The 42,104-nt window shown below is 61.8% G+C and carries 46 protein-coding genes; 31 read left to right on the top strand and 15 right to left on the bottom strand.

Annotated elements, in window-relative coordinates:
- Positions 1–294: 294 nt before the first annotated feature.
- Positions 295–480 (bottom strand): hypothetical protein, encoded by a 186-nt coding sequence (locus ACFVTG_RS23970; protein ID WP_390283357.1) that lies wholly within the window; start codon positions 478–480, stop codon positions 295–297.
- 566 nt (positions 481–1,046) lie between these two features.
- Here ACFVTG_RS23970 and ACFVTG_RS23965 point away from each other — a divergent pair.
- The 3 genes from ACFVTG_RS23965 (at position 1,047) to ACFVTG_RS23955 (ending at position 2,979) form a co-directional block, all read left to right on the top strand.
- Positions 1,047–1,193 (top strand): hypothetical protein, encoded by a 147-nt coding sequence (locus tag ACFVTG_RS23965; protein ID WP_390283354.1) that lies wholly within the window; start codon positions 1,047–1,049, stop codon positions 1,191–1,193.
- A 63-nt stretch (positions 1,194–1,256) separates the two neighbouring features.
- On the top strand, positions 1,257–1,688 hold the full coding sequence (locus tag ACFVTG_RS23960) for a LexA family protein (protein WP_390283351.1): 432 nt from the start codon (positions 1,257–1,259) through the stop codon (positions 1,686–1,688).
- The gene (locus tag ACFVTG_RS23955; protein WP_390283348.1) at positions 1,681–2,979 is read left to right on the top strand and encodes a Y-family DNA polymerase; all 1,299 of its coding nucleotides are present in this window, start codon (positions 1,681–1,683) and stop codon (positions 2,977–2,979) included. Before ACFVTG_RS23960 ends, ACFVTG_RS23955 begins: the two co-directional genes overlap by 8 nt.
- Before the next feature lie 3 nt (positions 2,980–2,982).
- Here ACFVTG_RS23955 and ACFVTG_RS23950 read toward each other — a convergent pair whose 3' ends face one another.
- On the bottom strand, positions 2,983–3,687 hold the full coding sequence (locus ACFVTG_RS23950; protein WP_390283346.1) for an SOS response-associated peptidase family protein: 705 nt from the start codon (positions 3,685–3,687) through the stop codon (positions 2,983–2,985).
- A 164-nt stretch (positions 3,688–3,851) separates the two neighbouring features.
- Positions 3,852–3,977 (bottom strand): hypothetical protein, encoded by a 126-nt coding sequence (locus tag ACFVTG_RS23945; protein WP_390283344.1) that lies wholly within the window; start codon positions 3,975–3,977, stop codon positions 3,852–3,854.
- Between the two features lie 861 nt (positions 3,978–4,838).
- Here ACFVTG_RS23945 and ACFVTG_RS23940 point away from each other — a divergent pair.
- The 13 genes from ACFVTG_RS23940 (at position 4,839) to ACFVTG_RS23880 (ending at position 13,159) form a co-directional block, all read left to right on the top strand.
- The gene (locus ACFVTG_RS23940; protein WP_390283342.1) at positions 4,839–5,378 is read left to right on the top strand and encodes a hypothetical protein; all 540 of its coding nucleotides are present in this window, start codon (positions 4,839–4,841) and stop codon (positions 5,376–5,378) included.
- 86 nt (positions 5,379–5,464) lie between these two features.
- Positions 5,465–5,722: a glutaredoxin family protein gene (locus ACFVTG_RS23935; RefSeq protein ID WP_390283340.1), complete on the top strand. Its 258-nt coding sequence runs from the start codon at positions 5,465–5,467 to the stop codon at positions 5,720–5,722.
- A 34-nt stretch (positions 5,723–5,756) separates the two neighbouring features.
- A complete protein-coding gene (locus ACFVTG_RS23930) occupies positions 5,757–6,269 on the top strand; it encodes a single-stranded DNA-binding protein (protein ID WP_390283338.1) in 513 nt (170 codons plus the stop codon).
- Between the two features lie 132 nt (positions 6,270–6,401).
- Positions 6,402–7,226, top strand: a complete 825-nt coding sequence (locus ACFVTG_RS23925; RefSeq protein ID WP_390283336.1) for a ParA family protein — start codon at positions 6,402–6,404, stop codon at positions 7,224–7,226.
- 1 nt (position 7,227) lies between these two features.
- The gene (locus tag ACFVTG_RS23920; protein ID WP_390283334.1) at positions 7,228–7,632 is read left to right on the top strand and encodes a hypothetical protein; all 405 of its coding nucleotides are present in this window, start codon (positions 7,228–7,230) and stop codon (positions 7,630–7,632) included.
- A 16-nt stretch (positions 7,633–7,648) separates the two neighbouring features.
- The gene (locus ACFVTG_RS23915) at positions 7,649–8,035 is read left to right on the top strand and encodes a hypothetical protein (RefSeq protein ID WP_390283332.1); all 387 of its coding nucleotides are present in this window, start codon (positions 7,649–7,651) and stop codon (positions 8,033–8,035) included.
- Between the two features lie 50 nt (positions 8,036–8,085).
- Entirely contained in the window at positions 8,086–8,970 is an 885-nt protein-coding gene (locus ACFVTG_RS23910) for an HAD family hydrolase (RefSeq protein WP_390283330.1), read from the top strand.
- Positions 8,939–9,469 (top strand): hypothetical protein, encoded by a 531-nt coding sequence (locus ACFVTG_RS23905; RefSeq protein ID WP_390283328.1) that lies wholly within the window; start codon positions 8,939–8,941, stop codon positions 9,467–9,469. Before ACFVTG_RS23910 ends, ACFVTG_RS23905 begins: the two co-directional genes overlap by 32 nt.
- Positions 9,470–9,541: 72 nt before the next feature.
- Entirely contained in the window at positions 9,542–10,021 is a 480-nt protein-coding gene (locus tag ACFVTG_RS23900) for a LysR family transcriptional regulator (protein ID WP_390283326.1), read from the top strand.
- 17 nt (positions 10,022–10,038) lie between these two features.
- Positions 10,039–11,061: a zeta toxin family protein gene (locus ACFVTG_RS23895; RefSeq protein ID WP_390283324.1), complete on the top strand. Its 1,023-nt coding sequence runs from the start codon at positions 10,039–10,041 to the stop codon at positions 11,059–11,061.
- 4 nt (positions 11,062–11,065) lie between these two features.
- Positions 11,066–11,221, top strand: coding sequence for a hypothetical protein (locus tag ACFVTG_RS23890; RefSeq protein WP_390283322.1), 156 nt, complete (start codon positions 11,066–11,068; stop codon positions 11,219–11,221).
- Positions 11,218–11,976 (top strand): DUF5677 domain-containing protein, encoded by a 759-nt coding sequence (locus tag ACFVTG_RS23885; protein ID WP_390283320.1) that lies wholly within the window; start codon positions 11,218–11,220, stop codon positions 11,974–11,976. The genes ACFVTG_RS23890 and ACFVTG_RS23885 overlap by 4 nt, the downstream gene beginning before the upstream one ends.
- A 370-nt stretch (positions 11,977–12,346) precedes the next feature.
- Complete coding sequence (locus ACFVTG_RS23880) at positions 12,347–13,159, top strand: hypothetical protein (protein WP_390283318.1); 813 nt, start codon at positions 12,347–12,349, stop codon at positions 13,157–13,159.
- A gap of 129 nt (positions 13,160–13,288) precedes the next feature.
- Here the strand turns inward: ACFVTG_RS23880 and ACFVTG_RS23875 are convergent, their stop codons facing one another.
- Positions 13,289–13,873: a recombinase family protein gene (locus tag ACFVTG_RS23875; RefSeq protein ID WP_390283316.1), complete on the bottom strand. Its 585-nt coding sequence runs from the start codon at positions 13,871–13,873 to the stop codon at positions 13,289–13,291.
- 285 nt (positions 13,874–14,158) lie between these two features.
- Between ACFVTG_RS23875 and ACFVTG_RS23870 the strand changes: the two genes are divergently transcribed.
- From ACFVTG_RS23870 to ACFVTG_RS23860, 3 genes are all read left to right on the top strand, one after another.
- The gene (locus tag ACFVTG_RS23870) at positions 14,159–14,842 is read left to right on the top strand and encodes a hypothetical protein (protein ID WP_390283314.1); all 684 of its coding nucleotides are present in this window, start codon (positions 14,159–14,161) and stop codon (positions 14,840–14,842) included.
- Between the two features lie 147 nt (positions 14,843–14,989).
- Positions 14,990–15,268, top strand: coding sequence for a DUF4258 domain-containing protein (locus tag ACFVTG_RS23865; protein ID WP_390283312.1), 279 nt, complete (start codon positions 14,990–14,992; stop codon positions 15,266–15,268).
- The gene (locus tag ACFVTG_RS23860) at positions 15,265–16,764 is read left to right on the top strand and encodes a TM0106 family RecB-like putative nuclease (RefSeq protein ID WP_390283310.1); all 1,500 of its coding nucleotides are present in this window, start codon (positions 15,265–15,267) and stop codon (positions 16,762–16,764) included. Before ACFVTG_RS23865 ends, ACFVTG_RS23860 begins: the two co-directional genes overlap by 4 nt.
- Here the strand turns inward: ACFVTG_RS23860 and ACFVTG_RS23855 are convergent.
- Both ACFVTG_RS23855 and ACFVTG_RS23850 read right to left on the bottom strand, forming a co-directional pair.
- A complete protein-coding gene (locus ACFVTG_RS23855; RefSeq protein ID WP_390283308.1) occupies positions 16,754–17,746 on the bottom strand; it encodes a hypothetical protein in 993 nt (330 codons plus the stop codon). The genes ACFVTG_RS23860 and ACFVTG_RS23855 overlap by 11 nt on opposite strands.
- A 464-nt stretch (positions 17,747–18,210) precedes the next feature.
- A complete protein-coding gene (locus ACFVTG_RS23850) occupies positions 18,211–18,528 on the bottom strand; it encodes a hypothetical protein (protein ID WP_390283306.1) in 318 nt (105 codons plus the stop codon).
- Between the two features lie 248 nt (positions 18,529–18,776).
- Here ACFVTG_RS23850 and mobC point away from each other — a divergent pair, with 248 nt between their 5' ends.
- The 5 genes from mobC (at position 18,777) to ACFVTG_RS23825 (ending at position 25,972) form a co-directional block, all read left to right on the top strand.
- The gene (gene mobC, locus ACFVTG_RS23845) at positions 18,777–19,169 is read left to right on the top strand and encodes a plasmid mobilization relaxosome protein MobC (RefSeq protein WP_390283304.1); all 393 of its coding nucleotides are present in this window, start codon (positions 18,777–18,779) and stop codon (positions 19,167–19,169) included.
- Positions 19,169–20,728 (top strand): relaxase/mobilization nuclease domain-containing protein, encoded by a 1,560-nt coding sequence (locus tag ACFVTG_RS23840; protein ID WP_390283302.1) that lies wholly within the window; start codon positions 19,169–19,171, stop codon positions 20,726–20,728. The genes mobC and ACFVTG_RS23840 overlap by 1 nt, the downstream gene beginning before the upstream one ends.
- A gap of 17 nt (positions 20,729–20,745) precedes the next feature.
- The gene (locus ACFVTG_RS23835) at positions 20,746–21,534 is read left to right on the top strand and encodes a hypothetical protein (protein ID WP_390283300.1); all 789 of its coding nucleotides are present in this window, start codon (positions 20,746–20,748) and stop codon (positions 21,532–21,534) included.
- A gap of 170 nt (positions 21,535–21,704) precedes the next feature.
- Positions 21,705–23,645 carry a site-specific DNA-methyltransferase gene (locus tag ACFVTG_RS23830; RefSeq protein WP_390283298.1) on the top strand — a complete coding sequence of 647 codons (1,941 nt, stop codon included), beginning with the start codon at positions 21,705–21,707 and terminating at the stop codon, positions 23,643–23,645.
- Complete coding sequence (locus ACFVTG_RS23825; protein ID WP_390283296.1) at positions 23,645–25,972, top strand: hypothetical protein; 2,328 nt, start codon at positions 23,645–23,647, stop codon at positions 25,970–25,972. Before ACFVTG_RS23830 ends, ACFVTG_RS23825 begins: the two co-directional genes overlap by 1 nt.
- 19 nt (positions 25,973–25,991) lie before the next feature.
- Here the strand turns inward: ACFVTG_RS23825 and ACFVTG_RS23820 are convergent, their stop codons facing one another.
- From ACFVTG_RS23820 to ACFVTG_RS23780, 9 genes are all read right to left on the bottom strand, one after another.
- Positions 25,992–27,404, bottom strand: a complete 1,413-nt coding sequence (locus ACFVTG_RS23820; RefSeq protein ID WP_390283294.1) for a hypothetical protein — start codon at positions 27,402–27,404, stop codon at positions 25,992–25,994.
- 240 nt (positions 27,405–27,644) lie between these two features.
- Complete coding sequence (locus ACFVTG_RS23815; RefSeq protein ID WP_390283292.1) at positions 27,645–28,070, bottom strand: DUF4913 domain-containing protein; 426 nt, start codon at positions 28,068–28,070, stop codon at positions 27,645–27,647.
- Complete coding sequence (locus ACFVTG_RS23810) at positions 28,063–29,832, bottom strand: type IV secretory system conjugative DNA transfer family protein (protein WP_390283290.1); 1,770 nt, start codon at positions 29,830–29,832, stop codon at positions 28,063–28,065. The genes ACFVTG_RS23815 and ACFVTG_RS23810 overlap by 8 nt, the downstream gene beginning before the upstream one ends.
- Positions 29,832–31,424: an ATP/GTP-binding protein gene (locus tag ACFVTG_RS23805; RefSeq protein WP_390283288.1), complete on the bottom strand. Its 1,593-nt coding sequence runs from the start codon at positions 31,422–31,424 to the stop codon at positions 29,832–29,834. The genes ACFVTG_RS23810 and ACFVTG_RS23805 overlap by 1 nt, the downstream gene beginning before the upstream one ends.
- On the bottom strand, positions 31,424–32,935 hold the full coding sequence (locus tag ACFVTG_RS23800; protein WP_390283286.1) for an SCO6880 family protein: 1,512 nt from the start codon (positions 32,933–32,935) through the stop codon (positions 31,424–31,426). Before ACFVTG_RS23800 ends, ACFVTG_RS23805 begins: the two co-directional genes overlap by 1 nt.
- Before the next feature lies 1 nt (position 32,936).
- Positions 32,937–34,253, bottom strand: a complete 1,317-nt coding sequence (locus tag ACFVTG_RS23795) for a hypothetical protein (protein ID WP_390283284.1) — start codon at positions 34,251–34,253, stop codon at positions 32,937–32,939.
- Positions 34,253–34,978: a hypothetical protein gene (locus tag ACFVTG_RS23790; RefSeq protein WP_390283283.1), complete on the bottom strand. Its 726-nt coding sequence runs from the start codon at positions 34,976–34,978 to the stop codon at positions 34,253–34,255. The genes ACFVTG_RS23795 and ACFVTG_RS23790 overlap by 1 nt, the downstream gene beginning before the upstream one ends.
- 13 nt (positions 34,979–34,991) lie before the next feature.
- A complete protein-coding gene (locus ACFVTG_RS23785) occupies positions 34,992–35,279 on the bottom strand; it encodes a hypothetical protein (RefSeq protein ID WP_364541627.1) in 288 nt (95 codons plus the stop codon).
- A 14-nt stretch (positions 35,280–35,293) separates the two neighbouring features.
- Positions 35,294–35,911, bottom strand: coding sequence for a DUF6668 family protein (locus tag ACFVTG_RS23780; protein ID WP_390283280.1), 618 nt, complete (start codon positions 35,909–35,911; stop codon positions 35,294–35,296).
- A 96-nt stretch (positions 35,912–36,007) separates the two neighbouring features.
- Between ACFVTG_RS23780 and ACFVTG_RS23775 the strand changes: the two genes are divergently transcribed.
- The 7 genes from ACFVTG_RS23775 (at position 36,008) to ACFVTG_RS23745 (ending at position 41,900) form a co-directional block, all read left to right on the top strand.
- On the top strand, positions 36,008–36,313 hold the full coding sequence (locus tag ACFVTG_RS23775) for a helix-turn-helix domain-containing protein (protein ID WP_390283278.1): 306 nt from the start codon (positions 36,008–36,010) through the stop codon (positions 36,311–36,313).
- Between the two features lie 27 nt (positions 36,314–36,340).
- Complete coding sequence (locus tag ACFVTG_RS23770; protein WP_390283276.1) at positions 36,341–37,408, top strand: CHAP domain-containing protein; 1,068 nt, start codon at positions 36,341–36,343, stop codon at positions 37,406–37,408.
- 11 nt (positions 37,409–37,419) lie between these two features.
- Positions 37,420–37,947 (top strand): hypothetical protein, encoded by a 528-nt coding sequence (locus tag ACFVTG_RS23765; RefSeq protein WP_390283274.1) that lies wholly within the window; start codon positions 37,420–37,422, stop codon positions 37,945–37,947.
- Positions 37,948–37,953: 6 nt separating this feature from the next.
- Positions 37,954–39,357, top strand: coding sequence for a MinD/ParA family protein (locus ACFVTG_RS23760; protein ID WP_390283272.1), 1,404 nt, complete (start codon positions 37,954–37,956; stop codon positions 39,355–39,357).
- A gap of 56 nt (positions 39,358–39,413) precedes the next feature.
- Entirely contained in the window at positions 39,414–39,641 is a 228-nt protein-coding gene (locus tag ACFVTG_RS23755) for a hypothetical protein (protein WP_390283270.1), read from the top strand.
- A 174-nt stretch (positions 39,642–39,815) separates the two neighbouring features.
- The gene (locus tag ACFVTG_RS23750) at positions 39,816–40,949 is read left to right on the top strand and encodes a hypothetical protein (protein WP_390283268.1); all 1,134 of its coding nucleotides are present in this window, start codon (positions 39,816–39,818) and stop codon (positions 40,947–40,949) included.
- 279 nt (positions 40,950–41,228) lie between these two features.
- Positions 41,229–41,900, top strand: coding sequence for a hypothetical protein (locus tag ACFVTG_RS23745; RefSeq protein WP_390283266.1), 672 nt, complete (start codon positions 41,229–41,231; stop codon positions 41,898–41,900).
- Positions 41,901–42,104: the final 204 nt, after the last annotated feature.

Here is a 42,104-nt window from a genome sequence, read left to right as displayed (position 1 = left end):
GCCGAGCTGCCCATATTTGCCGGGACGTATCACCAACCGACTTGGACGTTACACAGCCGAGTACACGGGAAGCATTACAAAACCCGGGCCCGCGATTCCGCGCCTTCATGAACACGCTCTGGAGTGTCTTGCGAACCATCGTCTCCGAGACGCCCGGCCACGCGCGTCCGATCTAGGGGGCCGTTTCCGGCCAGCGCCCTGTTGCAGCCGCATACTATGAGGGGGCACCTGCACTACAGAGGGAACCGGGGAGGACATGAAGAAACCAGCTTCAAGTGGCTTTGGATCCAAGACCTACCGGTGCTTGGCGGTCGTGGTGCTTTTGATCGCATTGATGACTTCCTGTTCTATGGCCCCGACTTCTATGGCCCCGATGTCCGCTCCCGGCTCGTCTTCGGTAGGGCCGGCAAGCGACTCCGCGACTGGAACGGCCGGCACCGACTCCCAGGGTCCCCGGAGAGAAACTGTACCTGTGGACATAGGCGCTTTGCTTGGGATCATATTCGGCGGAGTCGCCGCAGCCGCAGCCGTTGTGGCCGCGTGGCTCATGGTTCGCTACCGGCGCCGCGACCGCCGCGCTCAGGTTCACTCGAAAGCCGAGCTTCTCGTGCGCGAGTGCGAGGGTGCAAGAGTTCTCTGGAACGCGCTCGCTCTGGAGGAACCAAACCTAAGCTACGGATCGGTGCTCGATTTGCGTCGAGTGGTTAGAAAGGCGCGAGGCGAATTGCCTTCAGACGCACCAGGAGTGGCACAGCTCGACGTAATGAAAAGTGCCTTGGAAGCCTTCTGCAACCGTTACGAAAGTCAAAATCAGCATCTCCGCGACTCGATGAGTCTGTCACTCCCAGAGCTGATCAAGGGCCTCCGAAGTGCGTTCAATCCAGCCTTGGAGGAGTTCCGGGAGCTCCATGGCGTGCCAGCAGGTCACCGAGCAACAGAGAACCCGTGGACCGACCCTATCGCCATCCTCAACATACCCCCTCCGGAGAGAGATCGGCCTCGACAAGATCCCGACCACCACTAGTGTCCCCAGTGCCACTGTTCTCTTGGCGGCCGCAGTCGAATCCCTAGGAGAGCTGGACGATGCCGAACGCGCTTACCTGGGGAAATTCACCGTGGAAAGGATCTACAAGATACTCACGACCGCGGAAGCGGCTTACTGGCGCAAGGTCTTCCCTCCCCAGTGGCACTGAAGGTGAAATGTCGGCATGAGCGACTAGACTCTATTCGAACATATTTTCGAATAAAGGTGTGTCATGAGTCTTGCTTTGGACCCTCGCATGATAGACGCGGGGGCGCCTCCGGGGCACGTTCCGGTGGCACCGGTGGCCGTCCCGGCAGGTTACCCCTCTCCGAGCCAGGACTATTTTTCCTCTGAACTCGACCTGAACGAGCACCTGATCAAGGACAAGACCAGCACCTTCATCGTGCGGGTGTCCGGGGATTCCATGGAGCCGGGCGGCATCAGCGACGGCGACGAACTCATCGTGAACAAGGCATTGGAGCCCAAGGACGGGTCGGTGGTGGTGGCGATCCTCGACGGCGAACTGACCATCAAACGGCTGCGGATCACCAGGACCGGTGTGATCCTGCAGGCGGACAACCCCAAATATCCGCCGATCCGGGTCCCCGAACTCTCGGATCTGCGGATCTGGGGCGTTGCGGTCAGGTGCCTGCATTATGTCTAGGCCGGCGGTGATGCGCCGCATGCAGGAAATCGCCCATATCGACGTCAACTGCTTCTACGCCTCGGCTGAGCGGATCTTCGATCCGTCCCTTGAAGGCAAACCTCTTATCGTCCTCTCGAACAACGATGGCTGCGCGGTGACGCGCTCGGATGAGGCCAAGAAGCTCGGGATCGTGCTGGGAGAGCCATGGTTCAAGCTCGCCCCCCGCGCCAAGGAATGGGGCCTCCTGGCGAGGTCCAGCAACTACGAACTCTATGGCAGCATTTCCGCCCGGGTAATGGAGCTGCTGGCCCGGTACTCCGCCTGGCAGGAGGTCTACAGCATTGACGAGTGCTTCCTGGGCGTTAAAGGCTCCGGAGACGATCTGCTGGCGCTGGGGCGAGCCATGAAGGACGCCTGCCGGACGCACGTCGGTGTGCCCGTCTGTGTGGGCATCGCCCCGACGAAAACCCTGGCGAAGCTCAGCAATAAGTGGGCGAAGCACAATCCGGTCTTCGAGGGGGTGTGCCGGTGGGAATCCGTGCCGTCGGCCGACCGTGAAGCGCTGATGTCCCGACTTTCCGTGAGCGAGATCTGGGGTGTGGCCACGAGGCTCACGAAACGCCTGGCGGGGATGGGGATTTACTCGATTCTTGACCTGTCCAGGGCGAATCCGGCGGCGATCCGGGACAAGTTCTCGGTGGTGATGATGCGCACCGTCCTCGAGCTGCAGGGAACCCCCTGCATCCCCATGGAGGAAGAACGGATAGGACGGGACCAGCTGATCTTCTCCCGGTCATTCTCCAAACCGATCACGACGGCGGCCGATATGCGCCAGGTCATGAGCGTGTACGCCCAGCAGGCCAGCGCCCGCCTGGCCAAACACGACCTGCAGGCCAAAGTCCTGACCGCGTTCGCCGGCACCTCCTACTACAGCCCCGGTGACACGTCCTACCCATCAGTCTGCGTCGCGCTGCCGATGCCCACCGCCGACCCGGTAATCCTCACCAAAGCGGCCCGCGCCCTCATCCCCAGAATCAACGACGGCGTGAAATACGTCCGCGCCGGCATCATGGTCACCGACCTGCGCCCCAGCGGGAACCAAAAACCCTTGGAACTGTTCGAGAACGTCCACGAGGAACGCGACATCGGCCCGCTGCTGGAAGAAGTGGCCGGTAAATACGGCCGGGGTTCCATCGGGCTTGGCCATGCCGGCATCAAGGGCGGCCCGGACTGGACCATGAAACGGGACATGCTCTCACCCCGGTACACGACCCATTGGGACGAATTGCCGATCGTCAAGGCTGCTTGACGGCTACGCCGTCGCCAAGTCCACCGGTTCGAGCAACCGCGGATCTTCCCGCGGAGCCGTGCGCACGTTGTTCAGCTCCCGGCTGACCGGGTGGGTGTACAGCCGGGAGGCAATGATGTCCGACCCGGACCGGACATCCCTGAGCAAGGCAGCGCCGTCCTTCGGCGCAAGCGCCTCCGGGTTCAGCCAGCAACCCATCAGCTCCGGATCCAGGAAAAGCGGCATCCTGTTATGGATCTCCCCCGCCGCATCCTTCCCCTGGACCGTGATGACCGTGTATGTCTCATCCGGCGACCACAGGCCAGCCGCGAGAAGCAGCGGCGCGGCCGGGTCATGGATGAAGATCGGCACTTTGTACTTCGGCTTGGTCTCGATCCACTCGAAATACCCGCTCATGGGCACTACAGCCCGCATCCCTGAACGGTAGAGGTTCTTCCAGACCTCAAAGAAGTGGATTGAACTCAACCGGGCGTTCTGCATCGGCTTGCCCAACCGTTCCGGGGCCGGATCGGGAACGCCCCACCGCAGCAACGCGCCCTCGCGCTGCAGCTCCCCGCCGTCCGCCAGCCGCTCCCGCACTACCGGTGCTGAATTGGTGATGGCAAGGCTGTACGCCGGCTCCCAGGCCAACGCGCTGGCCGGGAAATGAACCCCCAGCGTCTTGGCCAGATCCTCACCGCTTTTTCCAATGGCATAGCGTCCACACATGCTCCTTATTCTGCGGCAATCCCGCAGAAACAACGGTGCCTGGAGGCGCCGGGGTAAAAGAGTGTCCCGCCGGAATGGGGGGTACCGGCGGGACTGCACCACTGTACCAGCGCCCCGCAGACATGGGCCGTCACAGGACCGGCCCGGGTCCTGTGACGGCCGCTTCACCGCCCGGACAGCTGCCACAGATCCAGGCCCATGCGTACTGCGCTCAGCAGCAGAGCTGCAGCTGCGATCCACACGCCGGCAATCTGCCACACGCTTGCCCGCGGCCGCCGTCGGTCCTCCATACTTCTCCCTCCCCCTCGCCCAGGGGGATCCATCCTAGACGGCAGGGACGACAGATACCTGGACCTCGTTGCGTCCAAAGGCCCTTGTGCACGCGATACCCACAGCAACATGGAAAGACCGACACGCCTCTGTGGACAGGCCATCCACAGAAAAGGTCCGGCGCGCCGCAGCACCCCGGGCGAGCCACAAGCCAGCTAGCCCCATCCCCAATAGTTCTAACAGACCTTTTGAACCTTTTAGGGCTAATACCACCCTCAGAAGACCGAGTTCCTAGCCTCTCCCCCCACCCATGCACGGCAAAAGCTAAATCCTCCAGGCTTTTCCCGCACACACCTGGACGACAGGAACCACATGACCACCGGCACACAACCACCAGGTCCCCAACTGCTCCACGTCACCACCACTAACCGGTGGCCGTGCACAGCCTCGGAACGCAGCCACTCACCAAACGGCACAGTTCCCCATGGACCAAGACCACCACTGCCGACTCCCCCGCCGTCGTGGCCCGGTTTCTTTCAGCCGGGACAACACACACCCAATGTCGGGGGGGTAAGAAAATGCACGAACGTCACCAAGGCGGAGGCCGGCTCCTCAAACCGCCCAGGGACTCACACTGTGGTTACGGGCGGCGATGACCACAAGTCGCAAGCTCCCGACGGCGACAATCACCACCCCGTCCCGCAAGCTCCACTTGATCCAAACAATGGCAAGTCCCGCGCCAGGCAAGACTTCTCGGCACCAAAACACTGCTACCGGATCCAATCCCATTCAATCCAATAGACCTAATAGGTCTATTGGATTGAATGGCGCTATTAGGTATAATAGGTATATAAGATCCAATAGACCTAGGGGGAACCAGAGTGGGAACGCGAGCAATCCTGATCATCGACAACGAGACCAAAACACCGAATGTCTTCTACGCTCAATATGCAAGCCCCGCCTTCAAGATTCCGGCGCTTACTCGCTGGATCGTGGACGTAGCGCGCGAAGGCAGGAAACTGACCGCCCAGGACTACGCGGCATTTGCCGAGGCTGACGCCGCGGATCATTTCAGGGAGCGGCTGGGGGAGACCTTGACCCTCAAGAAAGCTTGTAGGGAATGGGCCAGCAGCGATATCGAGTACCTGTACTACATCGGCCCTGAAAACGCAGATGGGCTGGCCGGCAACTTCGTCCTGCTCCGCAAGGAGATCGGAGCCAGGTGCTTCGACCATCAGGCGCACATCACCTGGACGCCTGAATCGCAGGCAGGGATGCATGGCGCGGCAGTGCACCACTTGAAGCTCATGAGGGGCTTCGCCCAGGCGGCACCGAGGCCCGGAACGCTTGAGGCCATCGATGAATGCCTCGAATGGCACGCTGCACGCCAGGCCGAAGACGAGAAAAAGAAGGCCGCTTAGACCTGAAGTACCTATTAGACCTATTGACCACAATAGGTCTAATAGGTATTATGGATATATAAGGACCAAGGGGGAGGGTGAAGGCCATGCTTACCATCTACACCAAGCCGAAGGGTTGCTTCGGCTGCAACAAGACCAAGCAACTGTTCACCGAGGCGGATGTGACCTTCCAAGAAGTGGACATCACCACCAACGAAGACGCCTTCCTGTACATCACGGAAGAACTTGGATACTCCCAGGCCCCCGTCGTCGTATTCGACAAGGACGGCACGGAAAACCACTGGTCAGGCCTGAACCCGGGCAGGATTGATCAAGTGATCGCCATCGTGAAGTCCGGCAACTAGCAACGCCCAGACACTCAAACCGAAAGGCAAGAAAATGGCAGGCGAAACAACCATCACAGTCATCGGCAATCTGACCAACGATCCAGAATTGAGGTTCACGCCCTCGGGATCCGCGGTTGCCAACTTCACCATCGCTTCGACGCCGCGGACGTTTGACCGGCAATCCAATGAATGGAAGGACGGCGAAACCCTGTTCCTGCGCGCATCGGTCTGGCGGGAGGCTGCCGAAAACGTGGCCGAGTCCTTGACTAAGGGCACGCGCGTCATCGTCTCAGGCCGGCTCAAGTCCCGGTCCTACGAAACCAAGGAAGGGGAGAAGCGAACCGTGATTGAGCTTGAGGTCGACGAAATCGGCCCGAGCCTTCGTTATGCCAACGCCAAAGTCAACCGCACCCAGCGTGCCGGCCAGGCCGCCGGGGGATATGCCAACCAGGGAGCCCCCGCACAACCCGGACAGTCCTACCCGCAGGACGATCCGTGGGCAACGCAGCCGGCGGGCGATGCCGGCGGCTGGAGCAATGGCTCCGATTCGGAACCCCCGTTCTAATTCTCAAGACTTCGCGGGGCCGGCACGTCGCCGGCCCCGCGCAGAGATAATAGGGATGACATACCCAATACCCCTACTCGCCCTTATAGGTCTAATGGGTACAATGGCGCTAATGGAGTGATTGGAGATAATGTGGCCGCGACGATATACGCGATCATCAACCAGAAAGGTGGGGTCGGGAAGACAACCGAAACCATCAATATGGCGCGGGCTCTGTGCACCGAGGGTAAGCGCGTTCTGGCGATCGACGCCGACCCGCAGGGCAATCTCAGCGGGATCCTTGCTGCCGAAGCGGTGGAGCCGGACCAGTTGACGTTCGCTGATGTGTTGATGGGGGAGGCCATCCACGCGGTAGAGGTGGACGGCATCTGGGAGTGCCTGACAGTGATTCCAGGTAACCCGAACACGACGAAAGCTATTCAGCAGCTGCAAAGCGAGCATGGCCGCGAGTACCGGCTACGGGAAGCGCTGGCGCAGGTAGATGACCGTTTCGATGTCATCCTCATTGACTGCGCCCCGAGCCTGGAGCTTCACACCATCAATGCCTTGGCGGCGGCACACCGGGCCTTGGTGGTGTGTACGCCGGGTAAGTTCTCGCTGGACGGCCTGAGCCAGCTGCAGTTGAGCTTTGACAGCGTCGCCCGTTACTACAACCCCTTGCTGACTGTAGCCGGCGTTATCGTCAACGGAAACCGCAACACGATCACCCACCGCTCGTGGATCAATGACCTTATCGAGGCATCCCCCTGGACGATCCTCACCCCTTATGTTCCCTTCTGGAGCGTCATCCAGGACGCACAGGAGGCCGGATTGGGACTGGACGAGTGGCCGGACGACAAGGCGCGGCAGACGTACGAGATTTACGCCAGGCATCTTGCCGCCCTTGATGAGCTGGAGCTGCGGCCCCACCTGGAAAAGATGTTCCCAAAGCACGACTACAGCACCTTGGAGGCCTGACATGGCACAGCGACCCGAACGCAAGAAGAGCACGCTTGGCGCTGCGCACCCCATCGAGCACCAGAACTCCCAGCCGCCGGCGGTGGAGTCAACGGTCATTGAGGAAAGCCATGTCCTCCAGACCGGCCGCGCCGGCAATGAACAGGCCGAACGCCTCATACGAAGTGGCCAGGCCGGCAGCAAGCCCAAGCCGAAGGGATCGTTCTATTCCGACGAAGCAGAACTCGAACGCATCCGCGCATCCTGGTACCACACTCCCACGACGTCGGGGGAGCGGGAAGCTTCCTTCTCCGACTTTCTGCGGGAAGCAGCGCTCGACAGGATGATGAGGCGCGAAAAGACCTACAACGACGGCAAACCGTTCCCGAACGTTCCTTCCGGCAAAATCGCACGCGGACGCCGCTGAAGAAAAGGATCCCAGGATGAGCACCAACGAAGAGCGTGACAACGAGGAGACCCCCGAAGTCATCCGTGCAGCGGATGACGCCTACGAGGCAATCCGTACGATTAACCACCTGACGATCACTCAGGTTCATGCTGCCCCTACCGTCTACAGCGTGCTGGGCAACCTCAAGGGAGTAGGGCACTTGCTGCCCCAGGCATGCACCCAGCTGGCCAGGTCTCTTGGCCGCTCCCTGGACGAGTATGACGTGTACGAGGACGACAACCGCGACCCCGTCGCCTCCGTGGCCGCCGCCACTGACCATCTGACCAGGGCGGCGCAGCTGGCAGCCGAGCTGGGTGCCGAACTGGAGAAGGCGCAGACCGCAATTTCTAGGCAGGGCTACCGCGAAATTCCCCACTCGTGAGTCTCGTGGGTGGGAAAACAATGTCGTGCCCCTCTGCCTATACTCCGGAGATGACTAATCCGGATGGAACCAAACCACGGGTGGCCCTGCTTGTCACGGACCTGGACAACACGTTGTGGGACTGGTTTCATGCCTGGCATGCATCATTTGGCGCTCTTTTGGACGGTCTGGCGGCCGCCTCTGGCATTGAGCGTTCCCTGCTGGAAGAAGAAGCTCAGGTCATTCATCGGCGAAGGGGAACCACGGAGTACTCATGGCTTGTAGACGAGCTTCCTTGCCTGCAGAAACTTGCCGGCGACGTCTCTCCGAGGGCGGCCTTCGATGATGCGCTCCACCAGCAGAACAGTGCACGGCTCAAGGAAACCTTCTTGTATCCGGGTGTCATTGAAACTTTGACGTTTCTCCGCAGGGCAGGGGTGCCTGTCGTCGGGTATACAGAGTCGCCCAGGTTTTGGACAGAGTGGCGGTTGAGGACGCTCAAGCTCGACGGGCTACTGGAGGCCGTCTGGTCTCCGCGTGACCATGACAGCCCAAAGGGGCTTGACCCCGTAAGCCTTCGCCGGTACTCGGCCGAAAACTACGGACTGGCCGAGACTAAGCACGAGAACGTGGCGGACGGAGCGATAAAACCGAACCCCGAAGTGCTGCAGGAAATCCTGGCCCCCTACGGCGTGCCCTATTCCGAAGTGGCCTACATCGGCGACAGTCTCCACAAGGACATTGCCATGGCTCAGGATGTAGGAGTCATTGATGCCCATGCTAAGTACGGCGTGAGCCATGAAAAGCCCGCATACGAGCAGCTGCGGCGTGTTTCTCACTGGACAGAGGCTGATATCGAGCGTGAGAAGCTGTCCCCGCCAAAAGTAACACCCGTTCCCTCGTACTCCTTAGCGAAAGGCTTCCATGAACTTCTTGAAATCTTCGACTTCCATTAGGTCGGAGTTGCCAGATAACAGCCTAGTTGACGCTCACGTTGACGCTTGGAAGAAGACGATCGAGGTTCAGCAGCATTTCAACGACCTCAGCTGGAGAATTAGAGCCCTTTGGCTGACTGCCTTAACGTTCGCGCTTGGTGCGACTTTCGTTGCTTTTAAGGACGGCAAAAGCATCGAGCTTCTAGGGCTGGGACATAAGTCACCCGCACTGTTGGTCCCCGTCCTGGGGCTGTTGCTATGGCTAGCTTTCTGGTTTGTTGATCGGCAGTGGTACCACCGACTGCTGGTCGGAGCCGTGCAAGAAGGAATGAGCCTCGAAAAGAAACTTCGAGATCTAGGCGTGGATGTATCGCTAACAAAAACAATCGGCGATGCCAGCCCCTGGAACACGTGGCTTGGCCAACTGCATTCCGCCCACAAGCTGAACTTCTTCTACGTGCTCGGCGGTTTGCCTCTAGTTCTTAGTTTTTTCGTTCTTTTGTTCCAGCCGGGCGCATAAGCCCGTCCTACGATCCAACTGACAGGGGCCGGCGGCGCTGATAACATTAGTTATATCGAAGGAGGTTCGGATATGACGATCACCAGCTCCGAGAGCGCCATTGCCAATGCCCGCCGCGCCCGTGCGCGCCGCGAGCTGGGCGGCCTGGACTACATCAGGAACGTCCGCGCTGCCGTGGAAAGTGCCGACCAGCGCGTTGTCGCCCGCGCCCTGGGCGTCAGCCAGCCGGCCATTAGCCGGCTGCTCTCACAGGCCGAGGCCAGGGGAGTGAAGCCCGTTCCCGAGGGTTTCAGTGGTGCCAGCCCCTACGAGATCGCAGAGCGCTACGCGGCCGGAGACATCGACCGCGACGCCATGATCCGCGAGCTGTCAGCCTGGCCATATGCGAAGAACGAGGGCGCGGCCGCAGCGGCGGCCGAGTGGGAGTCCACGCCGTACTTCGACACTCCGGGATCGTTCGCGGAAGTCGGCCGGGCCTTTGATGAAGGACTCATCGATGGCGACGCCTACGACCAGATTCTGGACGCGTCCGACGAGGCCTCCGAAGTCTGATGACTACGCTGTAAAGCGTGACTACCGAAGACCAGGCAGCAGCGCACCGGGCCACCTTGGAGCGCCTGGGCGCAGACGGAGGACCGCTGACCGCCCAGAGCAAGACAGCGACCGCCCAGAATCCTGAGTGGTTTAACGTCCGCCGAGGCGAGCCGCGCCAGGACCGCCGCCGGCTGCACAATGAGATCCTGGCACGCTTCATAGAGTCACGCCCCGGGGTTCGCCGCGACAAGAAGGCGATTGTCCTTGCCGGCCCTCCAGGCGCCGGTAAGTCCACTGCGCAGGCCGCCCTTATCCAGGCAACCCGGTCGCAGCCCGAGCACTGGCTGCCGATCAACGCGGACGACTTCAAGGACGAGCTGCTGCAACAGGCCCGCCAGGATGGAAGCTACGACAGTTACCTGGTGCCAGACGAGGTGCGTGCCCTCGAAGCAGCGGGGGAGAAGTTCTACCCGCGCGAGTTGGCGGCCCTGGTGCACACGGAGTCATCCATCCTCGCCAAGAAGGCACGTACCGAGGCGCTGGAGTCAGGGATGAATGTCATCATCGACGGCACCCTGGGTAACGAGAAGCAGGCCAGGATTCTGCTGGACCGTCTCCAGGCGGCCGGCTATGACGTCCTGGTTGCCGACGTCGAGACGACGCAGGAAGTCAGCGAGGCGCGCACTATGGGCCGCTGGGAGCGCGGCTACCTCGACGCCGAAAACGGAACGGCCGCCGGCCTCGACGCTGAGCTGGGAGGGCGCTGGGTTCCGCAGTCTTTCCCGGCATCACTGTTCAACGAACCGAGCGACACGAAATCCGTCTGCGCCGCCAACGCAGCGGCAATTGCCGCGGACTACGGTTGCGTCATTGAGTACCAGGTGTACCGCGTCGCAGACAAAGACTCTGCGCCGAAGCTGGAGACGACGCAGGGCCGCGCCAAGACCGGCGGACACCTCGTAGACTCCGACACCCTGGCGGCTGTTCGTGCCGCCTCGACAACACGAGCTGCACGCCACGGCCGCCGGCCTCAGAGCGGCAAAGACTTCGGAAGGTAACAACGTGGAAAGCACATTCTCCGAACGTATCGAAGCCGAGATCCGCCGGGGGGAGATCGACTCACCGGCAGCAGAAGAAGTCGCCCAGCTCGAAGGCTGGTTCAGGGACGGTGTACCGACACCCGGCGCTACGGCCCGTCGTCTCAAGGACAACAGTTGAGCCTGAAGACAACAGACGCCAATCTACAGCGCCACGTCGAACGTCTGATCGATGCCTGGTTTGATCAGCGTGGCCTCAAAGCCAAGAAGGACGACGGTGACGACGTCAACGCATTCCTCCACTGCGTTGGCTTCGCCAATGCCGCCGCCGAGTGCATGCGCACCTACCTGAACACCAACCCCAGCGACCGTATAGCGCGAGGTATCCTGGCTCGCTCGATCTTCGAGCTGGGTGTCACCTGCGTATGGCTGTCACTCACTGGTGCAGATGGGTTCGAAGCCCTGCGCTGGGACCAGCAGCGAGAGAAGAAGAACCTGGCTGCCGAGATGGAGGGGTTCGACTCCAACGAGGAGTTAAACCGGACGGTTGCAGCGGTCATTGCCCAGGAACAGCATCCGAAAAACGATAGGGCGGGGCAGGCAAAACGCTTTGATCTTATGGTCAAGTCGCTGGACTCTGGCGAGACACCGCTGTATGTCATCTACAAGATGTACAGCGAGTACAGTCACGCCTCCTTGGGAGTCTCCAACAGCTACATCGACGAAGGCGACGACGGCAAAGTTGGCGTCTACTTCCCGGCGCGACACCAAGCTCTGAACGACCACCTGGGGACAGTCGTCGCACCCTTCGTGTGGGCCATAAACGCTGTCAATAAGATGCTCATTGACGAACCGTTCAGCGCTAGTTTGGACACCATGAAGATGCTTCTGGAAACAGGCATCGACTTCACCCTAAAAGACAAAGAAGCATCCTAGCTTTACGTACTACGGATTTATCGATAGTTGACTCTCTATTAGGGAAGTGGCCCCGGAAGGGGCCTTTTGTGTCCCGAGTTCACAGTTTCCCCCATCCCGGTAAAGGCCGAAATGTCTGCGCGGGGTGCGCGGTCAGGGGTGGGCCGGAGCCCATCACGAAGTGACGCGCAGCGCCCTTGACGGCGCACCAGGAGCAGCGACAATCAGAGGCCGGGATGGGGGAGAGTTCAGGAGGCTGTGCACATCCAAGGTGGCCATACCCGCCCGTAAGCCGATCCTTTAGCAGGCACCTAATATTCGTGGCAAGGAAGAAGTCTGGGCACAATTACTTCATGTACACACGTGCGGTATTCGCGAGCGGAGGAGACCGATGAACCAGGAACGTCCGAATGAGGCCATCGCGAAGCAGATCGTTGAGCGGGTGATGGGGATTCAGCTCGAGCACGCGGACACCCACGGCGGAGTCGATTACATCTCCACGGATGGCACCGTCGCTCTCGAAGTTACGGCTGTCACCGACGGCGAGAAGCAGGGCGCTCGTGCCGCGCTTTCAAGGTCCAAGGCGAAAGGCTCTCCGACGAGATTGCAGGGATGCTGGCTCGTATTCGCTTCGGACACCCAAGAGCGGATGAAGACCTTCGTGCAGCGAGTGCAGCCGGCGATCGCGGAACTGGAGTTTGCGGGCGAGACGTTCTTCGACGATCAGCCCGCAGGCGTGCACGTTTTCGAGGGGGGTGAACTCTCTCATATCTACCGACCGTTACTCGAAGCCGGCGTCGAGAGAGCAACTCACGTCCCACATCCGGGCGGCCCAGAGGATCCGGAACACGTTCACCGTCTTTTGGTCAGCACTGGAAGTGGCGGCTCGGTGAGCGGCAGCGACGAGTCACTTGACCGGCTGATGGAGGAACTCAATGAGAAGACCGACAATGCGACGAAGCTGCGCGCATCCGCCGCCGAGCAGCGCCACTTGTTCGTGTGGCTAAACGACGACACCTGGTACAACATCGCCCGCCCACTCAGCAGTGAGGCACCTCCTTTTGGGGCGAACGAGGGATGGGGTCTCCCTACGACCAAGCCGCAGCTGGATTCCGCCATTACACATTTGTGGGTCGTTCACGCTCGGTCCCTCCTGGGCTGGCTGTGGGACGGCGAAAGGTGGCGGGAACTGCGAGACCTCTAGGGCCGCACGAACGTAGATCGGTGCGTCCCTTGCGGTCACCGGCAGTCGACGAGTTTCCAGCTCTGACCGCGACCAGCGGTTGGCACTCGGCCCTTCAGGTTTGCGTTCGGGGACCGATGCGGTGCGTGCTCACTTCGGGGCGCTGAGGCCAGCTTGGTGGCGGTAGAGCGTCGCACGGCTCCAGCCGACGAGGGCGGCTGCGTCGGCCGCGGTGCGTCCGCGTTTGCGGGCATCGGCGACGATGACGAGCTTTTCCGCTATGACCTCCGGATTGACCGGAGGGCGACCGAAGCGGGTGCCGGAGTCCCGGGCTGCGGCGATTCCGGCGTTGACGCGCTCTACGATCAGCTCACGCTCGTACTCCGCCAAGGTGGCAAGCATGTTCAGCATCATCCGTCCGGTCGAGGTTGCGGGGTCGATTCCGTCCGATATGGATCGGATGTGCACGCCGCGTTCGCTCAGCAGATTGACTGTGTTCAGGACGTCGATCAGGGACCGGCCGAGCCGGTCGACCCGCCAGACAACTACGGTGTCGCCGGGTTCGGCGTATTCGAGCAGTTTCTTCATTCCGGGGCGCTCGATCGCCGTTCTGCTTCCGGAGGTGACATCGGCGAACACATCGCGCTTCTGGACGCCTGCGGCGAGGAGTGCATCGAGTTGAAGTTGGGGGTCTTGGCTGGCGGTGCTGATTCTGGTGTACCCGAGCTGTCTCACGAGACCATCCTGTCTCGGAAACACCTAAAACGGGCCGTGAGACACGATGGACGATGAGACGACTTTATGGGACATTCATCCCGTCGACGGCTTCCGCGCGACTCCGGGAAAATTCCGGGACGGTGATCACTCGGGCCGGCAGGGCGTGCGGTGTCTTGTAAAGCTGTAGGTTTTCGAGTCGCCCTCTTGCTTGCGGGGACTCGCTCATCTCTGGGAGCGGCGAAGTGTCTTGACATATGCACACTACGTTCTGCATAGTGTGCATAGAGAGAAATGGAGGGGCAAATGGCCCGGCTGAACATATACCTGCAGGATGACTTGGCGGCTTCGGTCAAGAGCACCGGAATTGAGGCTTCTGCAATTTGCCAAAAGGCACTTCGAGAGGCCGTCCAAGCCAGAGAGCAGGGGGTGGGCGGGCAGATCGAGGCCCTGACTGCCGCACTGCGGCTTCAACGCACAACTCCGCAAGGTCGCCGGGCGATCGGTGCGGCCGACGGTGCTCGATGGGCGAAGGAAACTGCGACCGTAAGGGAGCTCCGCGACATCAATGAGCTGATCGTCGAGCCGATCGGAGAGGAAGACGACGAGGATCGAGAATTCATGCTGGGGAGGGCCGACGCCGTATCTGAGGGCAGCCAAAACTACCTCAAAATCGGTCAGCGCTCGGACTTCGAAACCCTGGGCCCGTGGCTGCGGAAACACGGTTCCGGCGCTCTCTCCTCCTTGGAACCAGATGACCTTGACATCGACGCCGACGAGTACCTAGCGGGATTCATAGACGCAGCACAGAACACGTGGCGCGAGCTGAAGCCATTGATAGAAGAGGACGAAGCCGTCCTCCGCAGGCGCATCGAACTTCTCCACGACGTGGAGCGAACCATGGTCGTGCGCGACAGCACCACCTCAACCGCCTCCGCCGATGGCCGGCCCGAGGCTGAACCCGACGCTCCTGGGGACGCATCGGACTGACCGAAAATGCAACGAAGGGCCCGCGGCAACGGGCCCTTCGCGCCAGGATCCGCACGTACGCGCGGTCCCACCACTCCCAAGCGTACGGGACGGACCTGGCTCTCACCCACCCACCGGCGCACAAACGCCGACCACAGAGAGAGCCGAATGATGTTCGACCAGACCGAGAAACCCGCCCCCAGCTGGCACCTGACCCACCATGCGCGCAAGCGAGCCGCCGAACGGGGCATCCCCAACGCCGAGCTGCTCAGAGCCCTGAACCAGCCCGACGTGACCTACGAACAGAGCGACTACGGACCCAACCGCCAGATGCGCCAACTCGGCCGCATCGGCGTTGTTGTCGACCGATCGACCGGCGCCGTCATCACAGCCGTGTTCCGGAACCGGGACCATTGGATCGCCCAGCCGGTGCGGTGCCACGCATGATCACGCCAACCGTCCCAGCCGCGTCGGAGCTTTCCCAGGAATGGGTGACCAAGACCGAGCTGATGACCTACGTCCGTTGCCCCTACACGTACTCGCTCCTGCATCGCGGCGAGCTCGACCCGGCCGACCTCTTCGACGACTTCATCCTTGACCTCATTGCTCAGGGCCAGGAGTTCCATGACCGCGTCGACGCAATGGCCCCTACCGTCGAGCTCACCTCGGCCGAACAGTTCGACGAACTGCTCGACCAGGGCACCGTCATCTTGCACCCGCCACTCCTCTTCAACGAAGAACTTAAGATCTACGGCCAGCCCGATGGCATTGACCCGCAGAACGGCGAGTTCTGGCCCATCGAATACAAATCGCACAAAGATGTCCTGCCGTCCGACGAACTCGAACTCGCCTTCTACTGGCTTCTCCTCACGCCCCGCCGCACCACTGGAAGCGACAACCCCAAGGGCATCATCATCCTGCGCCGCAACAACGAACCATGGCCTGTCGAGCTTGCCATCTCATCGCACCGCATCGCACAGGTGACGAACTACCTCGCCGAGGTCCGCCAAGCCCGGAGTGCGCCGGTGGAGCCCCGTTTGTGCAAATGCCATGTCTGTACCAACGTGCGCCGTGACGAGGTCAGACGAAGCACGATCGCCCGAAGGCACGTCAGCCTTCTGCACGGCGTCGGCTTCGAATTCGAACGCGCCCTCTCAGGGCTTAAAGTGCGTGACTATCTCGGATTGCTGGAATGGGACCCTGACAAGCTCGCCGCCGCGATCCGCCACCATGGCGGGCCGCGATGCTCCGCCTCGATGATCCGACGTTGGCAAGAGCACGCTCGCGCCTTCCAAGAAGGCACAGCGCGGGTCTTCGGAGACCCGCCGCCTATTGGGGACGCGTTCATCGCCGTCGACCTCGAATACCTCACGCCCCCATGGGGTGAACGGATCTGGCTGGCAGGGGCTGCAGTGGTCACGGAGTCCGGGCCCGCACAATTCCACCAGTTCTGGGCCGACGACACCGACGAGAACGAACGAGCGCTCCTCGATGATCTCCGAGGTCTCCTTGGCGAACACCTACAGCTGCCGATCGTGACGTGGGCGGGTCGCGGTGCCGACCTGCCCGCGATGGGCAAGGCAGCCCGGAGACTCAAGGAGACAGATCCCTTTCACGGCCGGGAGCACATTGATCTGTACGTTTGGGCCCAGCGCAGTTTCCGCTTACCTGCACCAAGCCTCGGACTCAAAGAAATCGCTGAGTACTTTGCCGTTCCGCACAATTCTGACATTGCCGATGGGATGCAAGCTCAGATGCTCTACCTCCAAGCCGCCGGCCAACCAGCAGAATCCGATCCCGGTGTGAAGCAACGGCTTCTGGCCTACAACCGGGACGACCTGGACGCCACCTTGGCCGTGGCTCGGGAGATCAAAGCACTAACCCTCGGCGTAGGAGAACCTCAGGGGTATCAACCAGTCCGAGCCACCGCAATTAAGCTATGAGTCTTGCAAGTGAGCGAACTGCGTTTGTGAACTGCTCGAAGCTCAACCGAATGTGACCATTTTGGAGGCCACCGGTGCTGCGGACGATCTCGTTTGCTTTGAGCTCAAGCAATTCATCCGGAACGAAGCGTGGTTTGGTCCGACTCACCCATGGCCAGCGATCCGCTTCATGACCTCGCTCTTCGACGTAATCCTTGGGCAGCTCTTCCGGCTTTGAGGTCACTTCTACGACGGCGTAGCAATCCCTGGTCTGGGCACAGATCAGGACCAGGTCCCCGGGCTTAATGCTTGGCCGCCCCTTGCCTTTTCCTTTTTGGGGGCTGCCGAAGAACCACTCGCTGCGCCACTGGTCCAACGCGGGGGCACCGTATTCGGATTTCAGCCAAAGGGTACGCCCACTATCACGGGCATCCAACAAAAGTTGCTCCACAAGCGCCAGCCCGGAAACACTGTCCATACCATCTGAGGAAGGTCTTGCTGCCCGGGTCAGCTGCTTTGCCTGTGCGTGAAGCTCATTGAGTTCTTCCGCAGTGATTTCGCGACTCGACCAACTCTGCATGGCAACCTTGACGGATACGACCTGGGCTGCCCTCAATTCAACACCCAGCTCCATGTTTGGCGCCGCTGAACTACCCAGTCCGGCGCCAGTCAGGTTTGCCGACCCGAGGAATCCCCGCCCGCCGACAACGAACGTCTTGGCATGCAATCTGTCTACATGACGAACGTTGACACCGCTATGTTTGAGTTCCGCCAAGCCATCGGTCCGCAAAAACCCGTTTGCCACGGCGCTGGGATCAAGGCACGTAAAGAGCTGCCACTTGTAGTCTGATCGGCAAGCTACCTGCGCCAACCGCCGGCAGACGTCGTAGGACAGGTACGGACTAGCCAGTAGTACGTCTCCATCGACGCGCTCGATGGCTTCATATAACCAATCAGCCGCTTTAGTGTGGACTGCACCTTCATTCATCACGATGACGACCATACTCTGACACATCTCCAACGACGCACCACCTGATGGGCATCAACCGCGAAGCGCCACTCAGTCCTGCGGAAGAAGCGCAGAGCTGCGACCCACATTCAAAGGCGACAATCATTGGCTGGCCTGCCTTGTGGACCCAGGTCCTTTTTGTACCCCAAGCCCGGTGTTGCCCCGCATCCCGATAATGGCCGAAACGTTTGCGTTGGTGCGCGGTGAAGGGTGGACCGGAAGGCCCATCAGGGAGTGGCGCGCAGCGCCCTTGATGGTGCGCCAGGAGCAGCGATAATCAGTAGCCGGGATGGGGGAGTTTGGAGGCTGTGCACATCCGCTGGTTTGTGTTGGGTGAGGTTCTCGTGTGTGGTGACCTGGCGGTTGTGTGCAGGCGGTCAGTTGGTTCCTGTCGTCCATCTTGTGTGCAGGAAAAGCCCGAAGGAAATTGCTTTTGCTGTGCACATGTGGTCGAGAGGCTAGCTGTGGTGCTGCGGCTGTTCGTTCTGTTCCGAGGCCTCCGGCGTCGGCGTGCTGCGACGTGTCGCGCGCTTGCGAACGCGCAGTTTCTTTTCCGGCTCGTTGAGGCCAGCCGAGCGCAGTTCGTCGACGGTCCAGCCCGCGGTGAGTGCTGCCTGGTAGCGGCGCGCGTCTTCGTCTTCGGCCGCGCCCAGGGCGTCGCGTGCGTCGGCCACTTTTTGCCTCGACCTGACGAGTTCGCGGACGGAGTCCATGCGGTTGCTGAGCCGCTGCTGCAACTCGTGTTCGATCTTCTCTGCATCAATGTGGTTAGCCATGGCGCCCAGTCTAGTGGAACGGAATTTCAGCACGCCAGAGCTAACGGAAGGACGCAGTATGGCGAAGGCGCACCCTCACCTTCTTCGAAAGTGAGTTCTTTCATGCGGAGTCCTCCGGCGGAGCAAGCTATACACTTATGTGCCATAAGTGGGCTTGATCCTCGACTTCGCGCCGAGGATGCGTCACACTTGACGTGTGATCCCGGAGAACCCGGGGCGCTGCGCTGGGCATGGAAAGGCGGTACTGCATGGCTGAGGAACAGAGTTCCAGCCGTCGCTTGAACCGTCGTCGCCGTGCGAACATCGACGGTGAAACCCAATACGTGCGTGTGTCCATGTCGGAGCAGGAACGAACCCGCCTTTACGTACTGGAAGAACAGACCGGGCGCAGCCCCTCAGAGATCCTGGTCAGTGCCGCCCTGTATGCGCAGTCCTCCGATTCACTCGCGGAGCGTCGCGCCCTGGCTACTGACTTCATGGCCGCACGCCGCTACCTGGCTGCACTGTCCAACAACGTGAACCAGCTTGCGAAACACGCCAACGCCACCGATGAGTTTCCCAAAGAAGCTCGCGTGGCCCTAGGCCGCGTGCGTGAAATTGCGGACCGGATGAATGGCATCATCGACGGGTTGGCAGGCTGATGATTCCGAACGTCACCAAGGGCGACCGCATGGCCGGATTGCTGGTGTACCTGGCAGGCCCAGGGCGTGCCAATGAACACACTGACCCGCACCTGGTGGCCGGTTCCGCGCCGATCATGGCGTGGCACAATGACGACCAGCTGAACCGTGACGCCGCACTGTCCATCGCGCATCAACTCGATCAGGCCAAGAACGTTCTCGGGGTGGACGTAAAGGGCGGCCACGTATGGCATTGCTCCCTCAGCCTGCGCGCGGAGGAAGGCGACCTCACCGATGAGAAGTGGGCCGAGATCTCCAATGAGTTCATGGACCAAATGGGGTTCACTGAGGCCAGCGGAAAGGCCCCCGTAACATGGGTGGCGATCCGCCACGGATACAGCAAAGCCGGCAATGACCACATCCACATTGCGGCTTCTATGGTGCGCGAGGACGGCACCAAATGGAGCAGCCACCTGGACTACAAGCGTGCCCAAGACGCGGCCCGGGCGCTTGAGAAGAAGCACGGCTTGGAAGAACTGTCCCCCTTCTACGCAATGCGTGGACTGCGACCTGGTGAGCGCGAAGCGGCCGAGCGCCGAGGCATGGACGAACCGGAACGCCGTTCACTGGCCCGCAAGGTCCGCGCGTGCGCCACGGCGGCCCAGGACGAAGCGGAGTTTGTGCGCCGCTTCCGTCGCACGGGTGCCATGATCAAACCGCGTTACGCAGCCGGCCGTGACGATGTTGTGGTGGGCTACTCTGTTGCCGAACGGCCGCCCAAGGGAGGCCGGCCAGTGTGGTTCGGCGGCGGGCACCTGGCCAAGGACTTGACCCTGCCTCGACTACGCGGAGCGTGGGACGATAGTCCCGAGCTGGCAGGCGCGGCCGTCGAAGAGTGGAGCGCGGCCGCACGTGGCCGGCGTCCGATCAACGTCGGCCGGGAGGCGCACGAACCAGATCCGCAGATGTGGGAGCAGTACAGCAACGAGGTTGCCCGGCTGCGCGAGACCTTGCGCGCCGTCCCGATGGACGACCACGCGACCTGGGCGCACGTCGCCCGGGAGACATCAGGAGCATTCGCTGCCTGGTCAACTGCCACCGAATCAACACCGGGACCGTTGGCAGCGGCGGCCGACCAGCTGTCCAAAACGGCACAGCTTCGCCGCTACCCGGCCCGGCCGGTCCGCAGCATCGGGCCGTCCGCCCGGGGCGCGTCCCTAGTCCTCATGGCGGCCACCATGGGAGGCACCGGAACGGCAGCCCAAGCGATCATGCTGCGCCAGCTACTGAACCTTGCCAAGGCCGTCCATGACATGCACAAGGCGTCCAACGACCTGCGCAGGGCGCGCCAGATCAGTGACCTGGTGAAGCACCAGCTGAGCCAGGTTGCCGCCACCCTGCCGAGCGCTCCCCTATCAGTCCCTGCTGTAGACAACGAAGCGGCCGAAGCCGTGCGCACGAGTAAAGTCGGCCAGGCTCCGGGACGCTCCGCCAGTTCGGTGCTGCCGCCGAAGTATGAGCAGGCACGCACCCACGCAACCACCCGAGGCGGAACCAACCGCCCGGACATTGAGAGATAACACCAGGAGGGGGAACCATGAGTGAATCTGACGGGATCGAAGAGGCTATCGAGGGCATGTCACGTGTCGGGCTGACTGTCGCCGGCCGACTGGGTGAGCAGATGGCCAGGGCAAGCGAGCAGGCCCTGCGCCGCGCTCAGGCGGACGAGGAACAGCAGGCCCGGGAGCTACAGGCCCGGTTCGACTCGGAGCGGGCAGCGGCCCGTGCACAGCTCGCCCCAGTGATGGACAACCGTTGGTGGAATATGGCCAGCGGCCGCGACGTCGAGAGGGTGCACGAGGCGGCCACCGCGTGGAAGAACCAGGACCCGGCGGCGCGCAGCGCGGCCGATGTGATCCGTGACCAGGTGCAACGCCGCTACGGCCTGGACGTGGACAACGTGGGTGCCGACGAGGCCTCCGTGGCTGCTGCCCTGGCGAAGGCCGAACGGGACCGCGAGCAAGCAGAGCACGAGCGTAGCGCCGGCCGTGACGAGAACGCCCATGCTGAGCAGCTGCTGGCTGAGGCTTCCCGGGAAGACCAGGACCGCGAACAGGACGTGACCGAAGAGAATCAGCGTCCCGAGGCGCTGCGCGAAGAGGCCGGCATCAAGTACGACTCGGCCGAGCGCCGGCAGGAGTTGGCGGCCAGCCTGGAAAGCGTGGCCGACAGCGAGGCCGTCCAGGCACGGCTCAGCGCCGACCAGGACCAGGGCACCCCGCCCAGCGCGGCCGTGGCCAAGGCTCCAGGGCGCAGCCCGAAGGCCCGCAAGACGCGCGGAGCCAACGGCCAGACAAAGCTCCTGCAGAAGGGCATGAGCCGCTAGTGCAGGCGATTCAGGCTTGTGTTTTCAAGATTGTCTGCGGCCCCTGATCTAATGACTAAGATCGGCCTCACTTCAAAGGTGTGGCCGATTTGTCTCGCAATGGGCGACCAGCCCCCACCCATACCAAGGTCCGTGTTGACCCCCGGTATCACCACTTTGAAGGAAATTTCATGGATGACCTACAAGACCTTGAGCTTCTCACAGTTGAGCAGCTCATCGAGATCATCCAAGAGAAGACTGGTGCGGGCGTAAATCTCTCGTTCACGGGAAAGCAGCAGGCTCGTAGGATCTCTCGTCTCGTACGTCCTCGCGTACAGCGCCGCATCGCGGGCCTTTCTCAGGGTAGTCATGAGGAACAGTCAGATAATCTGCTGCTTGAAGGAGATAACCTTCAGGCACTGGCATCCCTCTATCGGTGGCGGGGCCACGTTGACTTGATTGTCACGGATCCGCCCTACAACACGGGGAACGACTTCCGTTACAACGACAAATGGGACGACAACCCAAATGACCCAGGCCTCGGAGACTTCGTCAGCTATGAGGACCCTGCGCGCCATACCAAGTGGATGAAGTTCATGTACCCCCGCCTGCAGATGATGCATTCGATGCTTAAGCAGTCCGGCGTCTTGGCGATCTGCATCGATCACCGCGAGCTCTTCCATCTAGGGCAGATGCTGGACGAAATCTTCCAGGAGAAGAATCGACTAGCCATCATCAACTGGCAAAAGGCCTACGCCCCCAAGAGCCACGACGGCAACGTGTCCACGGCTACCGAGTACGTCCTTGTTTACGCTCGGGACGCAGAATACGTGAAGACAGGCTTGCTGGAGCGAGGAGCATCCACCGATGCGAAATATCGGAATCCCGACGCTGACCCTCAAGGCCTGTGGAGGGTAGACAACGCAACAGCCATGGGCGCGTCGACTCATGCCGGCCAGGTGTATGGAATACAGAATCCTTTTACCGGCGAAGTGCAGTATCCGCCAGAGGGCCGCTGCTGGGCTGCGAGCCGAGCGAGGATGAAGAAATGGCTGGAAGAGTGGGGTTCTAGCTACCAGACCTTGGATCTGCACGATCATGCACCTTCGCCTGCATTGGTATTAAAAGGGGCAAAGTCGGACGGAAGCGTCGATCCTGATGTGCTTGAGCGTTCCCGGATTGCTGCTGAGAAAGTGCGGGATAACGAGGTCTGGCCTGAACTGTGGTTCGGCAAAGATGGACAGGGCCGACCTAACCGTAAGAGATACCTGGAGAAGGTCAAAAAGGGCATCGTGCCTATGACCTATTGGGCAGACTCCGATTTTGACTCCATGCCTGAGGAACTGGGGTCAGTTTCTTGGGAACACGAAACCGTCGGACACAGCCAGACAGGTATCCGCGAACTCGATGCTGTCGTGGGCAGAGGGCATGGCTTTGAGACAGTCAAACCTTTGATGCTTATGCAACAAATCATCCAGCTGTGGTGTCCCCCCGATGGGCTCATCATGGACCCCTTCGCAGGATCAGGTACAACAGGCCACGCCGTGCTGGCGCTGAACGGGGTGACCGGTTCGGACCGAAGGTTCATTCTCGTGGAGCAGGGGCGCCCGCTCAAAGGGGATTCATATGCGCGCACACTTACAGCTGAACGGCTCAGGCGCGCCATTACAGGCCAGTGGGCCAACGGAAAGGGCCAGCCGCTGGGAGGCGGCTTCGCGTTCAAGACACTGACGAAGACAGTGGACGCAAAAGCGGTCCTACGCATGGAACGAGACGAAATGCTGGACACAGTCATTGCCTCGCACCATGATTCAGGTCGGCGCCGCGGATCCTCCTTGGTTCCCTATGAGGAAGCGAATTACCAGTACCTGGTCGCGCGCAACGCTGATCGGCACGGCTTCTACCTTGTGTGGGACGGGCCCGACGGCAATACAGACCTCACTGAAGAAGTTTACGAAGCTTGTGTAGCCGAGGGCAGCCGAGCAAAGTTGGAGCCCGTCTACAACGTCTACGCGCGGTACAACCTATTCGGCACTGAAGACGTTCGTTTCTATAGGATCCCTGATCAGATACTGATTGACTTCGGCCTGGACATGAGGACCGAGTCTTACACTGACCGGGGAGCAGAGTAATGATCGAGCTTTTTCAGTTCCAGAGGCGAGCGTCCACACAAATGGCCGATCGATTTCTCGAATATCAGGGAAACGAAGTGCTCAAGGGCACGAAAAACAACCCACAATCCGTGCCGTTCTTCCAGTCGTTAGCTGCTCTTACAGGGGCCGGGAAAACGGTCATCCTAGCCGACGCCGTACGCCAGATGGCCGCCCCAATGTCGGTTGCTCCTGTCATCCTATGGCTGTCCAAGGGGCGAGTCGTCGTTGAGCAGAGTTATGCGAACGTCTCAAACGGAGGAAAATACAACCACCTCCTCGGTGGCGCGACGGTGAGGTTGCTCAGCGAATACGACCCCTCGGACGTTGAAGTGGCTGACAAACCCCTGGTGTTCTTCGCCACCGTGGGAACCTTCAATCAGAAGGATATGGAAGGCGGCAACCGGAATATCTTCAAGGCCGACATCGACACGACAGGAACTTCGACCTGGGATGCGTTGGCTAAGCGTACAGATGCTGCCGGCATAAGGAGACCGCTCTTCGTCGTGTACGACGAAGCGCAAAACCTCTCAGAGCAACAGACCGACCTATTGCTGAGGCAGCAACCGGACGCCTTCCTCTTGGCCAGCGCCACTATGAGGCTTCCCCAACTTATGGTCCAGGAAATCGAGCACCTCAGACGCTCCGGCAGGTCTGATGAATGGCTCGTCACATCGGTTCAGTCCTCCACCGTCGTTTCCCAAGGACTTGTGAAGAGCACACTTTCATTGGCTGGATACAAGAGCCCAATGGAAGAAACTGTCTCCGCCATGCTGGCCGACATGAAGGAAGCAGAGCGAGATGCCGCTGAGTATGGCGTAGACACACTTCCTAAGGCAATTTACGTGTGTAAGACCAACGTCCTTGCTGACGATGCGTTCCGCAAGGACAACCCCCAGCAACCATTTGGGCAGAGGCAGGCTCCGCCGATTTTGATCTGGCGGTACCTGACCGAACAGTGCGGCGTCGACCCAAGTGACGTCGCGGTCTACTCCAACCTTGACGTCCACAAGAATTATCCCTTGCCTCCTGAGTTCATCCTTTTCGGAGGTGGGGAAAAGGACTACACCGAGTTCGCAGCGGGCGGCTACCGGCATGTCATTTTCAACCTGACATTGCAGGAAGGCTGGGATGACCCTGATGTCTATTTCGCCTACATCGACAAGTCGATGGAATCCACGGTACAGATCACACAGGTAATTGGCCGGGTCTTGCGTCAGCCCGGCGCCACTCACTACGCTCCGGAGCGGCTGAACACGGCCCACTTTTATGTGAGGGTGGACAGGAACGAAACGTTCAGCGATGTTCTGAGCGAAGTAGCGTCCCGGTTGGGCCAGGACGCGCCAGAAATTCGGCTCATCGCCGCTGCCCCCGGGTCCAGCAAGCCCAGGGAGTTGAAGCCAAAGTTCCGCAGAGAAATACCGCGAACGGCTCTTAACTCCCAAGATGCCGTGCTTCCTGTGGAAACGTTGTTGGCGGGAATGCTGGACTACAGCGACTCAATCAAGAACACAGCCGGAATCGGCAGTCGGCGGGTCGTTCAGCAAGCGGTGGGTGCCGCAGCGCAAACAGGCAACGATTGGGAGGACTATGAGGAGTCCAACAAGGTTTCGGCGCGTTGGGTGTTTCACCGCGAAGTTCTCCGGCTCTTCCCACGTGCATTGGACGTTGCCAGTACGGCCGATGAGCGTTTTGATGTGCAGATAGGGGTAGGCAGCAAAGCGTTTCAACAAGTCAAGGATCTTGCCCGACGAGTTGTTCAGGCTTATGTCGAGAATGTCTACCTGGTACAACGGAAGCCCAATCCCTTCACCGTTGGACCAATATTGGTGAGGGACGGAGAGATCGAGAGATTTACCAACGCCTTGCACATCGGCTATGAGGACCTGAATGATCTTGAGCGAGCCTACGCAAGATCGTTGGATAAGACGGGCCACACCTGGTTCCGTAACCCTCCACGGAGCGGGTATGGGATCCCTCTGGTATCCGTCGGAGACACCTCAAATTTCTACCCAGATTTCGTAGTTTGGACTGATGCAAAGGTCATTTGCGTGGACACCAAAGCGCCGCACATTCTGCAAGGGGAAGCCGGACGGAAGCTCCTCACCGTTCAGTCTCGGACGGACGGCACGGCTAGTCTTCAGATTAGTTTTGTGACCCCAGGGGAATTCAATTCAACATTTGAGAAATTGAGCAATGATGGCTGTACGCTCTGGGGCCTAAAATCAGATGGAAGAAAGCGTGCCCAACATTTCGCATCGATCGACCTAGCTGTTGCTCACCTTGTGGGTTCCTCTGTGACAAAGTGACGTAGGGACTAACTCGTGACTAGGTTGTTTTGTCCGCTGCCTTACCCAATGTCTGCATTTCGGTTATCTTCTGAATGAGTTGGTCGCCAAGGTAGTCCGTACCGTCGATGTTATCCTGGTAAATGATGTGCCGATAGCGATTCAGGTCGAAAGGGATGTCGGCGGTTGTCTGAGTTAAAAGTATAACTTTTTTCCCAAGAGTATGAGCTATTCCTAATTCATAAAATACATTCGCATTTCTTCCGGTAATATCCGCAATCACGTACTCGGACGTGTTGATCATTTCCCAGATGTCCTCCATCACATCGTGTCCGAACAAGTCATCCGCTCTGACGGCCGTGATACCCAAGTCCTCAAGTTTTGGCCGTATCACACGGCTCCAAATACGAGTGGACCAAGGTTCGGTAAATGGCATCAGAACGCAGCACTTGCCAGCCGCGATTCGCGTGTTGCGGGAGGAAAAAATAGGGTCGACGATCAATTTTCCAAAACTCCTTTGAAAGAGAAAGCGGGTTGGAGTTGCCACCATAGCGGCCCAAGATTTCAATGCTGACAGGTGATGCGTTGTCAACGGAGGGTGGCCGCCCAGCCAAAATGCAACATACCAGCCAATGGTTGTTCCATCATTTATGACCGGAACTACAAGGCACTTCGTTTTCTCCTCCCGTATCCGCGTTGACAGACTTCCGATACCAGCCAAGGGTAGTAAGTCGTCGGCCCGATCCCAAAAGAAGGGTTCAAGTTGAAGACGTGCCGGACCAAGTTCCGGCAGATTCCACTCAGGATCGCTGCATATATGAACACCCCTGATCCGTTTGGAAGTCGTTCTGTACTGAGTCTGAAAACGGACGTTATCTACTGCTATGAAAAGACCAGCTGCTGACCGAATCGCCCTACTCAGCTGGGCTGTGGCGGCACCTATTATAGAACCGAAGCGTCGATCGCTAATGGACAGAACGAACTCAATCGCCCCGTCGATTCGATCGTTTACAGCGTCTTCATACGAAGCCTGGACCCAAATTCTGAAAAGTGTCTCAATCATCTTGAGTTTGAAAGTGGAAATCTCATTGGTCGACTTCATGCGGACGTGGAGGCTTGCCAATGAACGACTGCCGGGAGGCCCTAGGATGACCTCCGATGACCAGGTTCCATCAGCCAGAAGCCATTCAGGATCTGGCCGTAACCGGGGGTACGCCTCGAGCTTTTTCGACGCGACTTGGACTTCAAATCGGTGGTTCGCAACTATCGGCAGCGACGGATCGAGGTCAACGAAAATTTTGCGAGTTTTCACCGACTGTAAAAGAATCCTAAGAATGTCATACAAGCCTGCAGCCGTTCCGCTTTGGCGATCCATGAAGTCTTTTTGCTGAAGCTGAATGAGGGCACGGTCATAGGCCTTGACGAAGGCGTCCACGCTATCATCGAAGGCCATGGGGAGACGCCAAAGTCGCTGTGCGGAGCGGCGCATCTCCAAGGGGCTGAGCCCGAGGCTCTCATCCCCGAAACTTGTTCTAACCATGTTCCCAATCCCGGCTGTCTGGTCGCGGGCGAAACCCTCTGTTGACGCCCGCAGTCCGCGACGTGGCCAAACTGAATGTGCCGTTATCGAAACACATTATTCGTCGAACAACCGCCTCGACGCGCCCGCTTGCCTGTCCTCTAGGCATCGGATCTAGAACAGGCCAGCCGGCGGCTCCTCGCAGGGCAGCGCGGCGAGCTTGGAGCGGTGGCCGTCGTCCGGGCTGCAGCCCTTGAACGGCCCATCAGCTGAGAGCAGCACGGACATGTGGTGGTCTGCGTGGTCGCGCCACCACACGCTCATGCCCGTGGTGCCGTCCAGGCGCAGAAACTCCCAGGCCCGCCAGAGCGCTTCCAGACGGCTGATTGCCTCCGCGTGCTTCCACCACTGCGGACACCAGGTCACCCCGCCCTGCACGTTGAGCTGCCGGCGGTAGGTGGTGGCCAGCTTGTCGCTGACGAATTCGGCGACGTTCGGATAGAACAGCTCAGGCGCGTCCGGTTCGTCCTCAACCGAGTCGGTGGTGTCAGCTCCCGAGTCCTCCAACTCGTCGTCCCACTCCCCCAGGCCTTCACTCATCGGAAGCACCCGCCTTGATCCACCGGTTGCCGGCAGCGGCGGACTGCCGGTTGGCCGGATCATGTGCAGCGATTGAGGCTCGCACTGCTTCTGCATGCGGGCCGCTCATCCAAGGCACCGTTTCCAGCAGTGCAGCGGGAGCGCCGGAGGCGAACATGATTGCGCGGCCCCGGGGGAATGCGGCCAGGTCCGAAACGTCCAGGGTGCGTTCCTTACGGTCATCGTCGTGGCTGTAGGAAGTGCCTTGTTTGGATCGGCTTTGGGTCGTGTTGGAGTAGCGGTACTCCCCCACCAGTTGCGCGAGCTCGTTCAGGAACTCGGCTTCGGCCACGCCGCCGCCGTAGACCTTGATGTTGGCTGCGCTCCAGAGCTTGCGCATCCCGTCACGGCCCCACACCTCCACGCCCTGGGACCAGGACTGGAGGATGGTCATCAGGACGATGCCCCGGGAACCGTAGTGGCTGTAGAGGTTCGGCAGCTCACGCCACCGGCAGACGTTCGCCGCTTCATCCAGCACACCGACCATGGGCGTGGCCAGCCGGCCGCCAGGTGAGTGAACGGCGAGCTCTTCGGCGGCCTCCACCGTGGCCACGGTCAGCGCCGTCACCAATGGGCCGGCGGTCCCCTTGCCCTCCTTGGAGAGGCTGTACAGGGTGCCCTTGGACCGGACGAACGCGGCCGGATCAAACTGTGGCCGCTCGTCGTTCTCGCCCTGCGGAGTCACCCACCGGGCCACCTGGCGGTTCGTGAGGCAGGACGCCATTTGCAGGGCGGTGCCGTACACGCCGCCGCGCTGTTTCTCGGGGGCGTTGATGACGCCACCGATTGCGTTGGAGGTCTGGGTGAAGCTGTGGGCTTTCAGAATGTCCACGGCCTCGTCGTCCGACGGCCGCGTCAGCCAGGTGTGAACCTGCGTGATCGGCCGTCCGTCGAGGGCGGCCGCGAGCAGTAGGCCGGCTAGGAGATCCTGTCCGGCAGGATCGAAGTAGGCATCTGTCTTAGAGTCCGGGCCACGGGAGCCGGCGGCGAAGTGGTCAGCCAGGCGGGCTGCCCGCACTTCGTCCGTGACGTAGGACAGGGGGTTCCACCACCAGGTGGGTTCCTCGAGGGCGACCGACTGGGGATCGAAGACCCAGACCGGTCCATCGGCGGCCCGGACGTCGCGCGTGCCGTCAACGATGTCCCGCTTGTTGGAGGTCACCAGCGCGGCTCCCGGGGCGGCGAGGATCGCCGGGATGGCCCGGGACGTCGTCTTACCTGTCCGAGGCCCCCAGACGTCGATGTGCATGTCCTCCCAGGAGCCGTACACCGTCTGCCCGCCCAGGACCGTCTTGCCTACCGGGATGCCGGGTGAGCCTTTCACGCCCAGGCGCTCGGCCGTCGCGGTCGCCCCGCGCAGGCTAAGCGCCCTCAGATCCCGGCCCTTGGCCATGTGCTGGGCGGCGACGTCCACGCGGGAGCGCTTGGAACGGCGACGCAGCACGGCGCGCACCACCAGGACCGCCAGGGCCGCGATCAAGACGCCGAAGCCGATCAGTACCCATGTGGCGGCCGCCGGCCACGTGACCTTGTGCGTGAACAGGCCGAAGACCGTTTCAAACGGGTTGGCCGGCAGCTTCTGGCCGTCGCCGGCCAGCATCGATCCAAGATGAACGGCCCCGGTCACCGAGCCGACCCCCAGCACCACGGCCGCGATGAAGATCCAGAGAAGGATCGTCTCGCCGTCGAGCCGGGACCGCTTGCCGTTGTTTGGTGCACCCATCAGTTTCCCCCTTCGTCGTGCCAGCGCTTGTTCGTGTCGTGCAGCGATTCCTCGACGCTCGTCAGCTTGAGCGCGACCGGGACGCCCGGGCGGCCGCCGACTTTGAAGAGGAACTTGCCCAGGCCGGGGCGGACGCGCTTGCGGGAGCCGCCGACGTCGGTCCATGACCCCGGATCGGCCCAGGAGATGAGGCGGGCCTGCTCGGCGCGTGAGAGCGTGACGGCCTTGTTCAGCTTCTCCATCTCGCCGCTGGGCAGCGCCCCGCAGACGACCATGCCCGAGCGTTCCACGAAGCCGCGGGCCTTCATCCGCTCGGACTCTGTGGGCAGGGCCTCCAGGTCACTCATGGTGTGCGTGATCATGGCCTGGCCAACGCCCTCGGTCCGGTTCAGACGCGTCAGCGAGTCAACGCGGTCCACCATGCCCTCCCCGGAGCGCAGCGCCCGCCACAGCTCGTCCATGACGACGAAGTAGTTACGGCGCGGCTCCAGGCCGGCGTCGGCCAGGGTGTGGGCCACCTGGACGGTGGCGAACCCGGTTGACCAGCAAGCCAGCAGCGAGGCGGCCTGGATGTCCCGCTGCGTGTCGGAGATCCCCGAGAGGTCGAACACGACCGGCTTGGTGAGATCCATTGGCTGATCGGTGGGCTTGGAGAACATGTCTGAGAAGCGGCCCGAGCCGTCGAGCGAGTACAGCGACTGCCGCAGCTGGTCCGTGGCGTCCAGGTACCGGCTCATGTCGCCACGGTCCAGGGCAATTGCCCGCAGCTCGTCGGGAGCGTCCTTGATGACCTCGATCAGATCCCCGATCAGGGGCACCCTGTCCAGGCGCTCGTCCAGGATGTGCAGCGCCCGGTCGATCAACGATTCCTCGTGCGCGCTGGGCTTGGCGTTGCGCACAATCGTGATTAGCGCCGTGATCATGTTCAGGCGCCGGTTGTGGGAGTCCGCCATGAGCTGTTCGGCCAGCTTCTCCGCCTTCACGGCTGCGGCGAGCAGCTGCGCGGCCGCTTCCTGGTCCGTGGTCCGGTTCGCCTTGGCCCGGTGTTCTTCGGCCGAGGCGAGCAGCCGGACAGCCGCGCCCGTGGCTTCGCCCGGATCCAGGACGTTGAGGTGGCCACGGCCGGGCCCCAGGCTGATGACCTGGCCGCCCAGGGCACGGATGAGGTCAACGTAATCGGGCTTCAAATCGCCCAGGATCAAAGGGTTGATCCCCCGGCCTGCGAGGCCCAGGACGATGTGCCGGACCAGCGTGGATTTGCCGTAGTGCGGCAGCCCGAGGACGAACATCGACGGGTTGTTGATCATGCCGTGCATGAACCAGCTGATGGGATCTCCGCCGAAGGGCGCTCCGGTGTCGGTGTGGACGCCGATCGGCACGCCCAGGATCGGGGTGCCGCTGCCGCCCACGAAGGGCCACAGGCCGCAGACCTGGACCGAGGTGCCGCGCCACTCGTCGGCGGCCGTGACGTAGACGGCCTCGCCCTGCCCGCGTCCGCGCCAGCCCCGAAGTCCTGGCCGGCGGACGACGGCGGCCGGCAGCATGCGGGTGCCGGCGGGCGTGCGCTTGTGCTTGGTCTTGCTGCCGAACATCACATGGCCTCGCGGATCTCTTCGGGTACCTTCAAATGCTTGGGCAACACCAGGCCAAGCGGCAGGGATGCGGCAAAAGCCGAATCCTGGGAGCCGTACGCCCGCCGCAGCAGCAGGCGGGCTGACGGGCCGAGGTTGCCCTCCACAACGGCCACAGCGTCCTCCATAGCCCGGGAGGAAAGCACCGTGGCCGTGACGACCATGCCGAAATTCACCAGGCCGGCACCTTTCGCTTCTTCCGCTGCCGTGGCAGTCGCTGCACGGGCGTCCACGAGGGCGCGCGCCGTGGGCCGGCTGGTCGATGAGGCCCGGGTGAGGGCATTGGTCTGGTCAGACTCCACAATGGCGGCCGCACGGCCCGATTCAATGGGCCGGTACAGCAGAGTGACGCGCTTGCGGTCGATCTCCCCGTGCGGGGCGACGAGACGGGCGAGCACGGACGCCAGGACATGGCCGCGCGGTGCTCCGGTCATCGTCCAGGACACCGAGTGCCCGGAATCGTGACGGTAGCCATCCCAACCGGCCTGGTGAGCCGAAGGCCCGACCTCGCCCCACGTCAGGTCAACAGGCGTGCCCTGATAGTGGGCTTCATCAATGAGACGTGCGGCGGCAGGATCGTAAGCGACCCGCACTACCTCGCACAGCTCCTGGGCGTTCAGCGGCGCACAAGCGCCGGCCCCTGTGGATTCCAGGCGCTCCGTCAGCCCTGGAAGGCGGGAGGCCAGATCGCGTGCGATCTCTTCGGCGGTGCGGCGCTTGCCGCCGGCCCTGGCGGCCGCGCTGAACGTCAGCGCCACCCAGGCGCGGATCGTGGCCGACCCCTGCGGGTACGTTTGAAGGGCCTCCCGGAGCATGGCCTTGGCAATGGCCGGGGCATCCTCGTGGATATTCGACTCGACTTCCCGGCGCAGACGTGCCCCGGAATCCGGCGCGGTCTCCACCGTGACCGACGCGGCCACGACCGCCGGTTCATTGCCCAGGGACGCCAGCCAGCCGCCCCAGTTGGCCACCCAGGCGTCGATCTGCTCGGGATCGACCAGGGACGCGCCGTCAGGCTGCGTGCCGAAGACGACCGTGTAGTGAGCGGTGGACGGAAGGTGGATCAACGCGAACGACCGGCCGTAGGAGTCCGCGAATTCGTAGAGCTTTGAGCCGGCGGAGATCCCGGGCAGCTGGTACTCGCCCCAGGGAGTCAGCCCCAGCGGGCCGGAACGGTAGATGTTCGCCTTCTTACGTCGTGCCGAGCGGAACGCCAGCCGGGCGAAAGCCCGTTCGCCTACGGACTTGTTGTGCTTGTCCGTCACCGAGACGACGGCCAGCGCCAGCCCAAGAATGAGCAGGGCGACCAGGCCGGCGATCCAGCCGCCGACGAAGAAGCAGATCACCGTGGCGATCAGGCCGATAAACAGGCCTGCCGTGGCAAGACCGCCCAGAGTGCCGATGCCAGCCTTGCGGGGCCGCCGCCAGTTGCCATAGGTAGGTTCCCGGTACGTATTTTCGATAGCAGCCATGTCAGGCACCCCCAGTTGATTCTTCACTCATGTTCTTGACCGCCCCGGCGGCCGCCTGGCCGGCCTCAACGCCCTTCTGCGCAGCGAGCAAGCCAACGCCAACCGGGCCGGCAGCCGCCGCTGCTCCGCCTGCAGCCGCACCGCCACCGGCCGTGGCCGCCGCTCCGGTTCCTGCCTGTGCACCTGTCGCGGCAGGCGCTGTTGCTGCGGATCCCTGACCGGCCGTCTTGCCTGCCGTACCGGACGTTCCCCCTGTACCCTGGCTCCCTGTCCCCGAAGGTCCCTGAGATCCAGGCGACTGATTCGATGTGCTGCTCGGTGTCGTGCTGGCCGATCCACCGCCGCCCCTGCCCGCGCTGCCCATGCTGATAGCTCCTGAAGCCAGGCCGCCGACAGCACCGGCCGCCAGTCCACCGCCACCGCCGGCGACCGCCCCGACCATGGGCGTGACGAACCGCATGAGTGCCGGCATCGCGAACAGGGCAATGACCATCAGCGCCAGTCCCGTGACCGTTGTCAGGAGTGCAGAGCCGAAGTCCTTTCCGTCACCACCGTTTCCGAAGATTTTGGTGCCGGTAAGCCGAAAGGCCGTCGCGTAGATAATGGCGGCAGCCGGCTTGTAAAGGATGAATGCAATTAGCCAGGCCGTGCACTTCTGGAACCAGCTCTTGCCAGCCTCAGTGTTGGTGAAGGCTGCGGCTGTGGGGAAGATCCCCGTTAGGACGACGAGCAGGCCGCCGCGGACGATCATGAGCACGATCTGGAGAACGGAAGCGAGAATCGCAATCAGTCCCAGGAGGATAATCATGATCGCCCCGACTGGACTGGTGGCCGAGAGCTGCAGCATGGCCGTGATGTTGTCGTTAAACGATGTCCCATTCGTGGAGTTGTTGATGATCCACGCAGAAAACTGATCAGCAGCGACAGTCAGGAGTCCGACGGCGGCCACGCCGGCACCGGAGACGACGACCAGCGTTGCGAGCGAACGCGCCAGATCCCGCAGGGGCGCGCCCCTGCGCTCAATGATCATCTTGGCTGCCCCCACGAGCACAGACAGCACGGCAAGAGCCGCTGTCCAGAAGTAGAGGCTGTTCTGCAGGAACAGCACGGGATCACTCGCGGTACTCCCGCCTGGCGCAGTCGTCAGGTTCGGAGTGCCGACGTTCACCCAGAACGTCCCGAGTGTCTTAACGGTCTGTCCCACGGCATCAGCAATCGCCTTGGCCATGTTCTTGACCGCATCGTTCGCGACATCCTCGATTGCCGCCCCCGCATGGCATAGAGGATTGAATGCGTTCCATCCTGAGCAGTCAGCCATTACACACCGGCCCACTCGATGTAGCCGCTCAGGTCCGCGATCTGCCGCGCACCGGTGTCCCCGGTGGCAGGAACGACGATCTTCCAATCCCCGCCGAACCACTGCAACGGAACTGGGATGGACACGAACGCTCCGTTTGATCCCTTGAAGGCAAGATCAATGACTGTGCGCTCCGAGGCGTAGGAGCGAACCGTGAATCCCACGAGCTGAGCAGGAACAGATTGTGGGGCGGCGCTGGGCGACGACTTCAGCACAGCGTCACGTTCCGGTCCCGGAACAGCAAGCTGTTCGTAGACTAGGTCCGCTTTGCCCGATCCCGAGAGCGCAGCCACGTTTACAGCTGCGTACAAGGCCCCCATCGGAGAATGCGCAAAGCACGACCGAAGGCCGTTCGATTCCGTCTTTCCAGGGCCGAACTGCTTGGGCGAGGTCGGTGCAGCAATCTTTCCGATCAGCTCCCACTTCGTGTCGGCCGGTGCGGTGGCCGGTTTGGCCTGGTCACCGGCCGGTAGGCCACACACGCTGGCAGCCTCCGTGGCCGAGGGCTGCATGCTGCTGGTGCTCGCTGCGGCAGTGCTTGGTTCGGGCGCCGTGGTTCCGTTGCCTTTTGGCACGAGGGCGAGGATGATGCCAAGCGCGACGATGATCGCCACGACAACGGCCGAGATGATGAACTTAGGTTTGGTCAGCGGATTCTGGTCTTCGTTCACGGTCGGTTCTGTCATGGCTCGCCCCTTCTTAGACCAAGGCACCGACGATGCCGCCAGCGGAGGCTGCGAGAATGCAGCCGCCGAGGACCCAGGCAAGGCGACCGGCATGCTCGCCGCCCTCGCCGCGACGGTTGTTGATCATCATCGTTCCCGCCGTGATCAGGATGCCTGCGACGGCCAGACCGAAGACGATCCAGGCAACCCACTTGAGGATTGTCAGAAGACCTTGGGAGCCGGGAGGCGCTGTGCCGGTTCCCGGGTTCGGGATCTCGGTAATGACGAAGCTGGACCATTCCATGGCCTTGGAGAACAGCATTGGTTTTCCTCTTTCTAGTTGGTCGGGAGTGAGGCTGTGGTGGATGCTGCGATACGCACCTGGTCAAGCACGGCGCGGGCTTCCTTTGGAAGTTCCTCGGGTGGCATGTCGTGGCCAAAGCGCCACGACTCAATCCAGGGGATGTGCCACAAGAGGGGCACTCCCCCGCCGACGACTTGCGCGAACTCGCGGATCTCCCTCGGGAGCCGACCAGGAGCGTCTGCCAGGACTACTAGGCCGACGACGCGAATTCCTGGAACAGTGCCCGAGGCCCATTCCGTGGCGGCCAGCTGCGCGGCGCGCAGGCCCGACACGTTGGACCGGGCAACGAGGACGACAGTGGATCCAGAGGCGGTCAGCGGCCAATGATGCTCAGCGGCCCTCGTGCGCTTGTCCAAGCGTGCGAGCGACGTTTCGCCCGCGCCTCCGTGGACGCCGAGCCACCAGTAGTCCGGGGTGATCCCAGAGACGTTCCATCGAGGAAGCCGGTCGGCGTGGTCGGGCTGCGGGACGCTGAGCTGAGGCCTCGTAGCCCCGGTAGGCACCAAGACGGGAGGCGCTTCGACGGCGTAAGTCGTTTCCTCCACGGTTGCAGCGCCGAAGGTCACCCACCTGTTTCTTGAGATCGACATTTAACATCCCCCTGTTATGTCCGCAATGATCGTATCCATAGCCACCGTCTCCGAAGGGCACCGAATGTATTCGATCATACGCAATAATACGCAATCATGCTGTATTATCTTCACATGTGGTGGGGAGACGCGCTGATGGACCGAAAGTACGTCGACGCTCTGTTTAGCGGATTTCCCGAGCGATTGACAGTCACACAGCTCTCTGAGGCACTGAACCAGTCAAAGCAGACGACCTACAAGTGGCTCCAGGCTGGGATCATCCCGGCCTACCAGCTGGACAAGACGTGGCTGATTTCACGCGATGAAGTCGCGGATTGGGTCTGGGAGAACCGGAACTCACTTCGTGCGGGGCGCACTCCCGAGCCACACGAAGAGTCTGAGCTGACCGACGAGCCGGGCTAAGCCCGACAAATGTGAGGGGGACACATTTTGCAGCCAAGCAAGGGCGCACCATTGCTGGTGGTGGGGGCATTTGTCGCCCCTGTCGTTTTGGTGCTCTCGATCATCCTTTTCGGTGGCGGCTCCCAAAGCGCCGCCGACATTTGCGCGCCTGCCGGCGGCAGCGTCAGCGTTGACGCCTCCAAGCTTCCCAAGGTGCCCGTGGCCGGCTACCAGGGCGAGCAGCTGAAGAACGCCGCTCTGGTCATCAACGCCGGGAAGGCGCTGGGCCTGTCCGCCAGAGGCCAGACCATCGGCGTCATGACGGCTATGGGTGAGTCCGGCCTGCACGTGTTGGACCACGGCGATGGCCCAGGCCCGGACTCCCGAGGCCTGTTCCAGCAGCGGGACAACGGCGCGTGGGGGTCCTACCCCGACCGTATGAACCCCACCATCTCCGCCACGAACTTCTTCAAGGCCTTGCAGAAGGTCATCGGCTGGGAGCAGCTCGAACCGACCATGGCCGCGCACAGGGTCCAACGCAATGCCGACCCCTACCACTACCAGACCTACTGGCCGGCGGCTGTGGAAGTCGTGGCGGCGCTGGGCGACGTCAAGACCACTGACGCCGGCGGCGAAAGCTCCTGTGGCATCCCCGGCGAATCCGGCAAGGGCGATGACCTGCCGTGGCGAACGGCCACGCTCTACGAGCCCTCTCCCCTGGGCATGTACAACCGCGAATGCGTCGACTTCGCCCTCTGGCGCGTCAATCAGCAACTGGGCAGCAATAGCGCCCCCTACAAGGAGCTCAACAGCACCTTCCGGCCTGACGGCGGCGTGCTCGGCTCAGCCCTGACCTGGAAGGACGGCTGGGACGCCAAGGGCTGGCCTACAGGCAAGACACCGCGCATCGGCGCAGTCGTCTGGTACTCGCCAGGCACGGGCGGCGCAGACGGCACCTACGGCCACGTCGGAATCGTCAAGGCCGTCAACGGCGACGGCAGCTATCTGGAAGAGGGCTACAACGGCAACCCAGCCCCGAACGACCACACCTACTACACGCGCACGGTCCAGAACGGCACTCCCAGTGCCTTCCTGTACCTGCCTGGCAGCCAGTGACCGGAGGAATTATGAAACGCACCCTGACAGCCCTTGCCGTCGTGCTCGTGTGCACGGCCTGCGCGCCCATGGCAAACACGGGAGGAGGTCCGGAAAACCAACAGGTATCTACTTCCCCGGCAGTATCTGCGCCGCCCTCGCTCAGCGCAGGTGGCAAGGCCCAGGCCCCCGGCGGCACCGCCCCTGCCACGCTGGGCATCGCCTGGGACGAGCCAAGCAAGAAAGCAGCACTGGACACCGCAACCAAGGCCATGACTCTCTACGCAAGGCCCACGGTCTCGGACAGAGTATGGATCCAGGAGTTGGGCCAGCTCCTGACGGCCCAAGCAGTTGCCGACTATCAGTACGTTGACCCGGCCAACATCCCGGTCAAGAAGATCACCGGACCAGGCCAGCTGAAGATCGATGAAAGCAACGGCTTTGGCTGCCATGTAGTCTTCCCGACCGATGCCGGCGACTACGACGTGCAGCTGCTCCGCAGCGCGGCCGACAAACCCTGGCAGGTCAACCGCTTCACACCTCCGAACGGCACCAAGTAAGGACAGATGATGGAAACCCAAGCACTCGACTTCCCCAAGATCGACGCCGTTCTCCGCGCTAACGGAACCGGTGAGGTCACGATCAACGGCACCTCGCACGCGATCCAGGCCGACGACGAGGCCGCCGTCCTCCGCGAGGCGCTGCGCCTCATAACCGACACGGCCGCCCAGCTCGGACGCCCCGTCAAGGTCAGCACCACTGACCCGGACGGCCAAGGCCTCATCGTGGTCTCCCCCGAGGGGATCGTCAGCGAAGCCTCCCAGGCCAAACCCAGCCCACGCCGCCAGAAAAACGCGGAGCCGGCCGTGTCCGACCCTGCGCCCGTCCAGGCACCCGCCGAGCCGGCGGTCGAGGAAGTTGCTGCCCCGGCCGCGCCCGTCAGGTTCGGAGCTGCAGTGTCCCGCGTCCAGGAACCAGCGTCAGCCGCCGAGGATGCCGTCCCGGAGCCTGTAACGCGCCGAAGCCTCAAGGAGACTTCGTTCCTGGTCAGCGCGCCCGTGCTGGAGCCGGCTACGCGCGGCTGGCGCGGCGTTCTGACCCGACTGGGCTTCCGCATGGAACCGTCCGCCGAAGAACTGGCTGAGCGCGAAGATATCCGCACTGTAAGCCAGCACTGGCCCGGGCCCCGCACGGTGGCCGTCGTCAACCGCAAGGGCGGGGCGAACAAGACGCCCACTGTCGTGATGCTCAGCGCGATTCTGGCCCGCTACAGCGGCGCCGCAACCGTCGCCTGGGACAACAATGAGAGCCAGGGAACCCTGGGCTGGCGGACAGAGCAGGGCAGTCATGACAACAGCGTCCTTGACCTCATCGATTCCTCGCAGACGCTACTCTCCCCCAGCACGAACGCAGCCGAGATCGCCCGGTTCGTTCATCACCAGACCTCCGATAAATTCGACGTCCTGCGCTCGGACGAGAACGACGAGGGCGACCACGAAGTGACCGCCGAGGAAGTAGACATTGCCCACCAGGTGCTCACCCGCTACTACCGGCTGATTGTCATGGATTCCGGCAACACCGCCCGCTCCGCGAACTGGCGGCAGATGATCACCCACACCAACCAGCTCGTGGTCCCCGTGACAGCCATTGAAGACCGCGCCGAGGCCGCGCGCCTAACCCTCCAGACGCTCGAATCCCGCGGCGGCCACGACGCCGATCTGGCCCGCAACGCCGTCGTCATCGTGTCCGAGTCCACTGACGCCAAACGCAGCATGAGCGGCGACGCGCTCAAGCGGGCGAAAGACGAGGCCCGCAGGATCGCTGACGGCTTCGCCCCGCACGTGCGCGCCGTCGTCCGCATCCCCTACGACCCGGCCCTGGTCAACGGGCCGATCCGCTATGACGCCCTCCAGCCGGCCACCCGGCGTGCCTGGCTTGCCGCTGCAGCCGCCGTCGCCAAGGGTTTCTAGGCGACACACCGCAGATGCTCCCGCTTAACGGAAACTGTTACCGCTTGAATGAGGCTATGGCAGCTACAGGAAATCGTGGAGGCGGACGCCGCAGCAAAGGCGAACGCCGACTTGTTGGTACCCGCATGCCCGTCGCAGACGCCGATAAGTTGGCAGCAGTCGCCGAAGCCCAGGGCATGACAGTCAGTGACTACGTCGCTCAACTCGTGACCAAACACCTTAGCCACGTCCAGCTGGACAAGATCAGCAACCAGGAGGCTTTGCCGATCCCACAAGCTTCTTAAATGGAGAAGGCCCGCCTAGGCGGGCCTTCGTATCAAGTTATTCAAGCTCTTCACCCTCATGCTTGCCGGCCGAGGTGAAGGGCTCCCGCTTCCACACCCTTTTCGAGGAGCATCCGCTTGCCCCTAAGTTTACATGCCGAACCAATTTCGGCCAGCCTTACCGCACCTGTCCGGGTGAGGCGTGTCAACCGCGCCCGCGAGACAGCCACCGATATCGTCCTTGCAGCCGTTCCGAAAGGCAGCGTTCGTGCTGCACACGGACGCCAGACCATGTCGGCTCTGCGGAGTCATGAGAAATTCGTCCTGCGCAACCGCAATGGCCAGGCCACCATCGTGGCCGTGTTGCGCGCCCTGATCGAGCGTGCCGACTACGAGAGCATGACGTCTCGCCCGGGCTGGGAGGCGCTCATCGAGGCCACAGGAACGTCCAGGACAACCGTGGCACGCGTTCTGCGCCTCCTAGCAGCCTGGGGCATTATCGGTCGCGTTGCGTCCGGCCGGCAGGCCAAATACGCAGCCGCAGGCCCGGACGGCGAACGCATTAATGAAGCAGCCGTCTACGTCCTCTGCACGCCATCACCACTGGCGCTTGTGAACAAAGTTGGCACCCCTCCCGCCCTAGGCGGTTCTCACCTTAAAGAGAAAGAGTTAACCCATACACGCGTGCGAGGAAAAAGCTCTCAAAACGACGCGGCTCCGCCACGGCTCATTCCTGCGGGCGCCGCAAGCGGCGCACCTACCGCCCAGGTGCCCTGGCGTCCAGAACTCCTGTGGCCGACACACCGGACGCCAAAACGCCATATACAGCGTGTGGCCGCCGCGTCCGAGATCCGCTACCGGAGCTTTCCCCTGCGTTGCATGACGCCCAAGGATGTCGCCAGCTCGTGCCGGGACTTCTTTCTGGCAGGCTGGACCGTCGCGGACATCCTGCACGCCCTGGATTGGAGGCCTGACGGCACGCTGTGGCCCCACAGCGGCGCACCAGACACCAAGGACGCCTGGCGGATGCGCGGCTGGCTGAGGCACCGCCTCAGCCACTGGCGCACCGAAGCCGGTGAGCCGCTGCGCTCCCGCGATCAGCAGGCAACGGCACGCGCAGCTGCTCTCCGCCGCGAGCAGGAGGCCGAGCGCCGGCGGATACTGGAGCGCCAGGCCGAACACGCGGCCCAGCTGGACGCCGGCGAATGCCCCACTAAGGTCACTGCCCTGGCGAAGATCCGCGCCATGTTCGACGCCAACAAGCGCCAGCGTTCCGCAGGCCGGCGCGCAGCCGCGCAACCGAGCCGGCAGAGTCCCCCGGATGGGTAGCCTCTCGCCCACATGTGCACAGCAAAAGCAATTTCCTTCGGGCTTTTCCTGCACACATGATGGACGACAGGAACCAGCTGACCGCCTGCACACAACCGCCAGGTCACCACACAAGAGAACCTCACCCAACGCAGCCGGCGGATGTGCACAGCCTCCGGAAATGGCCATACAATTCTAAGGAATCCCACAGCCTGCGCGGTTTTGTTCCACTTTTCATTTGGACTCCGCCGCACGTCGACGCTAACCGCTGCCGAAGCTTCTGCCGGTCATAATGGCCACGTGATCATGTTCGCGAAGGTCCTCACTAATATCCTCTTTGTTGCCGGCTTTCTCGCCATCGCCGTGCTCGCTTCTGCGATCAGTTATTACGGCAAACCGGAATTGGGCCTGAGTATCATCGTGGTTGTTTCTGCCCTGGCCTTGATGCAGGTTGTCGCTACCGGCGTCGTGAATACCCGGCACAACCGCGCGGTCAAAGCAGCGCAAGAAGCTCAGCGCGCTAACGCTTCCATTCCACCCACCACATACAGTGTGCAAGCAACCGAGTCCTTTGACTACGATGCCCAAACAGTCTGGTCGCTGATTCGTCCGGCCGAAAGCGCCGTTTTGCTCACGGACGCTCAACGGGCCTTCACCGTCCCAGGAACACCAACCGGGGTGGGTGAACAGCAATGCTTCATCGGACGCGACGGCACCGCGTCCATCATCGAAGTCATTGGTGAGGAAAGCCCGAAGTGGGCCACAACAAGGCCCCTCGCACCCGGCAAGACGAACACCCGTACCAGCTACACACTTGAACCAACGCCGACAGGATGCACCCTGACAATGGGAATGGTCATCGAACTCCAGGCTGGCGCCCACTTTGCCCAAGATCCACAGAATTGGTGGGAGTCCCATGCACGCAGCTATCTGAAACGGGTGAATGAGGTTCTCTCCGCCCGGCAGGGATGACGTTCTCCGAGACAGCGACCAAAAAACCGAGCCGCCCCGGCCCGCAAGCCCTAATAGGGGTGGATTGTGAAAAAGTGAAATATCCGACGGTAAGGCTTTCTCCCAGCTAGCCGAGCTGCCCATATTTGCCGGGACGTATCACCAACCGACTTGGACGTTACACAGCCGAGTACACGGGAAGCATTACAAAACCCGGGCCCGCGA

It is taken from the genome of Arthrobacter sp. NPDC058127, from assembly GCF_042884555.1.
Lineage (GTDB): Bacteria > Actinomycetota > Actinomycetes > Actinomycetales > Micrococcaceae > Arthrobacter.
The sequence above is the reverse complement of the archived record's forward strand: the minus strand, read 5'-3'. Positions and strand labels throughout refer to the sequence as shown.

What these genes read in the sequence shown, in the direction of transcription:
- ACFVTG_RS23970 (WP_390283357.1), bottom strand. Translation starts at nt 480, where the DNA reads ATGTCCACAGGTACAGTTTCTCTCCGGGGACCCTGGGAGTCGGTGCCG.
- ACFVTG_RS23960 (WP_390283351.1), top strand. Translation starts at nt 1,257, where the DNA reads ATGAGTCTTGCTTTGGACCCTCGCATGATAGACGCGGGGGCGCCTCCG.
- ACFVTG_RS23955 (WP_390283348.1), top strand. Translation starts at nt 1,681, where the DNA reads ATGTCTAGGCCGGCGGTGATGCGCCGCATGCAGGAAATCGCCCATATC.
- ACFVTG_RS23950 (WP_390283346.1), bottom strand. Translation starts at nt 3,687, where the DNA reads ATGTGTGGACGCTATGCCATTGGAAAAAGCGGTGAGGATCTGGCCAAG.
- ACFVTG_RS23945 (WP_390283344.1), bottom strand. Translation starts at nt 3,977, where the DNA reads ATGGAGGACCGACGGCGGCCGCGGGCAAGCGTGTGGCAGATTGCCGGC.
- ACFVTG_RS23935 (WP_390283340.1), top strand. Translation starts at nt 5,465, where the DNA reads ATGCTTACCATCTACACCAAGCCGAAGGGTTGCTTCGGCTGCAACAAG.
- ACFVTG_RS23930 (WP_390283338.1), top strand. Translation starts at nt 5,757, where the DNA reads ATGGCAGGCGAAACAACCATCACAGTCATCGGCAATCTGACCAACGAT.
- ACFVTG_RS23920 (WP_390283334.1), top strand. Translation starts at nt 7,228, where the DNA reads ATGGCACAGCGACCCGAACGCAAGAAGAGCACGCTTGGCGCTGCGCAC.
- ACFVTG_RS23915 (WP_390283332.1), top strand. Translation starts at nt 7,649, where the DNA reads ATGAGCACCAACGAAGAGCGTGACAACGAGGAGACCCCCGAAGTCATC.
- ACFVTG_RS23910 (WP_390283330.1), top strand. Translation starts at nt 8,086, where the DNA reads ATGACTAATCCGGATGGAACCAAACCACGGGTGGCCCTGCTTGTCACG.
- ACFVTG_RS23905 (WP_390283328.1), top strand. Translation starts at nt 8,939, where the DNA reads ATGAACTTCTTGAAATCTTCGACTTCCATTAGGTCGGAGTTGCCAGAT.
- ACFVTG_RS23900 (WP_390283326.1), top strand. Translation starts at nt 9,542, where the DNA reads ATGACGATCACCAGCTCCGAGAGCGCCATTGCCAATGCCCGCCGCGCC.
- ACFVTG_RS23880 (WP_390283318.1), top strand. Translation starts at nt 12,347, where the DNA reads ATGAACCAGGAACGTCCGAATGAGGCCATCGCGAAGCAGATCGTTGAG.
- ACFVTG_RS23870 (WP_390283314.1), top strand. Translation starts at nt 14,159, where the DNA reads ATGGCCCGGCTGAACATATACCTGCAGGATGACTTGGCGGCTTCGGTC.
- ACFVTG_RS23865 (WP_390283312.1), top strand. Translation starts at nt 14,990, where the DNA reads ATGATGTTCGACCAGACCGAGAAACCCGCCCCCAGCTGGCACCTGACC.
- ACFVTG_RS23860 (WP_390283310.1), top strand. Translation starts at nt 15,265, where the DNA reads ATGATCACGCCAACCGTCCCAGCCGCGTCGGAGCTTTCCCAGGAATGG.
- ACFVTG_RS23855 (WP_390283308.1), bottom strand. Translation starts at nt 17,746, where the DNA reads ATGGTCGTCATCGTGATGAATGAAGGTGCAGTCCACACTAAAGCGGCT.
- ACFVTG_RS23850 (WP_390283306.1), bottom strand. Translation starts at nt 18,528, where the DNA reads ATGGCTAACCACATTGATGCAGAGAAGATCGAACACGAGTTGCAGCAG.
- mobC (WP_390283304.1), top strand. Translation starts at nt 18,777, where the DNA reads ATGGCTGAGGAACAGAGTTCCAGCCGTCGCTTGAACCGTCGTCGCCGT.
- ACFVTG_RS23840 (WP_390283302.1), top strand. Translation starts at nt 19,169, where the DNA reads ATGATTCCGAACGTCACCAAGGGCGACCGCATGGCCGGATTGCTGGTG.
- ACFVTG_RS23835 (WP_390283300.1), top strand. Translation starts at nt 20,746, where the DNA reads ATGAGTGAATCTGACGGGATCGAAGAGGCTATCGAGGGCATGTCACGT.
- ACFVTG_RS23830 (WP_390283298.1), top strand. Translation starts at nt 21,705, where the DNA reads ATGGATGACCTACAAGACCTTGAGCTTCTCACAGTTGAGCAGCTCATC.
- ACFVTG_RS23825 (WP_390283296.1), top strand. Translation starts at nt 23,645, where the DNA reads ATGATCGAGCTTTTTCAGTTCCAGAGGCGAGCGTCCACACAAATGGCC.
- ACFVTG_RS23820 (WP_390283294.1), bottom strand. Translation starts at nt 27,404, where the DNA reads ATGGCCTTCGATGATAGCGTGGACGCCTTCGTCAAGGCCTATGACCGT.
- ACFVTG_RS23815 (WP_390283292.1), bottom strand. Translation starts at nt 28,070, where the DNA reads ATGAGTGAAGGCCTGGGGGAGTGGGACGACGAGTTGGAGGACTCGGGA.
- ACFVTG_RS23810 (WP_390283290.1), bottom strand. Translation starts at nt 29,832, where the DNA reads ATGGGTGCACCAAACAACGGCAAGCGGTCCCGGCTCGACGGCGAGACG.
- ACFVTG_RS23805 (WP_390283288.1), bottom strand. Translation starts at nt 31,424, where the DNA reads ATGTTCGGCAGCAAGACCAAGCACAAGCGCACGCCCGCCGGCACCCGC.
- ACFVTG_RS23800 (WP_390283286.1), bottom strand. Translation starts at nt 32,935, where the DNA reads ATGGCTGCTATCGAAAATACGTACCGGGAACCTACCTATGGCAACTGG.
- ACFVTG_RS23795 (WP_390283284.1), bottom strand. Translation starts at nt 34,253, where the DNA reads ATGGCTGACTGCTCAGGATGGAACGCATTCAATCCTCTATGCCATGCG.
- ACFVTG_RS23790 (WP_390283283.1), bottom strand. Translation starts at nt 34,978, where the DNA reads ATGACAGAACCGACCGTGAACGAAGACCAGAATCCGCTGACCAAACCT.
- ACFVTG_RS23785 (WP_364541627.1), bottom strand. Translation starts at nt 35,279, where the DNA reads ATGCTGTTCTCCAAGGCCATGGAATGGTCCAGCTTCGTCATTACCGAG.
- ACFVTG_RS23780 (WP_390283280.1), bottom strand. Translation starts at nt 35,911, where the DNA reads ATGTCGATCTCAAGAAACAGGTGGGTGACCTTCGGCGCTGCAACCGTG.
- ACFVTG_RS23775 (WP_390283278.1), top strand. Translation starts at nt 36,008, where the DNA reads ATGCTGTATTATCTTCACATGTGGTGGGGAGACGCGCTGATGGACCGA.
- ACFVTG_RS23765 (WP_390283274.1), top strand. Translation starts at nt 37,420, where the DNA reads ATGAAACGCACCCTGACAGCCCTTGCCGTCGTGCTCGTGTGCACGGCC.
- ACFVTG_RS23760 (WP_390283272.1), top strand. Translation starts at nt 37,954, where the DNA reads ATGATGGAAACCCAAGCACTCGACTTCCCCAAGATCGACGCCGTTCTC.
- ACFVTG_RS23755 (WP_390283270.1), top strand. Translation starts at nt 39,414, where the DNA reads ATGGCAGCTACAGGAAATCGTGGAGGCGGACGCCGCAGCAAAGGCGAA.